Raw genomic sequence first — 57671 nt, 5'->3', positions numbered from 1 at the left:
CGGTGCGCGGACAGATGTGTTTTGCCAACACGACCGAACTTTGAACGTTTCACAGCTTTCCAGCGGCGATGCCCAAGCAGCGGGACACAAAGTCCTGCCGTTGTGGGGCTTTGGAAAGGCCCTACAAGTCGACGGTCCCGGTTGACCATTGCGCTCTTCGTTGTGGCGAGCGCGTTCATTGCCCTCATCGTGGGATCTTCATTGCGTCCTCAGCTCGCCGCGGCTGCATTGCCGGAGCCGACGGCACCGGTGCAGCGCGCGTCGTAGTCTTACCTGTGTGAGTGCCCTCTCCGGCTTGCTGTCCGCGCTGCCTCCGCAGATGCGCGACCCGGTGCTGTTCGCCATCCCGTTCTTCCTGCTGCTGTTGACCCTCGAATGGACCGCAGCCCGCAAGCTGGAGCACCTGACGGCCGAGGCGGCCGGCACCGGGCGACCGGCGTCGGGTGCCCACCTAACCCGCGATTCCGTCGCGAGCATCTCGATGGGGCTGGTGTCGGTAGCCACCACGGCCGGCTGGAAAACCCTGGCGCTGCTGGGCTATGCCGCGATCTATGCCTACCTGGCACCGTGGCACCTGTCGGCGACCCGTTGGTACACCTGGGTCATCGCGATTCTCGGAGTGGACCTCCTCTATTACGCCTATCACCGGATCGCGCACCGGGTGCGATTGATCTGGGCGACGCATCAGGCCCATCACTCCAGCGAGTACTACAACTTCGCCACCGCGCTGCGCCAGAAATGGAACAACAGCGGCGAGATCTTGATGTGGATCCCCTTGCCGCTGTTGGGAATTCCGCCGTGGATGGTGTTCTTCAGTTTCTCCCTGAACTTGATCTACCAGTTTTGGATACACACCGAGCGGATCGACAAGCTCCCGCGGCCGTTCGAGTTCCTCTTGAACACACCGTCGCATCACCGCGTGCACCACGGGATGGACCAGGTGTACCTCGACAAAAACTATGGCGGCATATTCATCATCTGGGACCGGCTCTTCGGGACCTTTCAGCCCGAACTGTTCCGGCCGCACTACGGCCTCACCAAACGCGTGGACACGTTCAACATCTGGACGTTGCAGACCCACGAGTACGTGGCGATCGCCCGCGACTGGCGGTCGGCGAAGCGCCTGCGTGACCGGTTGGGTTACGTGTTCGGTCCGCCGGGCTGGGTGCCGCGCGCGGCCGATCGAACTGAGGCCGCCACCCGGGTCGTGACCTCGCTGTAACATTTGCGCAGGCCGGCGCGAAAACCTGAGCGTGGAGGGCGGGTACGCCGTAACCTCGGCCTCCCGTCGGTAATCGGCCCGATGGATCGGAGTTCATGGTGCATCGCGTGGCAATGCGCACGATCGCCGCGTCGGCTTTGGTCGTGGCGCTCACCCCGTCTGCGCCGGCGGCGTCGGCAAAAGCCGACGTCCTCGTGTATCCCGGCATGGAAATACGCCAGGACAACCGCGTTTGCACGCTGGGATATGTCGATCCCGGGCTGAAAATCGCCTTCACCGCGGGGCACTGCCGGGGCGGGGGTAGCGGTGTGGTGACGGACCGGGGCGGGTCCGTCATCGGCCGGATGGCGGCCTTCCGGGACAACACCCCTAGCGGAACGACGGTATCCACCAGCCAGGTGATCAACGACTACGAAGCGATCGTGCTGGACAACAGCGTCACGGCGAACAACGTCCTGCCGGGTGGACGGCCGCTTGTGTCCGATCCCGGCCTCACTCTTGCGGCCGGGCAGCCGGTCTGCCATTACGGCGTGATCACCGGGGAGACCTGCGGGACGGTGGAGAGCGTGAACAACGGCTGGTTCACCATGTCGCACGGTGTGCAAAGCCATAACGGCGATTCGGGCGGACCGGTGTACCTGGCGCCCAGCGGCGGCCCCGGCCAGATCGTCGGGATCTTCAACAGCGTGTGGGGAGACTTCCCGGCGGCGGTGTCGTGGGGGGCTACTTCGGAGGAGGTCCGCGAGGACCTCGGAGTGCGCGACAACGCGCAGTAGGGGCGGTCAGCCCACCGGGGTCAGCGCGAACACCGGAATAGAGGATGCGGCGGCACGGAATTGTTCGTCGGTGCTGTCTGGGGTCAACCCGGCGACGTAGTCCTTGACCTGCCAATACCACCTGGCCAGATAGCGCCGCAGCAGCTCGGGTTTGGCCGCGTCGTCGACCTCGCCGGGCCGCACGCGTCGCCGGTGCCAGCGCGGCCCCACCTCGACGACGGGCGCTGCCCGGACGTTGCGCGCCCACTGTGTGTTGCCGCGCGGTGAGACCAGGTAGTCCACGCCGTCGACGGTCAGCAGGTTGATCACCACCGCGCGCCGCTTCCCGGTCTTGCGGCCACGGACGTGCAGCGCCCGGGTTCCGGCGATGCTGATGCCCGCCTCGGCGAGCCAGCGGATAACCGCGTTGGCGGCGCGGGCGGCGCGGTTCGGTTTTTCGTAGCGGGTGGACATGATGCGGCCTCTCAGCGAATCCTGGTTCAACTCTCGAGAGCGGTGCTCTCTCATTTGCACACGCTGCCACAACCCGGCACGGAAAACAAGAGCGGTGTTCTCGGTTGTGTCAGACTGGCGGCGTGGGCAAACGTCAGGAATCGCGTGAGCAGATCGAGGCGCGCATCATCGAACTCGGTCACCGCCAGCTGGCGGAGCGCGGTGCGGCCGGATTGTCGGTGCGTGCGATAGCGCGCGACCTGGGCATGGTGTCCTCGGCGGTATACCGCTACGTGTCCAGCCGTGACGAACTGCTGACCTTGCTGCTGGTCGATGCCTATTCCGACCTGGCCGACGCCGTGGACCGCGCCCGCGAAACGGTCGGAGACCTGTGGAGCGACGATGTCGTCACCATCGCGCGGGCGACGCGGAGATGGGCCGTCGCCCACCCCGCCTGCTGGGCCCTGCTGTACGGCAGTCCCGTTCCGGGTTACCACGCGCCCCCCGAGCGCACCGTTGCGGTGGGCACCCGGGTAGTTGCGGCGCTGTTCGACGCGGTCGCGGCCGGAATCGCGACCGGAGACATCCGGCTGACGAATGACCTTGCGCCGCAACCAATGTCGTCCGACTTTGAACGGATTCGTCACGAATTCGGGTTTCCTGGTGATGACCGGGTGCTCGCCAAGTGTTTTTTACTGTGGGCAGGGGTGCTGGGGGCCATCAGCCTGGAAGTGTTCGGACAGTACGGCGCCGATACCCTGACCGACCCGGAGGCCGTCTTCGACGCCCAGGTGCGACTGCTGGTGGATGTGCTGAGCCGGCACTGACGTGCGCGGCGCCGCAGCGGAATTAGAACGTGTTCACCCGCCGGTTTCGTCCCCTGACGGGCTCGGCGCGGCAAAGTCGATCGGGCCCTTTCTGGGGGCCGGGCGGCTGGACTATCCTGCGAGACGATGACGCTTCCCGTTGGATCGCCGACGCAGGTTGCATGGGTTACCACCGACCTGAACGCCACCGAAACGGCCCTCACCGGCCTGTTAGGTGTGCGCAAGTGGGTACGCATACCCGAAGTGCACTTTGCTCCGGACGCGTGCAGTTACCGCGGCAACCCCGCCGATTTCGTTGCCAGCATCTCGCTGAGCTACCTCGGGGACATGCAACTGGAGCTGATCCAACCGGTTCGTGGCGAGAACATCTATAGTGACTTCTTGTCCGATTGCGGGCCAGGTCTGCACCACATCTGCATGGAGGTGGAAAGCCCCGAACACCTCGAGGCGGCGGTGGCCGACGCCGCGGACCGGGGCGTCGCGGTGGTGCAGCGCGGGGTGATGCCGGGCGGCATCCAATTCGTCTACCTGTCGGCGCGGCAGGCAGGCGTGCCGTTTGTGGAGCTTGCATACATTGCGCCCGAAATGAGGGCGTTCTACGACTACATCAAACAAGAGCAGCGGTGAGGAGGAGTGTCGCCTATGAGCACGGACATACCGGCAACGGTCAGTGCAAATGACGTGACCACATGGTCCGACGACGTCGACGTTTTGGTGATCGGGTTCGGCATCGCCGGCGGCTGCGCCGCGGTGAGCGCGGCGGCTGCCGGTGTGCGGGTGTTGGTGCTGGAACGCGCGGCCGCGGCGGGTGGCACGACTTCGCTTGCCGGAGGCCATTTTTACCTCGGCGGCGGGACCGCGGTGCAGCAGGCGACCGGTCAAGACGATTCCGCCGAGGAGATGTACAAGTATCTGGTCGCGGTGTCGCGTGAACCCGAACTCGACAAGATCCGCGCCTACTGCGATGGCAGCGTCGAACATTTCAACTGGCTGGAAGACCTGGGTTTTCAGTTCGAGCGCAGCTACTACCCGGGCAAGGTGGTCGTCCCGCCGGGCACCGAGGGGCTCAGCTACACGGGCAACGAAAAGGTGTGGCCATTCTGCGAGCGGGCCAAGCCGGCGCCGCGCGGGCACTCGGTGCCGGTCCCCGGCGAATTGGGCGGCGCCAGCATGGTTGTCGATCTGCTGCTCAAGCGTGCCGACGCCCTGGGCGTGCAGATCCGTTACGAGACCGGGGCGACCAATCTGATTACCGACGACGACGGCGCCGTGGTCGGCGTCGCGTGGAAGCACTTCGGCGAAGCCGGCGCCATCAGGGCCAGGTCCGTCATCATCGCGGCGGGCGGATTCGCGATGAACGCGGAGATGGTCGCCGAGCACACCCCCGCATTGGCGCAGGAGCGACGCACCAAGCATCACGGCGTGGTGGCCCCCTACATCCTGGGCAATCCCAACGACGACGGCCTGGGCATCCGGATGGGCGTCTCGGCGGGCGGCGCGACCAAGAACATGGACGAACTGTTCATCACCGCGGCGGCCTATCCGCCCGAGGTCTTGCTCACCGGGGTGATCGTGAACAAGGAGGGCAAGCGGTTCGTCGCCGAGGACTCCTATCACTCGCGCACTTCGGCATTCGTGTTGGAGCAGCCGGACCAGACGGCATACCTGATCGTCGACGAAGCACACACCGAGATGCCGGCCATGCCGCTGATCCGCTTCCTCGACGGGTACGAGACGATCGCGGAAATGGAAGCCGCGCTTGGCATTCCGGCGGGCAACCTCGCGGCCACGCTGGACCGTTACAACAAGCACGCCGCCGCTGGCGATGATCCCGATTTCCATAAGCAGCCCGAATTCCTTGCGCCACAAGACAACGGGCCCTGGGCAGTGTTCGATCTGTCGCTGGGACGGGCCATGTATTCGGGGTTCACCATCGGTGGCCTGGCGGTGACGGTCGACGGCGAGGTGCAGCGGGCCGACGGCACCGTGGTGCCCGGCTTGTACGCCGCGGGCGCGTGCGCGTCCAACCTCGCCCAGGACGGCAAGGGCTACGCGAGCGGAACGCAGCTGGGGGAAGGGTCGTTCTTCGGCCGCCGCGCCGGAGCGCACGCGGCCCTGCGGGCCGGGGCAGCGTAGGCGCGCTACCACACAGCGCCGGAGCGCACGCGGCCCTGCGGGCCGGGGCAGCGTAGGCGCGCTACCACACAGCGCCGGAGCGCACGCGGCCCAGCGGGCCGGGGCAGCGTAGGCGCTAGACCCGAGCGGGTTCCTTCTCGACCGGGCCCAATTGCCACGGGCCGCCGCCGAGCAGGTGCAGCTGCTGCTCGTGGTGCTGTTCGACGGTGGGCCGGTGGCTCACGCTGACCATCACGCACTCCGGTAGCTCGGCCCGAACCAACTGATAAAGCGCGAATTCCAGACCTTCGTCCAGCGCGGAGGTGGCCTCGTCGAGGAAGACCGCCTTCGGCTTGGTGAGCAGAATGCGCGCGAAGGCGACCCGTTGCTGCTCGCCCGGGGACAACACCTTGGCCCAATCGTGGTCTTCGTCCAGCCGGTTGATCAGCGGTGCCAGCGCCACCTTGGTGAGCACGTCGCGCAGCTCCTCGTCCGAGACATTGTCCGGCGAGTTGGGATAGCACACCACGGTGCGCAAGCTGCCCAGCGGCACATACGGCAGCTGCGACAAGAACATCGTCGCGTTGTCGCCATCGGGGCGGCATAGGGTCCCCGACGCATACGGCCACAGTTCGGCCAGACTGCGCAGCAGCGTCGTCTTGCCGGCCCCGGAACGGCCGGTGATCACCAGGGTGTCGCCGTGGTCGAGCTGGACGTCGAGCGAGTCGACCAGCTGGTCGCCCTCCGGCGTGCGCACCTCGATGCCGCGGAGTTCCACCGCCGATTCTTCGCTCGGTTTGACGAGAATGCTTGGCAGCGCACGGCCCTTGCTGTTGGCGTCTACCAGCCCGTGCAATCGAATGATCGCCGCCCGAAAGGAGGCGAACGCGTCATAGTTGTTGCGGAAGAACGACAGTGACTCCTCGATCTGCCCGAAGGCCACCGCGGTCTGGGTGACATCGCCGAAGTGAATCCGGCCGGCGAACAACCGCGGCGCCTGAATGACCCAGGGCAGCGGAACGATTGCCTGGCTCATCGACCAGTTCCATCCGTTGAAGATGATGGTTCGGCGAACGAACTTGCGGTAGTTGTCGATGATCGGCGTGAAGCGGCGCCACAGCTGTCGGCGCTCGACCCGTTCGCCGCGGTAGAAGCCGACCGCCTCGGCCGCGTCGCGTAAGCGGACCAGCGCGTAGCGGAAGGCCGCATTGAGCTTCTCGTTGTTGAAGCTCAGCCAGATCAGCGGTCGCCCCAGCCAGACGGCGACCACCGTGGCCACCAGCACGTAGATCAACACCACCCAGAACATGGCACGCGGCAGGTTGACGCCGGCAACGGTCAGGTCGCCGGACAGATTCCACAGGATCGCGGCGAACGAGATCACCGAAGCCATCGCGTTGACGGCCCCGAAGAGCAGCGTGTTGGTCGTACCGTTGGTCGGGGCGTTCGGAGTGCCGCCGGCGTTGGCGGTGAAGATGTCGATGTCCTGCTGGATGCGCTGGTCGGGGTTGTCGATGGTGTTGTCGATGAAAAGGTCCCGGTAGTACGCCCTGCCGCCGAGCCAGTCGTCGGTGAGGTTGCCGGTCAGCCAGACCCGCCAGGCGATGATGAAGCGCTGGGTCAGGTAGATGTCCGCCATGACCCGGATGACAAACAGCGTCGCGAGCAGGATGAAGATCGCGATCGACATCCAAAAGCCATGAACGCCAGACTGTTTGACGCTCTCATCGCCCGCCGCCATGCCTTGCACCGCTATCTGCACCGCCGTGCTCAAGTCGTTCGACTGGTAGCTGAGTAATACGTTGAGACGCACGGATAGAACAACCGAGAACAGCAGTACACCGAGCATCAGCCACACCTTGATGCTCGCCGAGCCGATGAAGTACCCGCGAGTGATCCGCCAGAACTGCTGACCCCAGGGGGTGAGGTAGCGCAGGGCGACCAGCGCAACCGCAAGGCAGACGGCGCCGATCAGCCACGCTATGGCGAGCCAGCGCACCGAATCCATGAGTGCCGCCGACCAGTCGATCGACGGCGTGAACGGCTTCGAGCCCACTGTCGTGCCTCCTTAACGTGGCGGTGGTCGGACTCCTCAACTTCAAATCCTTCGGCGAAGGTACCCGAAGGATCTGGTTAGGCTGCGGTCATGACTACCGACGCCGTCCCCGCACAAACATTGCACGCCGGCCGGCTCGTCGCGCGGCGCCTGCGGGCCAGCGGTGTCGACACCGTCTTCACGCTTTCCGGCGGCCACCTGTTCTCCATCTACGACGGGTGCCGCGACGAGGGTATCCGGCTGATCGACACCCGCCATGAGCAGACCGCGACCTTCGCGGCCGAGGGCTGGTCGAAAGTCACCCGGTCGCCCGGCGTGGCCGCGCTGACCGCGGGGCCGGGCATCACCAATGGGATGAGCGCGATGGCGGCGGCACAGCAGAACCAGTCGCCGCTGGTGGTATTGGGCGGCCGGGCGCCGGCGCAGCGCTGGGGCATGGGCTCGCTGCAGGAGATCGACCACGTGCCGTTCGTGGCGCCGCTGGCCCGCTTCGCCGCCACCGCACAGTCGGCGGACGACGCCGGCCGGCTCGTCGACGACGCACTGCGGGCGGCGGTCGGTGCGCCGTCGGGGGTGGGTTTCGTCGACTTCCCGATGGACCACGCGTTCTCGATGTCCGACGATGACGGCCGGCCCGGCGCCCTCGTCGACCTGCCACCCGGGCCGGCACCCGACGGCGACTCCCTGAGCCGGGCCGCCGCGCTGCTCTCCGCGGCGAAGCGGCCGGTGATCATGGCGGGCACCAACGTCTGGTGGGGCCACGGTGAAGGGGCCCTGCTGCGCCTTGCCGAAGAACTGCAGATCCCGGTGCTGATGAACGGCATGGCCCGCGGCGCCGTTCCCGCCGACCATCCGCTGGCGTTCTCCCGGGCACGCGGAAAAGCGTTGGGGGAGGCCGACGTCGCCCTGATCGTCGGGGTGCCGATGGATTTCCGGCTCGGTTTCGGCGCCGTGTTCGGGGCGCAAACTCAGCTCATCGTGGCGGACCGGGTCGAACCCGAACGCCGCCATCCGCGCCCGGTGCAGGCCGAGCTCTACGGCGACCTCTTGACGATTCTGGCGGCCCTGGCGCCCGCCACCGGAACCGACCATCGGAACTGGATCGACGAACTGCGCAGCGCCGAGACCGCCGCGCGGGCCAAGGAGAAGGCCGAGCTGGCCGACGACCGCAGCCCGTTGCACCCCATGCGGGTCTACGCGGAACTCACACCCATGCTGGATCGCGACGCGATCGTCGTCATCGACGCCGGTGATTTCGGGTCGTACGCCGGACGGGTGATCGACAGCTACCAGCCGGGGTGCTGGCTGGACAGCGGTCCCTTCGGATGTCTGGGGTCGGGCCCGGGCTACGCGCTGGCCGCCAAGCTGGCCTGCCCGGACCGCCAGGTGGTGCTGCTGCAGGGCGACGGCGCGTTCGGCTTCAGCGGCATGGAATGGGACACCCTGGTCCGGCACAACGTGCCGGTGGTGTCCGTGATCGGCAACAACGGCATCTGGGGGCTCGAACACCACCCGATGAAAGCGCTCTACGGCTATTCGGTGGTGGCCGAGCTGCGCCCGGGGACGCGCTACGACGAGGTGGTGCGCGCCCTGGGCGGCCATGGCGAACTGGTCGCCGCACCGGGCGAACTGCGGCCCGCGCTGGAACGCGCCTTCACCAGCGGGCTGCCCGCCGTCGTCAATGTGCTCACCGACCCCGACATCGCCTATCCACGCCGTTCCAACCTCGCTTGATGAATCTGCGCGGTAAGTCACCGCGTACCGTTGACCTGTGCCTAAGACGACCCGCGCTCAACCTGGCCGGCTGAGCAGCCGCTTTTGGAAGCTGCTCGGCGCCAGCACGGAAAAGGACCGCAGCCGCTCGCTCACCCAGGTCACCGACTCGTCGGAGTACGACGACGAGGCCGCCGGGCTGACCGACGAACAGCTACGCAAGGCCGCCGGGCTGCTCAACCTGGAGGACCTCGCGGATTCCGAGGACATCCCGCAGTTCCTCGCCATCGCCCGGGAGGCCAGCGAGCGGGCCAGTGGCATGCGGCCGTTCGACGTTCAGCTGCTGGGCGCGCTGCGCATGCTCGCCGGCGACGTCATCGAGATGGCCACCGGTGAGGGCAAGACCCTCGCGGGCGCGATCGCGGCGGCCGGCTACGCGCTGGCGGGGCGGCACGTGCACGTGGTCACCATCAACGACTATTTGGCCCGTCGTGACGCCGAATGGATGGGTCCCGTCATCGAGGCCATGGGCCTGACCGTCGGCTGGATCACCGCCGAGTCGACCAGCGACGAACGCCGGGCCGCATACGGCTGTGACGTCACCTACGCCTCGGTGAACGAGATCGGCTTCGACGTGCTGCGCGATCAGTTGGTGACCGACGTCGCCGACCTGGTGTCGCCCAACCCCGACGTGGCTTTGATCGACGAGGCCGACTCGGTGCTGGTCGACGAGGCGCTGGTGCCGCTGGTGCTGGCCGGCACCACCCACCGGGAGACGCCGCGGCTGGAGATCATCAAGCTGGCCGGTCAGCTGGAGGCCGGCACCGACTACGACACCGACGCCGACAGCCGCAACGTGCACCTGACCGAGGTCGGTGCCCGCAAGGTGGAAAAGGCGCTCGGCGGCATCGACCTGTACTCCGAGGAACACGTCGGCACCACCCTGACCGAGATCAACGTCGCGCTGCACGCCCACGTGCTCTTGCAGCGCGACGTGCACTACATCGTCCGCGACGACGCGGTGCACCTGATCAACGCCGCGCGCGGGCGGATCGCGCAGCTGCAGCGCTGGCCCGACGGCCTGCAGGCCGCGGTTGAGGCCAAAGAGGGCATCGAGACCACCGAAACCGGCGAGGTGCTGGACACCATCACGGTGCAGGCGCTGATCAACCGCTACGCGACGGTGTGCGGCATGACGGGGACCGCGCTGGCCGCCGGTGAGCAGCTGCGCCAGTTCTACAAACTCGGTGTGTCCCCAATTCCACCGAACGAGCCCAACATTCGCGAAGACGAGTCCGACCGGGTCTACATCACTGCAGCGGCCAAGAACGACGCGATCGTCGCGCACATCGCCGAGGTGAACGAGACCGGGCAGCCGGTGCTGGTGGGCACCCGGGACGTGGCCGAATCCGAGGACCTGCACGAGCGGCTGCTGCGCCGCGGGGTGCCCGCGGTGGTGTTGAACGCCAAAAACGACGCCGAGGAAGCCCAGGTGATCGCCGAGGCGGGCAAGTTCGGCGTCGTCACCGTCTCCACCCAGATGGCCGGGCGCGGCACCGACATCCGCCTCGGCGGCTCCGACGAGGCGGACCATGACCGGGTCGCCGAGCTGGGCGGGCTGCACGTCGTCGGCACCGGACGGCATCACACCCAACGGCTGGACAACCAGCTGCGCGGGCGTGCCGGGCGGCAGGGCGATCCGGGGTCTTCGGTGTTCTTCTCCAGTTGGGAGGACGACGTCGTCGCGGCCAACCTCGACCACAACAAGCTGCCGATGGAGACCGACGAGGACGGCAAGATCCTCAGCCCCAAGGCGGCCGGCCTGCTCGACCACGCCCAGCGGGTGGCCGAGGGTCGCATGCTGGACGTGCACGCCAACACCTGGCGCTACAACCAGTTGATCGCCCAGCAGCGCGCCATCATCGTCGATCGACGTAACACGTTGCTGCGCAACCCAACCGCGCGAGAGGAGCTCGCCGAGCTGGCTCCGAAGCGCTACCAGGAGCTGGCCGAAACCGAGGGAATCTCCGAAGAGCGCCTGGAGACAATCTGCCGGCAGATCATGCTGTATCACCTCGACCGCGGCTGGGCCGATCACCTGGCGTATCTGGCCGACATCCGCGAAAGCATCCACCTGCGCGCGCTGGGCCGGCAAAACCCGCTGGACGAGTTCCACCGGTTGGCCGTGGACGCCTTCGCGTCGCTGGCCGCGGACGCGATCGAGGCGGCACAGCAGACGTTCGAAACCGCGAACGTTCTGGACGAGGAGCCCGGACTGGACCTGTCCAAGCTGGCGCGGCCGACGTCGACGTGGACCTACATGGTCAACGACAACCCGCTGTCCGACGACACATTGTCCACCCTGAGCCTGCCCGGGGTCTTCCGCTAACCCCGAGGGGTTCCGGCGCCCGAGCGTGCGGGCAGCCGTGCACTCGCCGGTGGGCTAATGTCACGGCTCATGGAGCCGGTGCTTCCGCCCAACCGGGTGCTGACGGTGCCCAACGCGCTCAGCGTTGTGCGCCTGGCGCTGATTCCGGTCTTCGGCTACGCCCTGCTGGTCGCGCACGCCAACGGGTGGGCGGTCGCGATTCTGATGTTCAGCGGGGCCTCGGACTGGGCCGACGGCAAGATCGCCCGGCTGCTGGATCAGTCGTCGCGGCTCGGCGTCCTGCTCGACCCGGCGGTCGACCGGCTCTACATGGTGGCCGTGCCCATCGTGCTGGCGTTCAGCGGGATCGTGCCCTGGTGGTTTGTCATCGTCCTGCTCGCGCGGGACGGCCTGCTGGCCGCGACGCTGCCGCTGCTGTGGAGCCGCGGGCTGTCGGCGCTGCCGGTGACCTACATCGGCAAGGCCGCGACCTTCGCCCTGATGTCCGGCTTTCCGCTGGTGCTGCTGGGCAGCTGGGACGCGCTGTGGAGCCGGGTGATCGGCGCCTGCGGATGGGCCTTCCTCATTTGGGGCATGTATGCCTACCTGTGGGCCTTCGTGCAGTATGCGGTGCAGATGGTTCTCGTGCTGCGACGCATGCCCAAGGTCGACCGCGCTTCTCGTCCGTCGGCCGCGGCGAAGGTAGCCGACCATGGCTGATGTGGACCGCCTGCTCGGCGGCTACGACCCCAACGCCGGACACGGCGCGCATGTGGCGTCGCGGCCCAAGCAGATTCCGGTGCCGTCGCTGTTGCGTGCACTGCTGTCCGAGCATCTCGATCCCGGCTACGCGGCGGCGGCGGCCAGACGCGGGGCTGCCGACGTGCCGTCTCGCGGACGCCGGCGCCTGTTCGGCTGGCTCTGGCAGGCGTTGGCCGCGCTGCTGATCGCGACGGTGTTCGCCGCCGCGGTGGCACAGGCCCGCTCGGTGGCGCCCGGGGTGCGGTCCGAGCAACAGCTGCTATTGGACAATGTGCGGTCGACGGAAGGCTCCGCGGCCAAGCTGAACAAGCGCCGCAGCGAGCTGGCGACGCGCGTCGACGACGTGCAACGCCATGCCCTGGCCGAAGACGCCGAGGGACAGCGGCTGCTGAAACGCCTTGACGCGCTCAGCCTGGCGGCCGCCAGCACGGCGATCATCGGGCCCGGCCTGAAGGTGACCGTGACCGATCCCGGTGCCAGCCCGAACCTGTCCGACGTGTCCAAGCAGCGGGTCAGCGGCAGCAGGCAGATCATCCTGGACCGCGATCTGCAATTGCTGGTCAATTCGTTGTGGGCGAGTGGTGCCGAAGCCATTTCGGTCGGCGGCGTGCGGATCGGCCCGAACGTGACGATTCGGCAGGCCGGCGGCGCGATCCTGGTCGACAACAGCCCGACCAGCAGCCCGTACACCGTGCTGGCGATCGGCGCGCCGCGCGCGATGCGCGATGTCTTCGACACCAGCCCCGGCATGCAGCGGCTGAGGCTGCTGCAGGTCTCGTACGGTGTGGTGGTTACCGTGGACGTCGCCGACGGCTTGACGCTCCCTGCCGGTTCGACCCGAGATGTCAAGTTCGCCAAGCAGATTGGGCCACAGTGAGAAGAGTTCTCAACAGGCGCGTCCCCCGGTGCGAGATGCGGATGGGAAACCACGCATGATCGGCATCGCGGCACTGGCCCTTGGCATCGTGCTCGGCCTGGTTTTTCACCCCGCGGTGCCCGAAGTCGTCCAGCCCTATCTGCCGATCGCGGTGGTCGCGGCGCTGGACGCGGTGTTCGGCGGGCTGCGTGCCTATCTGGAGCGGATTTTCGACCCGAAGGTCTTCGTGATTTCGTTCGTGTTCAACGTCTTCGTGGCCGCCCTGATCGTCTATGTCGGTGACCAGTTGGGGGTGGGCACGCAGTTGTCCACCGCCATCATCGTCGTGCTGGGTATCCGCATCTTCGGCAATGCCGCCGCGCTGCGCCGCAGGCTGTTCGGGGCGTGAGGCACTTGAGGTGACCATGAGCCGGGACCCCGAAGACCGCGTCGCAGGCGGCCAAAGTGGTGACGGGCCAACAGGGCCCGCTCGCCCCGGGGCCGATGCGCCGCCGGAACAGGGCGCGCCGCGCGGGCGCCACGAACTGGGCGCGAAAAGCCCCCGTCCGGAAATCGGTCCGGTGCACCGGACCGGGCTTTCCGGCATGCTGCGCGGCGGCCGGTCCCGGATGGCGTTCGGCACGCTGGCCGCCATGCTCTGCCTGCTGCTGGGCGTTGCGATCGTCACCCAGGTCCGCCAGACCGAGTCCGGTGACGCGCTGGAGACGGCCCGGCCGGCAGACCTGTTGGTGCTGCTGGACTCGTTACGGCAGCGTGAAGGCACGCTCAACACCGAGGTGAACGAGCTGCAGAACACGCTCAATTCGTTGCAGGCGTCCGGAAACAACGACCAGGCCGCCATCCAATCCGCGCAGTCCCGGCTGGCGGCGCTGTCCATTCTGGTCGGGGCGGTCGGCGCCACCGGCCCTGGCGTCACCGTCACGATCGAGGACCCCGGGCCCGGGGTTTCGCCCGAGGCGATGCTCGACGTGATCAACGAGTTGCGCGCCGCCGGCGCCGAGGCGATCGAAGTGAACGATGCGCACCAATCGGTGCGCGTGGGTGTCGACACCTGGGTGGCGGGTATGCCCGGGTCGCTGATCATCGACTCCAAAACCCTGTCGCCGCCGTATTCGATTCTGGCGATTGGCGATCCGCCCACCCTCGCCGCGGCGATGAACATCCCCGGTGGCGCCCAGGACACCGTCAAGCGCGTCGGTGCCCGAATGTCCGTCCAGCAGGCCGACCGAGTGGACGTGACCACCTTGCGGCAACCAAAACCGCACCAATACGCTCAGCCCGTCAAGTGAGCACCACCCGAACAGAACAGGATCACTCGTGAGCGATATCCCGCCCGATCTGCGCTATACCGCCGAACACGAATGGGTTCGTCGAAGTGGGGATGACACCGTGCGAGTTGGCATCACCGATTTTGCGCAGTCGGCGTTGGGCGATGTCGTTTTCGTTCAACTGCCCGACGTGGGCACCGAGCTGACCGCGGGCGAATCCTTCGGCGAGGTCGAATCGACGAAATCGGTGTCGGACTTGTATGCCCCGGTGTCCGGCACAGTGTCGGCGGTCAACACCGATCTGGACGGCAGCCCGCAACTGGTGAACTCCGACCCGTACGGGGATGGTTGGTTGCTGGCTGTCCAGGTATCCGACGTCGCCGAATTGGAGTCGGCCATTTCGGCGCTGCTCGACGCTGAGGCCTACCGCGGGACGCTGACCGAATGACGATTGCTAATGTCCCTGCAGCCCCGCACGGCGAGCGAGCGGTGCGGCGCGGGGTACGGGGGAGTCGAAGGTTCGGATCGTCAGGTGGTGGGCGCATCGCAGGCCGGTGCGCGGTACCGTCGACACATCGACCATCGAAGACCTTCGAAGACCTTCGAAGACCTTCGAAGATCGCTGAAAGACACGTGAAAGACACTTTGCAAGTACGAGACGGCAGTAATCGGCATACCGGGCAGACAAACCTGGTGGGTAAGCCGGCCGATTGGCCCGGACAGATAACGCCACAGCAGCCAGTGAGGAGCAGCGCGTGACGGACATGGACAACGACCAGAATTCGGACGAAGTCACGGTAGAAACGACTTCGGTATTCCGCGCCGACTTCCTCAACGAGCTGGACGCTCCCGCACAAGCGGGAACCGAGAGCGCGGTATCCGGGGTCGAGGGACTCCCGGCGGGCTCGGCGCTACTGGTCGTCAAGCGTGGACCGAATGCGGGCTCGCGGTTTTTGCTGGACCAGCCGACCACCTCCGCCGGCCGGCACCCGGACAGCGACATCTTCCTCGATGACGTGACGGTCAGCCGCCGGCACGCCGAATTCAGGTTGGAAAACAACGAATTCAGCGTCGTCGACGTTGGTAGTCTCAACGGCACTTACGTCAATCGTGAGCCCGTGGATTCCGCGGTCCTCGCCAACGGTGACGAAGTGCAGATCGGCAAGTTCCGCTTGGTGTTTCTGACCGGACCCAAGCAGGGTGAGGATGGAGGATCGTCAGGCTAGTGAGCGCACCCGATAGCTCGGCACTGGCCGGGATGTCGATTGGGGCGGTCCTGGAACTGCTCAGGCCGGACTTCCCCGATGTCACCATCTCCAAGATCCGCTTCTTGGAGGCCGAGGGGTTGGTGACGCCGCAGCGGGCCGCGTCGGGGTATCGAAGGTTCACCGCATACGACTGCGCGCGGTTGCGGTTCATCCTTACCGCGCAACGTGATCACTACCTGCCGCTGAAGGTCATCAGGGCGCAACTGGACGCCCAACCCGACGGCGAGCTGCCCCCCGCCCGAACGGCTTATTCCGCCCCGCGCCTGGTGTCGGTGGCGGGAACCGGGGCGGACGCGGGCTCCGACACCTCGGCGGTCGCGCCCACCCACGTCCGGCTGAGCCGCGAGGAACTGCTGAACCGCGCGGGCGTCGGTGACGACCTGCTGACCGCGCTGCTCAAAGCCGGTGTCATCACCACCGGCGCCGCCGGCTTTTTCGACGAGCACGCCGTAGTCATCCTGCAATGCGCGCGGGCTCTGTCGGACTACGGTGTCGAGCCGCGGCATTTGCGCGCCTTCCGGTCGGCCGCCGATCGGCAATCGGATCTGATCGCCCAAATCGCCGGGCCGGTAGTCAAAGCCGGCAAGGCCGGCGCACGCGATCGCGCCGACGATTTGGCGCGCGAAGTCGCGGCGCTCGCCATCACGTTGCACACGTCGTTGGTCAAATCCGCCGTTCGCGACGTTCTGCATCGCTGAGGACTAGACTTCGGTCGACAGCTTGGTTTTCGGCAGTAGGGCGGATTTTTTACCTCGGCGTCTACCGGCGAGTACCAATCCAACCGGCGCCACTAATGCGGAGGGCAGACACAGATGGGTGAAGTTCGTGTTGTCGGCATTCGCGTAGAGCAGCCGCAGAACCAGCCGGTGCTGTTACTGCGCGAAACCAACGGTGACCGTTACCTGCCGATCTGGATCGGTCAGTCAGAGGCTGCCGCCATCGCCCTCGAGCAGCAGGGCGTCGAGCCCCCCCGTCCATTGACGCACGACCTGATCAGGGATGTCATTGCCGCTCTTGGGCATTCGCTGAAAGAGGTGCGGATCGTCGATCTGCAAGAGGGCACTTTCTACGCTGACCTGGTGTTCGACCGCAACATCACCGTGTCGGCCCGGCCCTCGGACTCGGTGGCGATCGCGCTGCGGGTCGGCGTTCCGATCTATGTCGAGGAAGGCGTGCTCGCCCAGGCCGGCCTGCTGATCCCCGACGAGAGCGACGAGGAAGGTGGCACCGCCGTCCGGGAGGACGAGGTGGAGAAGTTCAAAGAATTTCTCGACAGCGTCTCTCCGGACGATTTCAAGGCCACCTAGCGCAAACCCGCTGCTACCAGCAGTTGGGAACGGCGGGCCTGCTGGTTTAGCCTGGATCTCGACATCACGGATCCATCTCAAACGACACCGTGATGTCGACACGCTGGTGGATAGCCCGCCCACTTGGCCTCGCGGCGGCCATACTTTGATCGCGACTACAGGCGCGGCGGCTACCGGAAAGCGTAAGCTCTACTAGCTAGCACTCGGGCCTGAGCAACGTGGCTGTCATGCAGCCTCAAGACGCAGCTAACGACGAGAGCGCGATCGCGGAGAGGAACCACCGTGAGCGAGCAGCCACGCCAAGAGCAGCTCAACCTAGCTGAGAGCGGGAACCCGGCGAGCAATGACCGCGCCGTCACCGTAGCCAGCGCACCCGTTCAGCCCGGACTTTTCCCGGATGACTCCGTGCCCGACGAACTGGTCGGCTACCGCGGCCCGAGCGCCTGCCAGATCGCCGGCATCACGTACCGGCAGCTGGACTACTGGGCACGCACCTCGCTGGTGGTCCCGTCGATCCGCAGCGCGGCGGGCTCCGGCAGCCAGCGGCTCTACTCATTCAAGGACATCCTGGTCCTCAAGATCGTCAAGCGGTTGCTGGACACCGGGATCTCGCTGCACAACATCCGCGTCGCGGTCGATCACCTGCGCCAGCGCGGCGTCCAAGACCTGGCCAACATCACGCTGTTCTCCGACGGCACCACCGTTTACGAGTGCACGTCGGCCGAAGAGGTCGTCGACCTGCTGCAGGGCGGGCAGGGCGTCTTCGGCATCGCCGTGTCAGGCGCCATGCGCGAGCTGACCGGCGTCATCGCGGACTTCCCCGGCGAGCGTGCCGACGGCGGCGAGTCGATCGCCGAGCCGGAGGACGAGCTGGCGTCGCGGCGCAAGCACCGCGACCGCAAAATCGGCTGACGGCGCTCCCGCGACCGCGCCTCGAGCGGCCGGGTAAACTGGTCTGCGCATCGCATTCGTGCGGGAGAGTTCGTGACGGCCAGTCACGGACGCCGAAGGAGCAACACCTCTCCGTCAACCTCTCAGGCACCCGGACCGCGCGAAATCATGATGCCTCTGGAAAGCGGCGTGGGCCCTGTGCTCCGCGCCCGCCGATGGGGAAAGGCGCTCAGGCAGCATCGGGCGCCGAATCTCTCAGGCGCCCGGCGAACGGGTGAAGACAGAGGGGGAGGGCCGTAGTCCTCTGCCTTGACTTGTCTTCGCCCACTCAGGAGTTCCAGTGTCCGATCAATTCACTTTCGCAGCTCGGCACATCGGCCCGGACAGCCAGGCCGTCGCCGCCATGCTCGCCGTCATCGGCGTCGACTCGCTGGACGAGCTGGCCGGCAAGGCGGTTCCGGCCGGCATCCTGGACCGGCTGACCGGCGCAGGTGCCGCGCCGGGCCTCGACCGGCTGCCCCCGCCGGCCAGTGAGACCGAGGCGCTGGCCGAGTTGCGGGAGCTGGCCGAGGCCAACACGGTGGCCGTGTCCATGATCGGGCAGGGCTACTACGACACGCTCACGCCTCCGGTGTTGCTGCGCAACATCCTGGAAAACCCGGCCTGGTACACCGCCTACACGCCGTACCAGCCGGAGATCAGCCAGGGCCGGCTCGAGGCGCTACTGAATTTCCAGACCATGGTCGCCGACCTCACCGGCCTCGAGGTCGCCAACGCCTCGATGCTCGACGAGGGCACCGCGGCGGCCGAGGCCATGACGTTGATGCACCGCGCGGCGCGCGGGAAGGCCAACCGCCTGGCGGTGGACGCCGACGTCTTCGCCCAGACCGCGGCCATCCTGGCCACCCGCGCCCAGCCGCTGGGCATCGAGATCGTCACCGCCGACCTGCGCGACGGGCTGCCGGAAGGCGACTTCTTCGGCGTCATCGCCCAACTGCCCGGGGCCAGTGGCCGGGTCACCGACTGGGCGGGCCTGGCGCAGCAGGCGCACGACCGTGGCGCGCTGGTCGCCATCGGCGCCGACCTGCTCGCCATGACGCTGATCACGCCTCCCAGTGAGGTCGGCGCCGACGTCGCCTTCGGCAGCACCCAAAGGTTCGGTGTGCCAATGGGATTCGGTGGGCCGCATGCCGGCTACCTGGCGGTGCACGCCAACCATGCACGGCAGCTGCCGGGCCGGCTGGTCGGTGTGTCGCAGGACGCCGACGGGTCACCGGCCTACCGGCTGGCGTTGCAGACCCGCGAGCAACACATCCGCCGCGACAAGGCGACCAGCAACATCTGTACCGCGCAGGTGCTGCTGGCGGTGATGGCCGCGATGTACGCCAGCTACCACGGCGCCGAGGGGCTGACCACGATCGCACGCCGCGTGCACGGTCACGCCCGGGCGATCGGTGCCGCCCTCGGCGATGCGCTGGTGCACGACAAGTACTTCGACACCGTCCTGGCCCGGGTGCCCGGCCGCGCCGCCGAGGTGATCGCCGCGGCCAAGGCGAACGGCATCAACCTGTGGCGGGTCGACGACGACCACGTGTCGGTGGCCTGCGACGAGGTCACCACCGACGAGCACGTCGCCGCGGTGCTGGAGGCCTTCGGATTGCCCGCCGGGCAGGTCGGTGACGGTGCCGGCATCATCACCCGCACCTCGGAGTTCCTGACCCATCCGGCGTTCACCCAGTACCGCACCGAGACGGCGATGATGCGCTACCTGCGGGCGCTGGCTGACAAGGATATCGCCTTGGACCGCAGCATGATTCCGCTCGGATCCTGCACCATGAAGCTCAATGCCGCCGCGGAGATGGAACCGATCACCTGGCCGGAATTCGCCCGGCAGCATCCGTTCGCGCCGGCATCGGACACGCCGGGGCTGCGGCGCCTGATCGCCGACCTGGAGACCTGGTTGGTGCAGATCACCGGTTACGACGCCGTCTCGCTGCAACCCAACGCCGGGTCGCAGGGCGAGTACGCCGGGCTGCTGGCCATCCACGATTACCACGCCAGCCGCGGGGAGCCGCACCGCGACATCTGCCTGATCCCGTCCAGCGCGCACGGCACCAACGCGGCGTCGGCGGCGCTGGCCGGCATGCGGGTCGTCGTGGTGGCCTGCCACACCAATGGCGACGTGGATCTCGACGACCTGCGCGCCAAGGTCGGCGAGCACCGCGACCGGCTGTCGACGCTGATGATCACCTACCCGTCCACGCACGGCGTCTACGAGCACGACATCGCCGAGATCTGCGCGGCCGTGCACGAGGCGGGTGGTCAGGTCTACGTGGACGGCGCCAACCTCAATGCTCTGGTCGGGCTGGCGCGGCCGGGCAAGTTCGGCGGTGACGTCAGCCATCTGAACCTGCACAAGACGTTCTGCATCCCGCACGGCGGCGGGGGGCCCGGCGTCGGGCCGGTGGCGGTGCGCTCGCATCTGGCGCCGTTCCTGCCCGGACACCCATACGCCCCGGAACTCCCGCAGGGCCATCCGGTGTCGGCGGCGCCCTACGGGTCGGCCTCGATCCTGCCGATCAGCTGGGCCTACATCAGGATGATGGGCGCCGAGGGCTTGCGGGCGGCATCGCTGACCGCGATCACCTCGGCCAACTACATCGCCCGCCGCCTCGACGAGTACTTCCCGGTGCTCTACACCGGCGAGAACGGCATGGTCGCCCACGAATGCATCCTGGACCTGCGGGGCATCACCAAGAACACCGGCGTCACCGTCGACGATGTGGCAAAGCGATTGGCGGACTACGGTTTCCACGCACCCACCATGAGCTTCCCGGTGGCCGGCACCCTGATGGTGGAGCCCACCGAGAGCGAAACCCTGACCGAAGTCGACGCGTTCTGCGATGCCATGATCGCCATCCGCGGCGAGATCGACCGGGTGGGCGCGGGGGAGTGGCCCGTCGACGACAACCCGCTGCGCGGCGCTCCGCACACTGCCGAGTGCCTGGTGGTCAGCGATTGGGACCACCCCTACACCCGGGAACAGGCCGCCTACCCGCTGGGCAAGGAGTTCCGGCCGAAGGTGTGGCCGCCGGTGCGCCGCATCGACGGCGCCTACGGCGATCGCAACCTGGTCTGCTCGTGCCCGCCGGTGGAGGCGTTCGCCTGACGGACCGACCGGTCCGGCCTCACCCGACCACGCCGTCAGCTCAGAAACGCGTTGACCGCCGCGGCGAGGTCGGGGGAGGCCGATGTCGCGAGGTTCTGATAGCCACCGCCGCTGAGCTGAGCGACCGCTTCCCAGGTCGCCCGGTCCGGGTCCGCACCGAAATCGATCACGTTCACCGCGATCGGTTTGGCCGGATCGGCACTCTTGCGGATGAAGTCCTGTAGGCCCGGCCCGTCCAGGGTCTGGTCGGTGTGCGGACCCGCGGTGATCAACAGGATCGAATTCGTCTGGCCGGCATGGTAATTGGTCTGCATATCCTGGTAGAGCATCCGCAGCGTGGTGAACGACACGGCGCCGCCGCTCGACGAGTACTGCTTGTCCAGCGCGGCGGCCAGTGCCGCCGAACGGGGCTGGCCGTTGACTGGGTCGGACAGCGGCCCGCTCGCCACCTCCGAGCGGCCCTCGTGCCCGTCGAACGTCCACAACCCCACCACCGCCGTGCCGGGCAGCGCTTTGATCTTGTCCTGCAGCGCCCCGATCACGTTGGCCAGCCGGGTTTTTCCGCCTTCCTGGCCGGGCATCGACTGGTCGAGCATGATGGTGGTGGCCTGTCCGCTCGACGGGCTGGCCATCGCCTCGGCCAGGGTTGCCCGCATCGGGTCATCACCCACCGACAGCGCGGCCGGCAGCGCCGGGAAATTCGTGACGGGACTGCTGGGCGGTTTGACGCCGTTGACGCGGAAGCCGGCCTTCGCCAGCTTGGCCAGCTGGTCTGACTTGTGCATGTACCGCGAGAACTCGCTGGCCGCCGATGCCTGTTCTCGGCTGAGCCACGAACCGCTGAGCAGCACGGTGGGATAGTCGGCCACCGCGGCAGACCCCGGGGGAAGCCAGAACCCCAAGGCGCCCTTGGCGTCTGGCAAGGACTGGCCACGCTGGAAGAGCTGCTGTTCGGTGGTGACGACGGCGTGCACCGGCGCGGTCGCGGGGTCGCCGGGCTTCAGCAGCGCGTTCATCGCCTCGGTCAGCGAGTTGTCGGCCAGTTTGGGTTGCGCGCTCAACAGGCTGCGCACCGCGCCGGTGCCCTGCGTCGCCGGGGCGCCTGGCGGCACCGACGCGGCGGCCACCGCCTCTCCGGCCAGAAACGACGCGTCCCCGTTGCCGTTCATCGGCAGCGCCAAGCGCAGTGAGCCCCACGCCGGTAAGTTCAGTCCTGCCAAGGCATTCGGGTTGGTCTGCAAGCCGGGCAGCGCCGCCCAGTTCTGGTTGGACAGCGCCGGCGCGAGTTGGGGACGGATGGCCAGCACCACCGGCGAGGTGACCAGCGAATGGCTCTCGGTGACGGTCTTCTGGGCGGTCGCACCGGCGAGCCGCGCGGCCGAGATCGAACTTCCCGGAATCCACAACGCCGGCTGGCCGCCCAGCTCCGCGGGCCACTTGCCGATGAAGCCGTTGAGCACGGCGTCGGAGTTCGCCGGCTTGACGCTCACCACCATGCAGTGGTCGCCCACCGGCCCGGCGGACTTGTTGTAGCTTTCGGCCAGTTGCGCAACGGAATCGGCGATCGACGGGTCGGCGACGACGGCCACCGTCTCCTGGCCCCCCACGCAGCGGCCGGCCGCGGTGTGCGAACGCTTGGACAACGCGTCACCGAAGAAGCTCCACAGGATCACCGATCCCACCACGACGACGACGGCCACCAGCGCCACGATCACTCCGATGCTGACCCCGCGGCGTCCGCCCTCGCTGCGATGGCCACCCAGCCGATCGGCGAGCCCACGATGCCCGCCCCGGAAGATCGACGGCGGTGTGGACGGCGGCTCCTGGCTCGACGCGGCAGCCGGCCGGGACGGAAACTCCGGATAGTCGTCAGCGGTGTCGTCTACGAACGAATCCTCGGCCAAGTAGGGATCGTCGTCGTCCGCGGCGAAGCCCTCGGCGGGATGGCGACGCTCGTCGGAGTAGCCCTGCTCCGGGCCGTCCTCGTCCGAGGGGTCACCCTCGTCGGAGTAGCGGTCGGCTTCTCGGTCGCCGCCGTCGCGGCGGCGGCGTCCTGGCTCTTCACCCCGGGACGGCTCGTCGACGACGTCGTCGACAGCAGGCTCGTCGAGGGAGTCGTCAGGGTCGGGCGCACTGTGCCTACCCATAGCAGTGCCGGCGGCCTTTCCGTCGATCCATCGTTAACTCGCGCCGATTTTAGTCATCGACGGCACTATTACACGTTCGGAGCCGATTCGAGCGCAGGCTCAATTCGACTGCGCGGCGCGCGCCTTGGCTTCACGCCGGCGGCGATGCAGGATCGGCTCGGTGTAACCGTTGGGCTGCTGCGTTCCGGTCAGGATCAGATCCTGTGCCGCAAGGAATGCCAGGCTCTCGTCGAAGTTCGGCGCCATCGGCAGGTATGCCGCGTCCTTGGCGTTCTGCTCGTCGACCAGCGGGGCCATCCGCTCCAGGCTGGCCCGCACGTCCTCCTCGGTAATCACGCCGTGGCGCAGCCAGTTGGCCAGCAGTTGGCTCGAAATACGAAGCGTGGCACGGTCTTCCATCAGTGCCACGTCGTGAATGTCGGGCACCTTCGAGCAGCCGACACCCTGCGCGACCCAGCGCACCACGTAGCCCAGGATGGACTGGCAGTTGTTGTCGACCTCCTCGCGGATCTCCTCGGGAGCCCAGGCCAATTCTTTGGCCAGCGGGATGGTCAGCAACTCCTCGATCGTGGTGCGCTTCTTGCCGGCCAGCTCCTCCTGCACGGCGGCCACGTCGACGTAGTGGTAGTGCATCGCGTGCAGGGTGGCCGCCGTCGGCGAGGGCACCCACGCGGTGCTCGCGCCCGCCTTCGGTTGGCTGATCTTCTGCTCGACCATATCGGCCATCAGCTCGGTCATCGCCCACATGCCCTTGCCGATCTGGGCCTTGCCCTTGAAGCCGGCCGCCAGGCCGATGTCGACGTTGGCGTCCTCGTAGGCCTTGATCCACGTGGTGTTCTTCATCGCGCCCTTGCGGATCATCGGCCCGGCCTCCATCGAGGTGTGGATCTCGTCGCCGGTGCGGTCCAGGAAGCCGGTGTTGATGAACACCACCCGGTCGGCCGCGGCCTTGATGCAGGCCTTCAGGTTGACGGTGGTGCGCCGTTCCTCGTCCATGATGCCGACCTTCAGCGTGCCCTGCGGCAGGCCGAGAACGTCCTCGACGCGGCTGAACAGCTCGCAGGTGTAGGCCACCTCGTCGGGTCCGTGCATCTTGGGCTTGACGATGTAAATGGACCCGGTGCGGCTGTTGGCCAGTGGCCCGTTCGCGTCACCGGTCTTGAGCCCGTGGATCGCGGTCAGGCCGGTGAACAGCGCATCCATGATGCCCTCGAACACCTCTTTTTCTTCGTCGCCTTCGCTCCACACGATCGCGTCGTTGGTCATCAGGTGACCCACGTTGCGCACGAACATCAGGCTGCGGCCGGGCAGGGTCAGCTCGCCCTCGCCGTCGGGGGTGCGGTAGGTGCGGTCCTCGTTGAGCACCCGGGTGAAGCTTTTGCCGTCCTTGTTGACCTCTTCGGACAGATCGCCCTTGTTCAGCCCGAGCCAGTTGCGGTAGCCGAGCACCTTGTCGTCGGCGTCGACGGCCGCGACGGAGTCCTCGAAGTCCATGATCGTCGTGACGGCCGATTCCAGGACGACGTCCTTGATCCCCGCGGCGTCGGTCTTGCCGACCGGTGACTCCGGGTCGATCAGGATCTCGATGTGCAGGCCGTGGTTGACCAGCAAGACCGACCAATTGGGGGCACCGAGCTCGCCGGTGTAGCCGGCGAACTTCTCCGGGTCGGCCAGGCCGACGGACCCGTCGGCGGTCGCGATCGTGAGCCGGCCGTCCTCGACACTGAGCCCCGTCGCGTCGGCCCACGATCCGGATTCCAGCGGCACGGCCTGGTCGAGGAACCGGCGCGCGTAGGCGATCACCTTGTCGCCGCGCACCTTGTTGTAACTCGTGCCCTTCTCGGCGCCGTCGCTCTCGGGAATGACGTCGGTGCCGTACAGGGCGTCGTAGAGCGAACCCCACCGGGCGTTGGCGGCGTTCAGCGCGAACCGCGCGTTGAGCACCGGCACCACCAGCTGCGGGCCGGCGGTCGTGGTGATCTCGTCGTCCACGCCGGAGGTGGTGATGGTGAAGTCCGCGGGTTCGGGTAGCAGATAACCGATTTCGGTGAGGAACTCGCGGTACGCCTCGATGTCGAGCGGCTCGATGACACGCTGCCGGTGCCACTTGTCGATCTGGGCCTGCAGCTCGTCACGCCGGCGCAGCAAGTCCTGGTTCTTGGGGGTGAGGTCGGTGACCACCTTGTCGACGCCCGCCCAGAAACTGTCGGGGTCGATGTCGGTGCCGGGCAACGCCTCGTTGTTCACGAAGTCGTAGAGCACTCGGGCGACGCGCAAGTTCCCCGCCGACACGCGATCAGTCATGATTCTCCTCCGTCATGGGCCGCACCGGACCATCGTTGGGCCAGATTGGCAATGCCATAAGCCTACCGAGCGCAGCGCTATCCGCCCGACCCGGCAGGCGCAGGTCAGGCGGCGCTGACAGCCCCGAGAACGACGCCGCGGCGAGCACCGGGATCTGTTTCCAGCAACGCATGTTCCGCGCGTCCACGGTCCTCTGCCCCCAGCACTTTCTTAACTGGTAGCCGTGAAAGATCATACGGGCTGCGCCCAGGCGTACCGGCCGGCCAGTACCGCTACGCGTCGCGCATGGTGCCGACGAGGTCTTCAACCAGGTCTTCCATCGCCACCATGGCCACCACGGCCCCCGCTTCGTCGGTCACCAAGGCCAGATGGCTGTTGCTGCGACGCATCCGGGACAGCGCGTCGGCCAGCGGCAGTGACCGGGACAGCCGCGGCAACGGCCGTACCATCGCCAGATCGATCACCGTCTGCGGATCGTCACCGAGCGTCAGCACGTCCTTGATGTGCAGATATCCGAGGAAGGTGCCGCCGACGCTGGCCACCGGGAACCGGGAGTAACCGGTCTGGGCCAGGGCCCGCTCGACCGCCCCGACCGTCGGGCCCGAACCCGCCGCGGCGACCGGTATCGCATGCACCCTGGCGAGCGGGACCGCCACGTCACCGACCACGCGGTGACGAATCTGCAGCGCCCTGGTCAGCCGGGTGCGTTCCTCGCGGTCCAGCAAGCCCTCCGACTCGGATTCGGCGATCATCTCGCTGAGCTCGACGGGGGAGACTGTGATCTCCAGCTCGTCCTTGGGTTCGACCCCGACCGCACGCACCACCAGGTTGGCGCACCGGTTGTAGAACACAATGAACGGCCGGGCGGCCCGCACGTAGGCCAGATACGGCGGGACCAGCAGCATCGCGGTGCGCTCCGGGCCGGCCAGCGCGATGTTCTTCGGCACCATTTCACCCAGCAGGACGTGCAGCGTCACCACGATCGCCAGCGCGATCGCGAACGACAACGTGTGCAGCAGCGCCGGCGGAATTCCGGTCAGCCCGAGCGCCGTGCGCAGTAGGTTGGCCACCGTCGACTCGCCGATCCGGCCCAATAGCAGGGACGCGGCCGTGACGCCCAACTGGGCGCCGGCCAGCATGGACGGCAGTTGCTCCCCGGCGCGGATCACCGTCACCGCGGCCGCTTTGCCCTGTTCGGCCAGCGCCTCGAGGCGGTCGCGCCGCGCCGAGATCAACGAGAACTCCGCGCCGACGAAGAACGCGTTCACCCCGATCAGCAGGCAGGTCAGCAGCAGGCCCATGGTGTCGCTCATCGGCGCACCCCGGCCGCGGGGACGTCGCCCTGGCTGCTCAGTTCGATCAACTCGAGCAGGTCGATGCGGCGGCCGTCCATCCGGATAACCGTTGCCTGCCAACGCGTCACGGCGTCCAGCAAGCCGTCGGCGTCCAACGCGGGCAGCTCGACCGTGTCACCGGCCACCGGAATGTGACCGATCTCGCGCAGCACCAGGCCACCGATGGTCTCGTAGGGGCCTTCGGGCGCCCGAAAGCCGGTGGCCGCCGCCACCTCGTCGATGCGCAGCAGGCCCGACACCCGCCAGCCGCTGCCGGCCGGCACCACATCCGGAGTCGCGTCGTCGTGCTCGTCGCGGACATCGCCGACGATTTCCTCGATCAGGTCCTCGACGGTCACCATGCCGGCGGTTCCGCCGTATTCGTCGACGACCAGGGCGGTTTGCAGGGCGTTGGCCCGGATCTCGGCCATCACGGCGTCGCCGTCCAGCGTCGACGGCACCTTGGGAACGGGTTGGGCCACCGTGATCAGCCGAGTGCGGGCCCGTTCGGTCCGCGGGATGGCGAACACCTGCTTGACGTGCACGATGCCGACCGTCTCGTCGAGGTCGCCATCGACGATCGGGAATCGGGAGAATCCGGATTCGGCGGCCGCGGTCACCAGGTCGGCGACCGTATCGTCGGTCTGCAGCGCGACGATCTTGGACCGGGGCGTCATCAGCTCCTCGGCGGTCAGGGTTCCGAACTGCAGCGATCGCCGCACCAGGGCCGCCGTCGCGGCGTCCAGGGCGCCGCTGCGCGCCGACGAACGCACCAGCGACAAAAGCTCCTGCGGTGACCGGGCCGACCGCAGTTCTTCGGCCGGTTCGACGCCGAGCCGGCGCACGATCCAGTTGGCGGCGCCGTTGGTCAGCCGGATCGCCGGGGTGAGCAGCAGCGAAAACAACAGCTGAGCGCTCACCACGGCGCGGGCCGTCGACAGCGGACGCGCCACCGCCAGGTATTTGGGCACGAGCTCGCCGAACACCATCGACACCGACGTCACAATCACCAGCACCAGGAAGGCCATGATCGCGTCGCCGACCCTGTCGGGTATGCCGATCGCATCCAGCCACGGGTGCGGCAGGTCGGCCACCATGGGATCGGTCAGGTAACCGGCCGCCAGCGTGGTGACCGAGATGCCCAACTGGGCCCCCGACAGTTGAAACGACAGCCGGTGGTGCGCGCGGCGAATCCAGCGGTCGCGGCGTCCGCCGCCGCGCGCGTTCGCCTCGACCGCGCTGCGGTCCAGGGTGGTCAGCGAAAACTCCGCGGCGACGAAGACGGCGTTGCCGAAGATGAGCACCGCGATCGCCACGATGCTGATCACGGTGACGGTGACGTTCATGGGCAACGCCGCCGGCCGGGTGATGGGGAAGGCGTGATCACCGCGGGCGGCGCCGAAGGAGGCTCCGCATCGGGCGATTCGTCGGACGGCCCGTGCGCCCGCAAGCCGATGGCTGGCACGGGTGCCTGCGGCACGTCGATCCTTTCGCTTCCTGGTGGCCGGGCGGCCGGTTGCTGGCGTATTTGCTGCCCAATGCTAGCCCGGGCCGCGCCGGCACGGGTGCGGCGCAGTCCGGGCCACATCCACCCCGCGGGTACCCGGCGGCTGCCACCGGCCAACCAAAGGTTGCCTAACCTTACTCCGGTAGGCTCTGGGCACTATGTCCGACGCCCAGACGCCGTCCATTCAGATCCTCCCGCGTGAACGCTTCGACCTCCCCGACGAGGTGGCGCGCATCCGCCGCCCACCGGTTCCCAAACTGGATCCACCCTTCGGCATGCGCGTGGCGCGGCTCGAGGACGCGGACATGGTGACGGAGTGGATGAACCGCCCGCACCTGGCGCAGGCTTGGGAATACGACTGGCCCGCACCCCGGTGGCGCCAGCACCTGAGCGCCCAGCTGGACGGGACGTATTCGTTGCCGCTGCTCGGCAGCATGGGCGGCATAGACCGTGCATACCTCGAACTCTATTGGGGCGCAAAGGATCTGATATCGCGCTATTACGACGCCGAGCCGTACGACCTGGGGCTGCACGCCGCCATCGCCGACCTGAACCTGCTCCACCGCGGCCTGGGCCCGATGCTGTTGCCGCGGATCGTGGCCAGCGTGTTCGCGACGGAACCGCGGTGCCGCCGGATCATGTTCGACCCCGATCACCGCAACACCACCGCGCGCAGGCTGTGCGAGTTCGTCGGGTGCAAGTTCCTCGGCGAGCACGACACGACGAACCGGCGGATGGCGCTCTATGCGCTGGAAGCGACGACCATGGCCGCGGAGCCGCGGTAGTCCGGCGCCGCCCGCTACCACCCTTGCGGCAGCGGATGCCCCTCGGCGAAGCCCGCGGTCGACTGGACCCCGACCACGACGCGCTCGTATAGCTGCGCCAGGTTGGCGGCGCCGACATAGGTACAGGTGCTGCGCACCCCCGAGGTGATGTGATCGAGCAGATCCTCGACTCCGCCGCGGCCCGGATCCAGCCCCATCCGGGACGTCGAAATGCCTTCCTCGAACAGCGCCTTACGGGCCCGATCGAACGCGGTGTCCGCGCCGCTGCGTGCCACCACCGCCCGTTTGGACGCCATGCCGTAGCTCTCCTTGTACGGCTGGTCGTCGCGGTCGTGCATCAGGTCGCCGGGCGACTCGTACGTGCCGGCGAACCACGAGCCGATCATCACGTTGGACGCCCCGGCGGCCAGCGCCAGTGCCACGTCCCGCGGGTGCCGGATGCCACCGTCGGCCCACACGTGCCCACCCAATTCTCTTGCAGCCGAGGCGCATTCGACAACCGCAGAGAATTGTGGACGGCCTACACCGGTCATCATCCGGGTGGTGCACATCGCGCCCGGTCCGACGCCGACCTTGACGATGTTCGCCCCGGCGCCCAGCAGATCGCGGGTGCCCTCCGCCGAGACGACGTTGCCCGCCGCCAGCGGCACACCTAGCTGCAGCTCCGCGACCGTCCGGATCGCGTCGATCGTCTTGACCTGATGCCCGTGCGCCGTGTCGATGACCAGCAGATCGATCCCGGCCTCGGCCAGCGACCGCGCCTTGGCTCCGACGTCGCCGTTGATGCCGACGGCCGCCCCCACCCGCAGCCGGCCGCGCGCGTCGACGGCCGGGGTGTACAGGCCGGCGCGGATGGCACCGGTGCGGGTCAGCACGCCGGCCAGCGTGCCGTCGGCGTTCGTCACCACCGCGACGCCGATGGGCGACTGGTCCAGCAGGTCGAACACCTTGCGCGGCTCGGTTCCCACCGGCGCGGTGACGAAGTCGGTCATCGCGACGTCGCGCACCCGGGTGAAGCGGTCCACGCCCAGGCACGACGACTCGCTGACCAGCCCCAGCGGACGGCCCTCGAACGTGACCACGGCGACACCGTGCGCACGCTTGTGGATCAGCGCCGTCGCATCGGACACCGAGTCGTCCGGCCCGAGCACCACCGGGGTGTCGAGCACCAGGTCGCGGCTCTTGACGAACTCCACCGTCTGCTGCACGGCGGTGATCGGGAGATCCTGGGGCAAGATGACGAGTCCGCCGCGCCGCGCGACGGTTTCGGCCATTCGCCGGCCCGCGACCGCGGTCATGTTGGCGACGACGACCGGGATCGTGGTGCCCGAGCCGTCGCCGGTGGACAGGTCGACGTCAAAGCGGGACGCGACCTCCGAGCGGTTCGGCATCACGAAGACGTCGTTGTAGGTCAAGTCGTATGCGGGCCGGTGCCCGTCGAGAAACCTCATCGCAGCCGCCCCACCAACTCAAGCCTCCTTCGCGCCCTCTGCCCTCGCCCGCTACGCGGGCACTTCGGTGCGGTCACCGCTCCACAGCGTGTGGAAGCGTTTGTTTGGGTCCTCATCGATGCGGCCGTAGGTGTGTGCGCCGAAGAAGTCCCGCAGACCCTGGGTGAGCGCGGCGGGCAGCCGCTCGGTGCGCAGCGCGTCGTAATAGGACAGCGCCGAGGCGAAGCCGGGGATCGGGATGCCGAGTTCGGTGGCCTTCACCACGACGCGTCGCCAGCTGTCGATCGAGTCCTCGATGGCGGACCGGAAGTAGGGCGCCACGATCAGCGTCGGCAGGTCCGGGTTTTCGTCGAACGCCTCCTTGATCCGGTTGAGGAACTTGGCCCGGATGATGCAGCCGCCGCGCCAGATCGTCGCCATGTCGCCGGGGGTGATGCCCCAGTCGTACTCGGCGCTGCCGGCCTGGATCTGGTTGAAGCCCTGTGCATAGGCGATGATCTTCGAGGCGTACAGCGCCTTACTCACGTCGTCGATGAAACGTGCTGCGTCGGTTGGCTTTTCGCCCAGCTGACCGGAGGCCAGGCCGGTGGTGGCCTTGCGCTGGGCGACCGAGCCGGACAGGGCGCGGGCGAACACCGCCTCGGCGATACCGGTCACCGGCACGCCGAGATCGAGCGCCGACTTCACGGTCCAGCGCCCGGTGCCCTTCTGCTCGGCCTCATCGAGGATGAGGTCGACCAGCGGCTTGCCGGTCTTGGCGTCGGTCTGGCGCAGCACCTCCGCGGTGATCTCGATCAGGAAGCTGTCCAGGTCGCCGTTGTTCCACTCGGCGAACACGTCGGCGATCTCGGGTGCGGTCTTGCCCAGGCCGTCGCGCAACAACTGGTAGGCCTCGCCGATCAGCTGCATGTCGGAGTACTCGATGCCGTTGTGCACCATCTTGACGAAGTGCCCGGCACCGTCGGGGCCGATGTGGGTGCAGCACGGCACGCCGTCGACGTGAGCGGAGATCTCCTCGAGCAGGGGTCCCAACGACTTGTAGGACTCGGCCGGACCGCCCGGCATGATCGACGGGCCGTTGAGCGCGCCCTCCTCGCCGCCCGAGATCCCGGCGCCGACGAAGTGCAGGCCGCGCTCGCGCATCGCCTTCTCCCGGCGGATGGTGTCGGTGTAGAGGGCATTGCCGCCGTCGATGATGATGTCGCCTTCTTCCATCGCGTCGGCGAGCTCGTTGATGACGGCGTCGGTGGGGTCGCCGGCCTTGACCATGATCAACACCCGGCGTGGCTTCTCCAGCGCGTCCAGGAATTCTGCGATGGTCTCCGAACGCACGAAATTGCCCTCGTCCCCGTGCTCTTTGAGCAGCGTATCGGTTTTGGCGATCGAGCGGTTGTGCAGCGCCACGGTGTAGCCGTGGCGGGCGAAGTTGCGGGCGATGTTGGAACCCATCACGGCCAGACCCGTGACGCCGATCTGCGCGGTGCCGGTCTTCGCGTCCGACGAAGTCATGTTTTCGCCTCTCGATTCGGAGAACTTTCGGCAAAAGCCTTCGGTGACACTGTGGCACAGCGGACAGTTGCGCGCCCGGGGTGATCGGCTCTCGGACGCGTCAGAGGTTGAACAAGCGTTCCAGCTCGGTGAGCCACGGCACGGCCAGCGCCACGGTGGGCACCACGAATACCGCGGCCGCGGCCAGATATGCGGCCGCCGACAGCAGCGGGCTGTTGCCGCGTCCACCCAGCCGGCGGACGCGGAGCACCGTGCTGGGGCCACCGGCCGCCAGCGCGCCCGACGGGGCCCGCCCCGATGCACACGCCACCAGCGCCCGGGCCAGGGGAGCGCGACCCGCGGCGCGCACCGCCGCGTCGTCCGCGAGCAGCTCGACGAGAAGCTGTACGGCGCCGAGCGCGTTGGCGCTGCGGACCAGCCGAGGGAAGGCCGCGTGCACGGCGGTGAACGCCTCCAGCACCAGATCGTGCCGCGCCCGCAGGTGGGCGCGCTCGTGGGTGAGGATCGCCTCGACTTCGGCGTCGGCGAGCGTGGTCAGCGTTCCCTCGCTGACCACCACGCGACTGCGCACCCCGGGCAGGCAGTAGGCGAGCGGTTGGGGGACACCCAGCACGCGAAGATCGCGCGTGCGGGCACAGGGCTGGGACAGCGCCGCGCCGTGGCCCACTCCGACCAGGTCGACCACCATCCGGTGGTGGGCCCGTCGTTTCCGGTTGGCGATGGCCACCCGGACCACCGCAACCATCAAGCGGGCGCCGACCAGCACGGTCAGGGCGAAAACGCTGATGTACGCCATCCACAGCGGCCAGCCGAGCCGGTCGGCGGCGCCGACGATGCTGGCGGTGGGGCGTCCATCGGGGCCCGGCATCAGCAAGCGGGTGGCGATCGCGATGCCCGCGCTGAACGCCGACAAGACCGCGGCGAGCGCGACGGCTTGCCAGAGCACCATGGCGGCGCGGGGAGCACGCAGCGGCCAGCGCGCGCGTGCCAACATCGCCGGCGCCGGACCGGTCAGTAGCACCGCGAGGATGGTGAAAGCCAGCGCGGACACACTGTCAGTGTCCCTCAGCCCTCCGGGCCAGCGCCAGCAGATGGTGAGTTATTGCGTTGATTGGCTTCCAGTTCGGCGAGCGCGCGCCGCAGCGCCTCCGCCTCGTCGGCGCCGACACGTTCGACGAAGTGCACCAGCGCGGCCTGTCTGCCGCCGGGATCCTCGGCCTGGGCCAGCGCGTCCACCATGAGTCCGGCGACCAGTTCGTCGCGACCGTGCACCGGTGCGTACCGGTGTGCCCGGTCGTCGCGGATCTGGGAGACCAGGTTCTTCTTGGCCAACCGCTGCAGCACGGTCATGATCGTGGTGTAGGCCAGGTCGCGCTGGGCCGCCAACGCCTCATGGACCTGGCGAACGGTCTGAGGTTCGGGGGTGGACCAGAGGTAGTCCATGACGGCCCGTTCCAGATCCCCCAGCCGTGTCAGTTTGGCCATGTTCGTTCATCTCCTGAGCGTCGCAACCAGAATACTCCCGCTTACTACCGCCGGTCGTACGGAAAGCTGACAATTGGGTGTGTCGGCCACCGTGCGCGGCCCGCCGGCGAACAGATAAGACAATACCCTTGCCAAGTTAGGGCAGGCTTGCCTATTCTGATGCACGTCGAGCGATAACGGACCGTGTGAGAGTCCTGAGGGCTGCAGTGACCCCCGGTCTACTCGATCGGCGAGCCCCGTGCCACCGGCACGGGGCTCAGCCGTTTTCGGGGCCAGAATTCCGCCGCCAGCGGCTGCGCCGACCCGATGGTGTAGACACAGGACGTGCCAGAGCCTCAGCAACCAATCCTCCCGCCAGATTTCGCCGCGCCGTTCGACCAGGAGCTCGGGCTGCAATTCACCGAGCTCAGTCCCGACGGCGCGCGCGCCCAGCTTCGGGTCACGCCGAAACTGCTGCAGCCGATGGGGCTGGTGCACGGCGGCGTTTACTGCTCGATGATCGAAAGCATGGCCAGCGTGGCCGCCTACACCTGGCTGGCCACCCGCGGCGGCGGGAACGTCGTGGGAGTCAACAACAACACCGACTTTCTGCGCTCCATCGGCTCGGGCACGGTGTACGGGACCGTCGAACCGATCCACCGCGGCCGACGTCAGCAACTGTGGTCGGTCACCATCACCGACGACGACGACCGGCTGATCGCGCGCGGTCAGGTGCGACTGCAGAATCTCGAACTCCGCGAAAGCTGATCAGGCGGCATCCCGCACATCTGGGCATGGCAGGATTTCGGGCATGCGTCTGACGCCGCACGAGCAGGAGCGGTTGCTGTTGTCCTACGCCGCCGAATTGGCTCGCCGCCGCCGCGGCCGCGGCGTGCGACTGAATCATCCAGAGGCGGTGGCGATCATCACCGACCACATCCTCGAGGGTGCCCGGGACGGACGCACCGTTGCGGAACTGATGGCCAGCGGTTGCGACGTACTCACCCGCGACGACGTGATGGAAGGAGTGCCGGAGATGCTCGCCGACGTGCAGGTGGAAGCGACGTTCCCGGACGGCACCAAGTTGGTCACCGTGCACCATCCGATCGCATGATTCCCGGCGAGATCCTTTATGGCGACGGCGAGATCGACATCAACGCCGGTGCCCGGCGCATCGAGATGCACATCGTCAACTCGGGCGACCGTCCGGTTCAGGTCGGGAGCCACGTACACCTTCCGCAGGCGAATTCGGCGCTGTCGTTCGACCGTGCCGCGGCTCATGGCTATCGGCTGGACATCCCGGCGGCCACCGCGGTCCGGTTCGAGCCGGGTGTATCGCAACGTGTTTCGCTGGTGCCCCTGCTGGGACGCCGCGAGGTGCACGGCCTGAGTTTGAACCCGCCGGGAAGGCTCGACGGCTGATGGCAAGCCTGTCCAGGGAGCGTTACGCCCAGTTGTTCGGGCCGACTACCGGTGATCGAATCAGGCTGGCGGACACCGATTTACTGGTGGAAATCACCGAAGATCGCAGTGGGGGACCGGGACTGGCCGGCGACGAGGCGGTTTTCGGAGGCGGCAAGGTACTGCGCGAGTCGATGGGCCAGGGGCGTGCCTCCCGCGCCGAGGGGGCACCCGATACCGTGATCACCGGCGCGGTGGTCATCGATCACTGGGGAATCATCAAGGCGGACATCGGCATTCGTGATGGACGGATTGTGGCGCTGGGCAAGGCCGGCAATCCCGACACCATGTCGGGTGTGCACCCGGACCTGGTGGTGGGTCCGAGCACCGAAGTCATCGCCGGCAACGGCCGGATCGTCACCGCCGGCGCCGTGGACTGCCACGTGCATCTGATCTGCCCGCAACTGATGTCCGAAGCGCTCGGGTCGGGGATCACCACGATCCTCGGCGGCGGCACCGGCCCCGCCGAGGGAAGCAAGGCCACCACGGTGACCCCGGGTTCGTGGCACCTGGCCCGGATGCTCGAGGCGCTCGACGGTTGGCCGGTGAACTTCGCGCTACTGGGCAAGGGAAACACCGTCAGCACCGACGGGTTGTGGGAGCAATTACGTGGTGGCGCCTCGGGATTCAAGCTGCATGAGGACTGGGGGTCCACACCGGCGGCCATCGACGCCTGCCTGACCGTCGCCGACGCGGCCGGGGTGCAGGTGGCGCTGCACACCGACACGCTCAACGAGATGGGGTTCGTCGAGGACACGCTGGCAGCGATCGCCGGCCGGTCGATCCACACCTATCACACCGAGGGCGCCGGCGGCGGCCACGCGCCCGACATCATCCGGGTCGCGGGCCAGCCCAATGTGTTGCCCAGTTCCACCAATCCAACCCGCCCGCACACGGTGAACACCCTCGACGAGCATCTGGACATGCTGATGGTCTGCCATCACCTCAACCCCCAGGTGCCCGAGGATTTGGCGTTCGCGGAGAGCCGAATTCGACCGTCGACCATGGCGGCCGAGGACCTGCTGCACGATATCGGGGCGATCTCGATGATCGGAAGCGACTCCCAGGCGATGGGCCGTATCGGGGAAGTGGTGCTGCGCACCTGGCAGACCGCGCACGTGATGAAGCGGCGGCGCGGCGCGCTGCCGGGCGACCGCTCCGGTGCCCGCGGCGCCGACAACCTGCGGGTGCGGCGTTACATCGCCAAATACACCATCTGCCCCGCCATCGCGCATGGTCTCGAGCACGAAATCGGCTCGGTGGAAGTGGGCAAGCTGGCCGATCTGGTGCTTTGGGAGCCGGAGTTTTTCGGTGTCCGCCCGCACGCGGTGCTCAAGGGCGGCATGATCGCCTGGGCGGCGATGGGTGACGCGAATGCGTCGATCCCGACCCCCCAACCGGTGCTGCCGCGTCCGATGTTCGGTGCGGCGCCGGCCGCGGCGGCCGCCACCTCGGTGCATTTCGTTGCGCCGCAGGCGATCGAGGCCGGCCTGGCCGACAAGCTGGCCGTGAACCGGCGACTGGTGCCGGTGGGCAGCACCACCGGGCGCGGCAAGTCGGCGTTGCCGCTCAATGACGCGTTGCCCGACATCCAAGTGGACCCGGACACCTTTACCGTGCGTATCGACGGTGAGGTCTGGCAGGAGCAACCGGCGTCCGAACTTCCTATGGCACAACGCTATTTCTTGTTCTGAGGAACATGTCTGCACTGGCGACGCTGCTCACCCTGGCCGATTCACGACTGCCGGCCGGTTCCCATGTGCACTCCGGTGGTGCGGAGGAGGCCGTCACCAGCGGCCTGGTGACCGGTCTGGACACGCTAGAGGCGTTCTTGCGGCGCAGGATCCGCAGCCACGGACTGGTCGCCGCCTCGATCGCGGCCGCGGTCCACCGCGGTGAGCTCGGCGTTGACCACGCCGACTGCGAAACCGACGCCCGCACACCGGCTCCGGCCGCGCGACAGGCGTCGCGGAGCCAGGGCAGGGGGCTGGCGAGGCTGGCACGCCGGGTGTGGCCGAACGAGGGCTGGGAAGATCTGGGTTCCCAACCGCACCTTGCCGTCGTCGCCGGACGGGTGGGCGCCGTGAGCGGCCTGGACCCCGAGCAGAGCGCGCTGGCCGTCGTGTACACCACGATGACGGGCTCGGCGACCGCGGCCCAGCGCCTGCTGGCGTTGGATCCCGCCGATGTGGCGGCGCTGACGTTCCGGCTGGCGGATTTGTGCGAGCGAACAGCCGCGCGGGCGTCCACCGGGCTGGCCGACCTGTCCGACCCCCTGCTGGATACCCTGGCCCAGCGCCACGCCGAACGCGAGCGGCCCCTATTCGTGTCCTGAAAGTCGCTGCCGTACAGCGACTTTCAACCACATCACCGCGCCGGGACGGCGTCGGCGTGCGGCGCGTCGCTCTTGGTGTGGGCCCGAGTGAAGGCGAGGTACAGCAGGCCGAGGAAGATGATCGCCACCGACATCAGCAGGATGATGTAGTCGTCGTACCACGGCTGGTGGGAGTCCCGTGGCCAGGACAGGTTGACGATGGCCGCGACACCGTAGATCAGCGCGCCGATGTTGACGGGCAAGCCCCACTTGCCGAGCCGGTACTTCCCGGTGGGCGCCCAGCCTTTGAGCCGGGCGCGCAGGGCGGCCAGCACCACCATCTGGAACGCGATGTAGACGCCCACCGAGCCGAAGCTGACGAGTTTGGTGAGCGCGTCGCTGGAGATCAGCGAGCCGACGATCAGCAGCGCCGGGATGATGACCGCGATCAGCAGCGAGTAGGGCGGCACGTGGCGCTTGTGGTCGAAGCGCGCCAACAGCTTTGAGCCGACGATCATGTCGTCGCGGCCGTAGGAATAGATGAGCCGGCTGGCCGCCGCCTGCAGGCTCAGCGCGCACGACACGAATGAGATCAGGACGATGCACAGGACCACCTTGGCACCGAGGCCGCCGAACGCCGTCTTCAGAATGGTGTCGATCGGGTCGGGGTCCTTGCCGCTGATCACCGCGCCGAAATCGGTGACCGACAGGATCAGGCTCAAGCAGACGAAGGTGGCCGCCGAGCCCCCGACGTAGATGGTGCGGCGCATCGCCTTGGGGATCTGTATGCCGGGGTTGCGAACTTCCTCTGCAACGTCGCCGCAGGCTTCGAAGCCGAAGAATTGATACAGCGCAATCAAACTGGCGGCCAGGAAGGCGTACATGTAGCTGTGGCTGCCCTCGGCGCCGAAGCTGTGGAACAACACCCCGATGTTGTGGTGACGTTGAGTGCACAGCAGCCAGACACCGACCACGATCGCACCGATCAGTTCGGCGCTGAAACCGAAAATGGCGAAGTAGCCCAGCATCTTGGTGCCGGTCAGGTTGATGATCGTGGCCAGCGCCAGCATCACCAGCGCGCACAGGACGGTGGCGTGCGGGGACGGTGTGAACCCGAAGACATCGGCCACGTATGGGCCCGCCCCGTAGGCAGCGTCGGCCAGCAGAGCCAGCAGCGTGAACATGTAGACCCATCCGGTCATCCACGCCCACTTGCGACCCCACAACCGCCGCGCCCACGGGTAGACGCCGCCGGCCACCGGGAACTGCGCCACCACTTCGCTGAACACCAGCGCGACCAGCATCTGCCCGGCGCCGGCGATCAGCAAGCTCCAGATCATCGGGGGTCCGGCGGCGGCCAGCGCGAAGGCGAACACGGTGTAGATGCCCACCACCGGGGACAGGTAGGTGAAGCCCAGCGAGAAGTTCGCCCACGGGCTCATGTCCCGCTTGAAGTCGGACTGGAATCCGAGGGCCTCGAGCTGTGCCTGATCCTCATCGTCGGCCGTGGTGTTGACGCCCACATTCGGATCGGTTCGGGGCTTGGCGAGATTCTTGATCTTGCTCGCAGTTCTCGAGGTCGTGTTGGTGGCCAAGGCTATTCCTCACTTCGCAAACGAGTGAATGGCGGCTGCCATTCGTCGACATGTCACAACTCACAGCCAGGGGCTATTGCGCTTCCTGGTGCCCGAACAGAGCAACCAGTGACAGGGCTGCTACTTGGTTGTCGCCTCCTTGATCAAGTTCGCCGCGGTGCGTTTGAGAACGTCACGCTGTCGCGTCACGTCGGCGATCGCCTTGCGCAACTGTTCGAGCTCTTCGCGTTCGCTGACGGCGGCGTCCTCGCCCGCCTCGGCGGTCGGCTTGACCCACCTGCCGGCGGGGTCCTCGTGCATGCCGGTCTCGCCCGCGAGTGCGGGAATCACCTTGTGGCGCGCCCCCGCCCGAATGCGACCCTGGTCGCCGCGCGGCGCGTTGACGACGCTGGCCACCGGACCCATCGGGGGCGTACCGCCATAAAAGCCCGGTGCGACCGCCCCGGCCGGCGACAGGCCCTCGAGCCCGGTGCTCGGCATCGCGGTCGCGGTGGCGGCCAGCCGAATCGCCGGGGTACTACCCCACGACTGCGGCACCGACAGCTTGCCTACCGTCGCCGCCTCACCGACTTCGGCCGACACCCCGGAACCGCCCAGACCCGCTCCCGCGCCGGGCGAATTCACCAGGGCCGACCCCGCCGAGTTCCCCGTCCCAGAGACCTGGGAAGCCGCGGCCGCCGGCGCCGAAAGGGAATTGACCAACGGGTTCCAGGCCGCGGCGACCGGCGGCGCGAGGGTCAGCAACGTACCGGAGGCATCGAAGTTCAGACCTTCGGAGAGGATCTGATAGCCGATGGTGTTTTCGCTGAAGTTGTTGAACAGGTCGACCAGCGAACCGGACCCGCCCGTCGACCCCGACGATCCCGCGCCCGGCGTGGGGCCGGTCTGCGGCAAGTTAGCGATGTTCGCCAGCGAGGACGTGGTGTTCGAGCCGCCGGTAGCCATCGCCTTCATCACCGCGGAGTTCTGATTCGTCGTCCCGGACGGGTTGGTGGTCTGCTGCGGCGAGCTGAAGGGCGTCAACTGCGTCGCCGCCGCCGAGGCGCCGGCATAGCCGTACATCGCCGCGGCATCTTGGGCCCACATCTGGGAGTACTGCGCCTCGGTGGTCGCGATCGCCGGAGCGTTCTGGCCGAGGACGTTGGTGGATACCAGCGCCGCCAACAACGCCCGGTTGACCTCGACCTCCGCCGGGGGCACCGTTGCCGCGAACGCCGCCTCGTAGGCCGCCGCGGCGGAGCCCAGCTGACTCGCGGTCTGTTGCGCCTGCGCCGCGGTGGTGTTCATCCAGGACAGGTAGGGAGCTACCGCGGCGGCCATGGCCCCCGACGACGGACCAGCCCACGGGCCGTCCGTCAGTTGCGCCACGATCGCCTGGTACGACGCCGCGGCCGAACTCAACTCGGACGCCAGCTTCTCCCAAGCCGTCGCCGCCGCCACCAACGAGCCGGCGCCCGCGCCGGCGTACATCCGGGCGGAATTGACCTCCGGCGGCAACGCCGCGAAATCGACGGTCACAGCATCGCCTCCTTGATCAGGCGGGCGGCCGCATCGCGCTCGGTGGCCACTTCGGCGATCTCCTTGCGCAGCTTCTCGAGCTCGTCGCGCTCGCGTTCGCTTAACGCGCTGGCGACGTGCTTGCGGGTCTTCTGCGGCACCGGTGCGGCCACGGTTTGCTCGCCTGCGCCCTGGTCGCCGGGCAGTGCGGGGATGACCTTCTGGCCGGAGCCGGTGCGGGCACGAGTCTGCTCACCTCTGGGGGCGTTGACCACGCTGCCCACCGGAGGAATGCCGCCGAAGAAGCCGGGCGCGGCCATCTCGCCCTGCGGCGCGCCGCCGAGTCCGGCGGCCGGCAGCGGCGATGTGCTCGCGGCCAGCCGCACGGCAGGAGATTCCGCCCAGGCTTGCGGCACCGACAACTTGCCGACGGTGGCCGCGTCGCCCACGCTCGCCGAAGCCCCGGCATTGCCCAGGGCTCCCGAGGCCGGGGTGGGCGAATTCACCAGGGACCCCAGCCCGGCGTCCGCGGGGGACACGTCGCCGGCCACCGCCGCCGATGTGGGCAACGCAAGGCCGTACAACCCGCCCAGCAGCGGCGTGATACCGGAGGCGGTGAACAAGGGTCCACTGATGACCAGAGCCCAGTTACCGATGTTCTGCGTGAGCTCGTTGAGGCCGGTGGGGCTGCCGGTGGGCGGGCTCAGCAGGCCCGCCAGGTTCGGGTCCAGATCGGAAGCGTTGACCAGTGGGGTCGTCGAAAGGTTCTGCAATGTGTTGGGCACGACCGACAGCGCCGATTGGGTGCTCGGTCCGGTCGCCGACTGCATGGCTTGATTGACCGAGTTGGCTTGAAGTGCCGTGCCGTTCTGGTTGGTGGTCTGCTGGGGTTCAGTGAACGCCGTCAGCCTGGTGGCCGCCGCCGATGCGCCGGCGTACCCGTACATCGCCGCCGCGTCCTGGGCCCACATCTCGGCGTACTGCGCCTCGGTGGCCGCGATCGCCGGGGTGTTCTGCCCGAGGATGTTGGTGGCGACCAACGAGGCCAGCAAGGCGCGGTTGACCTCGATCTGCGGCGGCGGCACCGTGGCGGCGAAGGCCGCCTCGTAGGCCGCCACCGCCGATGTGAGCTGGCTCGCCGTCTGCTGAGCCTGCGCGGCGGTGGTGTTCATCCATGACACATAGGGAGCCGCCGCGGCCGCCATCGCCCCCGACGACGGACCCACCCACGAGCCGCTCGTCAGCTCGGCCAGCACGGTCCGATACGAGGCCGCCGCCGTACTCAGCTCCGCCGCCAGCGACTCCCACGCGGCGGTGGCCGCCAGCATGGGACCAACCCCGGCGCCCGCATACATCCGCCCGGAGTTCACCTCGGGCGGCAGTGCCGCATAATCCACTACGTAACCCCCGTGACAAGCCGCCCAGGCGCCAAACCACGCACGCCCGACCCGATTCGAGCGTTGATGTGGCACTCAGCTTCGCGCGCAACGGTCTGCGCACGACCGGTGCGACGCCGCGTAGAGGTCATCGCACGCGGGTGCAGAACGACGCTTGAACGTCGGCGTTTCTGCACAACTAGCAATATCCACCTGTGCATCTGTAATAACCATGGTTAATTACTGAGAATTAGCTGGGAGCCACCCAGGCGCATCTGTACACCGGCGGCGCGCGTCCGCAGTGGCACGACGCCAGAGCGGCATTCACGGCCACGCGTCGGCGGGCCGCGCCGGTTCCCGCGTCCCTGAACTTCGTCGTCCGCAATCGGCCAGCGCCTACCGGCCGTGACGAGAAACTGCTTCTCACAACGGATTTACCGGCACGGCGACAAACCATCGCGCGCAGGAGCGTAGCCGCCGATCGCCGGCGACCGGATGCCCGATCCCGCGCGTTGCGCGTCGTCTCCCGTGCGCACCCGGCCGGAGACGACCGTGCGTCTGCCCGCAGCAAAACGACAGCTTGGGTAATTAGCTACAAAACCAGGCAGCAACCACGCCCAGCGGTTTATCCCGCGGTGCTGCACACCGCGGGCCCACGTCGCCGCCGAACGGCCGAGACCTAATCGGCGAACGGTCCCCAAGCGTGACGCTTCATTGCGGCCGGCTTCTTGCCGAGCTTGCCCGCCCGCACCATCACAGCCAGGCTGTCCAGGATGACCCGGCTGCTCATCAGTGCCGTCTGCTCCGCCCAGTCGTAAGGCGGCGAGCACTCGACGACCTCGATGCCGTTCAACCCCGGTTCCGAAATCATCCGGATCAGGTTCAGCGCTTCGCGCGGCAGCAGACCGCCGGGCTCCGGCCAGCCGGTGCCGGGCACGAATCCGGCGTCGATGACGTCGATGTCGAACGACAGGTAGACCGCCTTGGCGTCCTTCCACGCCGTTTCGAGCGCGATTTCGGCGACCTTTTCGATGCCGACACGCTCAACGTCTCCGACCGTGATGACGGTGCTCCCGCGCTGCCGGCCCACCTGGACGCCCGCGCGGGGCGCCTGCCATCCGCCGATGCCGATCTGCACGAGGTTGGTGGCCGGCGCGTTTTTGATGTTGGTGGCGTGGAACCACGGGGTGGTGTGCATCCGCTCGTCGAGATCGGTTTCCTGGGTGTCGACATGGCGGTCGAAGTGGATGATGCCCACATTGCCGTCCAGGTAGGGGGCCAGACCCCGCACGGTCGGGAAGCCGATCGAGTGGTCGCCACCGAGCACCACCGGGAACACGCCCTTGGAGACCACGTGCGCCATGGCCTGGCTGATCTGGTCGAACGACTTCTCGATGTTGGCGGGAATCGTGACCACGTCGCCGATGTCGACGATGTTGAGCTGTTCCCGCAGGTCGACGCCCAGTTCGTAGCAGTACGTCCCGAACAGGTTGGTGGAGCGGCGGATCCCCATCGGCCCGAACCGGGTGCCCGGGCGGTACGTGGTGCCCGCGTCCAGCGGTGCCCCGAAGACGGCCACCTCGGCGTCGGCGACGTCGTTCACGTCCTCCAGGAACGGGGCCTTCAGAAACGTCCCCCGTTCCCCGGCGAAGTGCGGCAGCTCGCCTCGGGCGAACGTCGACAGGGTGCGGTCGTTGATGGTGGGCGCGGCTTCCAGCCCATGGCTGATGCAGCGGTCGATCTCCTCGCGGTGCCGGCGGGTGGACAGCTCGGCCTCGGCCTGCTGCGCCCACGCGCCCTCACGGTTGGGGATGTCGGCCTGGCCGGCGAACGGGTTGAACATGAAAAATCCTCTCGTCGAGTCTCAACTCACGGCGGAGGATGCCCCGACGACCAGGACCAAACGGAGGAGAAGTTCGCAGACCGTTTTCGGTTGACCGGCACGCCAGGCATCCCGCGGTCACCGTCTTGTCGCTCTCCGGGTACGGCGAACTCGTCCGGGCGGCCGCTTCGGCGCGCCGCTGTATAAGGTACCTGCTCGGCCAACAACTGCAAATCGGGCCACGCCCAGCTGCATCCGATCCGTGCACCGCGGCTGGTCGACCGGTCCGCGGCCTGCTCGATACGCTGGCTGAGCGCCACGCCGAACACGAGCGGGCCCTGTCAATTTCCTGAAAGGCCTGTCATGGCAACACATGTCCACACCCATCCGCACGCGCCCAGCGGGCGGCCGAAACGGGTCAGGCAGCCGGGGGAGCCGCTGCGGATCGGCGTCGGCGGCCCGGTGGGTTCGGGAAAGACGGCCTTGGTGGCGGCACTGTGCCGACAGCTGCGCGACGAGCTCTCCCTGGCGGTGCTGACCAACGACATCTACACCACCGAGGACGCCGACTTCCTGCGGCGGCACGCGGTGTTACCCGACGAGCGGATCGCGGCCGTGCAGACCGGCGGCTGCCCGCACACCGCGATCCGCGACGACATCACCGCGAACCTGGATGCGATAGATGACCTGATCGCCGCGCACGCGCCGCACCTGATTTTGGTGGAGTCCGGCGGCGACAACCTCACCGCGACCTTCTCCTCGGGTTTGGTCGATGTGCAGATCTTTGTCATCGACGTGGCCGGCGGGGACAAGGTTCCCCGCAAAGGCGGCCCCGGGGTGACCTACTCGGATTTGTTGGTAGTCAACAAGACTGACCTGGCACCCCTGGTCGGCGCCGATCTGCAGGTGATGGCCGATGATGCGGCCGCGGTCCGCGACGGCCGCCCGACCGTGTTGCAGTCGTTGAGCGAAAACCCCGCCGCGACAGAGGTTTTGGCTTGGGTGCGGGCGCAGCTGCGCGAGGCGGCGGATCGGTAGTGCACTCCGACGTGCTCGTGGTCGCATATCCGGGCCGGCTGCCGCGGGTGCAGGGCGGCGGTGCGGTGGCGGCCCGATGCACCGCTTTCGACACCGTGCATTTGGTGGGGGCGGCGGCCACGCCGCTGGGGGGCGACACCATCGTCATCCGGGTCATCGTCGAGCCGGGCGGGCGGCTGCGGCTGCGCAGTGCCGCCGCCAGCGTCGCATTGCCGGGACGGAAAACCCGGACGTCTCAAACCCGTTGGGAGATAGAGACCGCCGGCAGCCTCGACATCGACCTCGAGCCGACAGTGGTCGCCGCCGATGCGCGGCACCTGTCGAGCGGGTCCCTCATCCTGCGCGACGACGCCCGGGTGCGCTTCCGCGAACGCGTACAAATCGGCCGATGTGACGAGGCCGACGGGTTCTGGTCGGGATCCCTGCACGCCGACCGCGATGGGCGTCCACTGCTGCGACACCGCGTGGAATTGGGCGCCGGATCGCTGGCCGACGATGCCATCGACGCACCGCGCGCGGCCATCAACGAGTTGCGTTATCCAGCAGACTCATTCGAGGACATCCCGATCGACGCCGGGGCGACCGTGCTGAGGTTGGCCGACGGCGGGATTCTCGCTACGTGGCAGGCCGATCGGCTGATCGGCTAGCTGGCCCGCCTGGCCGCCGGCCGTTTGGCCTCGGCGGCGGCCACCGCCAACTGTTCGAGCCGGGTCCGGGCGAACGCCTGCTGCTCGGTGATGGTCAGCTGGCCGCGCCGGGTGCTCAGGAAGGTCACCGTCCAGGACAGCAGGGTGCTGATCTTGGTCTTGAATCCGACCAGGTAGACCAGGTGCAGCACCAGCCAGGCGAACCAGGCGAACAGGCCGCTGAACTCGACCGGACCGATCTTGGCGACCGCGGAGAACCGCGACACCGTCGCCATGGACCCCTTGTCGAAGTACTGGAACGGCTCCCGATCGGCCGGGTCGGCGCCGCCGAGTTCGGCTTTGATCGCGTTGGCGACGTACTTGGCGCCCTGGATGGCTCCCTGGGCCACTCCCGGCACACCTTCCACGGCGGCCAGGTCACCGATGACGAAGACGTTCGGGTGACCGGGGACGGACAGGTCGGGCAGCACCTTGACGCGACCGGCCCGGTCCAGTTCGACCGACGACTGATCGGCGAGGTCGCGGCCCAGCGGGCTGGCTGACACACCGGCGGACCAAACCTTGCAGGCCGACTCGATACGCCGCACGGCGCCGTCGGAATCCTTGACGGTGATGCCGTTACGGTCGACGTCGGTGACCATCGCACCCAGCTGGATCTCCACGCCCATCTTCTCCAGCCGGGCCGCCGCGCGCTGACCCAGCTTCTCGCCGAACGGCGGCAACACCGCGGGAGCGGCATCGAGCAGGATCACCCGCGCCTTCGTCGAGTCGATGTGACGGAAGGAGCCCTTCAGCGTGTACTTCGCCAATTCTGCGATCTGCCCGGCCATTTCGACGCCGGTGGGGCCGGCCCCGATCACGGTGAACGTCAGCAGCTTGGCCCGCCGTTCGGGATCGCGAGACCGCTCCGCCTGTTCGAATGCGCTCAGGATCCGGCCTCGCACCTCGAGCGCGTCGTCGATCGACTTCATGCCCGGTGCGAATTCGGCGAAATGGTCGTTGCCGAAATAGGACTGGCCGGCCCCGGCGGCGATGATCAAGCTGTCGTACGGGGTGTCGTAGGTGTGCCCGAGCAAGTCGGACACCACGAACTTGCCCTCCAGATCGATGTGGGTGACGTCACCGAGCAGGACCTGAACGTTGCGCTGCCTGCGCAGCACAACTCGGGTGGGCGGTGCGATATCGCCTTCGGAGACAATGCCTGTCGCCACCTGATACAGCAACGGCTGGAAAAGGTGGTGCGTGGTACGGGCGATCAGCTTGATGTCGACGTTGGCGTGCTTGAGTTTTTTGGCCGCGTTCAGTCCACCGAAACCGGAGCCGATGATGACGACCTGGTGACGGCGCTCTGGTGCAGCTGTCGTACCTGGCTGGGGGCTCATGTTTCCGCTGCTCCTGACGGGGGCTTCTGGACGCGCGACTGCGATCAGCCACCACGCTAGTCAGCGGAATACCCCGAAACCTAGCTGGCAACATGTGTAATCAAACACATCGCCAGTATCACTGCTGGTCGTCGAACGTGATACTCATCATGTTCGTTCGACCGGTGCAGTTGTTCGTTGAGCGGCCTACAGGCCCACGAGCGGACGCAGCGCTTCGCCCGCCGCCTGGATGACGCCGGGTGTGTAGAAGGGCATGTTGATGATCACGCTGTCAATGCCCGCGTCGATCACCTTGGTCTTGATCTGATCGGCGACGGAGTCCGGCGTGCCGGCCACCATGCGCTGCGTCATCTCGGCGGGGATCTGGTCGAGGTTCGCGTTGTCGTCGATCAGCACCGTGATCAGCGTGCTGGTTTCCAGGGTGGCGGGGTCGCGGTCCACCTCCTCGCAGGATCGACGCACGGCGTCCAGCTTGCGCGCCAGCTCGTCGAAACCGGCGATCACGTTGAGGTGGTCGAAATGCCGCGCGGCGAGCGGGATCGTCTTCTTCTCGCCGCTGCCGCCGATCATCAGCGGAATGTGTTCCCGGAAGCGGGGATTGGCGAACGCCTCGCTGGCGTGATACCACTTGCCGGAGAAGGCGGCCCGCTCGCCCTTGATCATCGGCAGGATGATCTGCAGGGCTTCGTCGAGCCGGTTGAACCTATCGGTGAAGGTGCCGAATTCGAAGCCCAACTGATCGTGTTCGAGCTGGAACCAGCCGGTTCCGATGCCCAGGATCGCCCGGCCCTGGCTCACCACGTCCAGCGTGGTGATGATCTTGGCCAGCAGGGCTGGGTTGCGATACGTATTGCCGGTCACCAGCGTGCCCAACTGCACCCGTTCGGTGGCGGTGGCCAGCGCCCCCAGGGCGGTATAGGCCTCCAGCATCGGCTGATCGGGAGTTCCCAGCACGGGCAGTTGGTAAAGATGGTCCATCACGAAAACCGAGTCGAATCCAGCGGATTCGGCTTCGCGGGCTTGCGCGATGACGGTGGGGAAGAGTTGCTCAACCCCGGTGCCGTAGGAGAAGTTGGGAATCTGCAGACCAAGTCGAATAGCCACGAGAATTACCGTAGCGACCGGCCACGCCCCGCAGAAGGGCCCGCGTTACGCCTCAGGCGAAACGGGCCAGCGCGCCGTGGCTCACGTGCAACGTCTGCCCGGTGATGTGGCGAGCCGCCGACGAGGTCAAGAACAACGCCAACCGGGCGGCCTCGGCGGCCACCGGCGCCGGCGTGCGGGACAGTCCCTCATAGCCGGCCTCGGCGCTGCGTCCACCCGCGACGACGTTGACGGTGATCCCGCGGGTGCCGAAAATGCTTGCCTGCCCCGCGGTCCAATTCGACAGGGTCGCCTTGATGGCGGCGTCGGCGCTGCCCGCCGGCGGGTTCTCGGGCACCACACTGATGATGGAGCCACCCGAGCGCAGGTGATCACCCACGGCCTGCACGGTCAACACCGCCGAAAGCACCGTCGCGTCGAGGGCATTGCGCCAGGCGTTGGCCGTATCGGCGAACGAATAGGTACGCGGGTCGCCGGCGTCCCAGGTGGGTGCCGGCACGTTCACGATGGTGTCCAGGTGATGCGGGAACAGCGGACGGGCCTCTTCGAGGCTGGCCGGGTCGGTGGTGTCACAGGCGATCGCCTCGACCTCTAGCTCCTTGGCGGCGATCTCCAGATCGCTCTTGCGTGCGCCCACGAGGGTCACTTTGTGGCCGTCGTTGCGGAAGCTCTCGGCTACCGTGCGCCCCAGCTCCGTGTCTCCGCCGGTAACCAGCACCTCCACTGCCATGACCTCCTGGTGTTCACGCGCGTTATGGCATCGATCCCCACGTATGTTACTGGACGGTAGCTAGTCGGCGAAACTTTCGCCGGCGCGACGCGCGGATCATTTGCATAACTATTCGGCCGCCACTTTCTTGCGGCGATTCGACCGCGGAGCCGACCGCATCATCGGCGGGCTAGGGTGCATCCATGCGTCGGATCGGGATGCTGGCCGCGGTGCTGTCGACGGTGCTGATGGCGGTCCTGACCGGGTGCGGTTCGAAGCCACCCGCTGCGCAGCCGTCGGCGGCGTCCGGCAAGGTCATGGTGTTCGCGGCGGCCTCGCTCAAGCCCGCGTTCACCAAGATCGGCCAGCAGTTCACGAACCAAAACCCGGGACTCGGCGTCGAATTCGACTTCGCCGGTTCCTCGGACCTGGCGACCCAGTTGACCCAGGGCGCGACGGCCGACGTCTTCGCCTCGGCCGACACCGCCCAGATGGACACGGTCAGCAAGGCCGGCCTGCTATCCGGCAACCCGACCAACTTCGCGTCCAACACCTTGGTCATAGTCACCGCGCCGGGCAACCCGAAAGGGATCGGATCCTTCGCCGATCTGAGCAAGCCCGGCCTCGGCGTGGTGATCTGCCAACAACCGGTGCCGTGCGGGGCGGCGACCCATCGCGTCGAAGACAGCACCGGGGTGCACCTCAACCCGGTCAGTGAGGAACCCAGCGTGACCGACGCCCTCAACAAGGTCACCAGTGGCCAGGCCGACGCCGCTCTGGTCTATGTCACCGACGGCAAGTCCGCGGGCAACAAGGTCGCGATCGTGAATTTCCCGGAGGCCGCCGGCGCGGTGAACGTCTATCCCATCGCGCTGCTGAAGAAGGCGCCGCTCGCCAGCCAGGCGCAGAAGTTCGTCGACCTGGTGACCTCGCCCAGCGGACAACAGATCCTGGCCCAGGCCGGCTTCGCGAAACCCTGACCGCCGCCCATGCACCGGCCGACGGGTGGTTGACGCTGCGCCAAAGCTCACGCTCAGCTAACTCCACCCCCCGGGGGGGTCAGCTGCGGTGTTCGAGTTCTGTTCGGAGCTGGGCGATTTGGTCGCAGGCGTACGTCGCCATCGCGGCGGTGGTCATCGCCTCACCCTTGCGGGTGAGCTGTTCGTAGGTTTGACCGCCGAGGGCGTCGCGGAGGTGGGCGATGGCGGCACCGAATTCAAGGAACACCCGCTCAGTCATGGCACCGACCGCGAACCCGACCATGGTGGCCGCAGGTTCGTAGCGCCCATGCCGGTCGAGAAGAGGAGCGAGGATGGCCAGTGGGACGCGGATCGTCGTGGCGTCGCCGGCATTGTGGTAGTTGCGAATCGCCAGAGCGAGGTGGTCGAGCGCGGCCACCGGGTCGCCGTGTTCGGCCTCTAGTCGTGCCACAGTGCTCGCCAGGGTTGACGCGATGGTGCGATTGCCGCTGTCTTGAGCGATCAGCAGGCCCCGGCCGGCCGCGCTGAGCGCTGCGGGGGGATCCGCGTCGCGGAAAGCCAAACCGTAGGCACCGAGCGCCAACGCGAGCAAGTGCGGGTTGCGGGTTGCTTCCGCGGCCTCGATGAGGCCGTCCGCTGAAGCCACCGCCTCCGTACTGGAACCGGCCAGTGCCAGGGCGCCAACCAGCCACGCCCGCAGGTGCACATGGTTGTCGCCGCGGCGCGCCAGCTGCGCCCGGCACAACTCGGCCAACCGCTCGGGCTGTCCCATCGTCAGGTACACAACTCCAAGCACGCCCTCGTCGCCGTACGGCAGCCCCTCGCGGCTCCTTCCGAGAACGATCTGCCCGGCCTCGCAATAGCCGACAGCCGCCTCGATCCGTCCGGCCGTGAAGCACCGCGACGCAATCACATATAGGAACGCCAACCTGGGGTGGCCGACCGCGCGGGCGGACTCGATCAGCTCTTCGGCCCAGGCGGCCGGCTCATAGGTTTGGCAACAAACGCCGAGCCACCCCACATAGGTGGCGATGGCGGCGGCGGCATCCAGATCGTCCTGGTCGGCGGCCCACCGAAACGCGGTGCGCAGATTCGCCAGCTCCAAGGCGAACCAGTCGTAGGCCTCGCGCTGGCGGGGGCTGTCCCACAGGGCCATGATGTCGGCTTCCCGTCCGGCGAAGTAACGCGAGTGGGCGGCCCGAACCTCGGATGCTTCCCCGCGCGCGGCGAGTTGTTCCTCGGCGAACTGGCGGATCGTCTCCAGCAGCGAAAACCGGGTCCGCCCCGAAGACCGGTCAGCCACCAGCAGCGACTTGCGCACCAGGGTATCGAGCAGATCCAGGGTGGCGAAGTCATCATCGGAATCCATGACCGCGCAGGCACTTTCGAGGTCGAATCCCCCGGCGAACACCGAACACCGCTCCAGCAGCGCCTTCTCCGCGTCATCGAGGTGGTCGTAAGACCACGCCACCGCGTGGCGCAGAGTCTGGTGGCGTGACAGGCCGCGGCGGGAGCCGACCAGCAACCGGAACCGGTGATCGAGGCGATCACGCACCTCGATCGCCGTCATCGATGCCATCCTCGAGGCCGCCAACTCGATGGCCAACGGGATGCCATCGAGGCGACGACAGATTTCCAGCACCGCGGCAGCCTCATCGGCGTTGGCCACCGAGAAGTCCGGCGAAACGGCTTGTGCACGTTCAATGAATAGGAAGACCGCGCTGGAGTCGATTCCCGCGTGGACATCCAGCGAGGGCACCGGCCACAGTTGCTCGTCGGCGACTCTTAGTCCTTCGCGGCTGGTCGCCAGAATCGTGACGGTCGCCGAGTTCGCCAGGATCGCCTCTACCAAACAGGCTGCGGCGTCAAGGACGTGCTCACAGTTGTCGAACACCAACAATCGGACCCGCCTCTCCAATGCGGCGGCCACCGACTCGCTGACGCTTTTCCCCGGCTGCTGGATGATGCCCAGCACCGCTGCGACCGCGTCGGGCACCACTGCGGGATCGGCCACCGCTGCCAGCTCGAAAACCCAGACCCCGTCCCGGAATTCGTCGACCAGCCGATCCGCCAACTCGAGCGCAAGGCGGGTCTTGCCGACCCCGCCTACCCCCGTCAACGTCACCAACCGATTCGCCTTCACCGCGGCTTGCAGCTCGACGACCTCGGAGTCGCGGCCGATGAAACTCGTCGTCGCAGCCCGCAGATTCCCCGGATTCACATCGAGTGCCCGAAGAGCCGGAAAGTCCGTGCGCAGGCCTTCTGCTTGAACCTGGAACACCTGGACCGGGTTCGGGAGATCCCGCAACCGTCTGGGTCCCAAGTCGATGAGATCAACGCCGCTGAGCAGGCACGCCGTGGAGTCGGCCAACAGGATCTGCCCACCATGTCCGGCGGCCATCACCCGCGCAGCGCGGTTGAGGACCGCACCGAAGTAATCCCCCTCGCGCAGTTCGGCTTCGCCGGTCGCCAGCCCCATTCGCACCGGCAACTCCAGCTGTAGCTGCGCGGCGACGGCCGCATCAACCGCACATCTTGGCGAGGCGAATGCCGCACACACGCCGTCGCCGGTGTGCTTGAACATGAAGCCGTCGTGCGCCTCGATCGCCGTGCGCAACACCTCGTCGTGGTTGGCCAGCGCCTCCCGCATCGCCTCCGCGTCTGCTTCCCACCGACGGGTGGAACCCTCGACGTCGGTGATCAAAAACGTCACCACTCCTGAAGGAGCAGCTGCCGCAGCAGCGGACACCTCTGCAGAATCTCACAGCAGATCTGCTCCTGCCTCTTACATCTGCAGAAACTCCCGCGCCGAGCACGGGACTGCAGCTGATTCGCGAGCCGCAGCGCTAGGTTAGGGCGGTGCGGATCTCCCGACCGTGGTTAGGCAGGTGGACGTATTCGCGAGCGTCGCACTGATCTGCCCCGCTGGGTGTACATTCCCGCAGCGGTGGGCGCCGTCTTCGTTGTGCTGCCGCTGCTGGCCATCGCGGTCAAGGTCGACTGGCCGCACTTCTGGTCGCTGATCACCAGCTCGTCGTCGCGCACGGCGCTGCTGCTCAGCCTGAAGACCGCGGCCGCCAGCACGGTGGCGTGCGTGGCGCTGGGGGTACCGCTGGCGCTGGTGCTGGCGCGCAGCACCGCGCGCGTGATCCGACTGCTCCGGCCGCTGATCCTGCTGCCCCTGGTATTGCCGCCCGTGGTGGGCGGAATCGCGCTGCTGTACGCGTTCGGCCGGCTCGGATTGCTCGGCCGATATCTGGAAGCCGCCGGTGTCAGCATCGCCTTCAGCACCACCGCCGTCGTGCTCGCACAAACCTTCGTCTCGCTGCCGTTCCTGGTGATTTCCCTGGAGGGCGCCGCGCGTACCGCCGGGGCCGATTACGAGCTGGTGGCCGCGACGCTGGGAGCGCGCCCGAGCGTCGTCTGGTGGCGCGTCACCCTGCCGCTGCTGTTGCCGGGCGTGGCGTCGGGGGCGGTGCTGGCCTTCGCCCGCTCGCTCGGTGAGTTCGGCGCGACGCTGACCTTCGCCGGATCACGGCAGGGGGTGACCCGCACGCTGCCGCTGGAGATCTATCTGCAACGGGTGGCCGACGCCGATGCCGCTGTGGCGCTGTCGATCTTGCTTGTGGTGGTGGCGGCCCTGGTGGTCTTGGGCCTCGGCACTCGCCGCCTGACCCGGACCGACACCGGGTAACCATGAGCGAATTGCAGCTGCGCACGGTCGTCGCGGACCGCCATCTGGACGTGGAGTTCTCCGTGTCCGCGGGTGAGGTGCTCGCAATGCTCGGACCCAACGGCGCGGGCAAATCGACCGTCCTACACGTCATCGCGGGGCTGCTTCGTCCAGATGACGGGTCGGTGCGGCTGGGGAACCGGGTCTTGACCGACACCGCCGCCGGCATAAACGTGGCGACGCACGACCGCCGGGTCGGGCTGCTGCTGCAGGACGCGTTGCTGTTCCCGCACATGAGCGTTGCCGCCAACGTCGCTTTCGGCCCGCACAGCCGGGGCGCGAGGTTGGCCCCTGCTCGCGCCGCTCAGACGGCGACCGCGCTGCGCTGGCTGCGCGAGGTCGACGCCGAGCGCTTCGCCGACCGGAAACCGCGACAACTGTCCGGGGGGCAGGCCCAGCGGGTGGCCATTGCCCGGGCGCTGGCCGCCGAACCCGAGGTGTTGCTGCTGGACGAACCGCTGGCCGGTCTCGACGTCGCCGCGGCCGCCGCGATCCGGGCAGTGCTGCGCAGGGTCATCACCCGCACCGGGTGCTCGGCCATCCTGGTCACCCACGACCTGCTGGACGCGTTCACCCTGGCCGACCGCGTCCTGGTGCTGGAATCCGGCAAAATCGCCGAAATCGGCCCGGTGCCCGAGGTTCTCACCGCGCCCCGCAGTCATTTCGCGGCCCGCATCGCGGGCATCAACCTGGTGAACGGAACCGTGGACCGTGACGGTTCGCTGCGCGCGGATGCCGGCGACCGCTGGTATGCCACCCCGACACAGAGCGGCGAACCGCTCGTGGCGGAGCAGCATGCGATCGCCGTGTTCCCGCCGACGGCGGTGGCCGTCTACCGCGACCGCCCGCACGGCAGCCCCCGCAACACCGTTGAGGTCACCGTGGCCGAGATGGACGTCCGCGGGCCGGCGGTGTTGGTGCGCGGCGCGCAGCAACCCGATGGCGCCCCGGGCCTCGCCGCGGAGATCACCGTCGACGCCGCTGCAGAGCTGCAACTGGTGCCGGGGGATCGAGTGTGGTTCTCCGTCAAGGCCCGCGAGGTGGCGCTGCATCCCGCCGCCCGATGAGCCGCTTGATGAGCCGCTCACCGGACGGCGCCGGGCCCGAGACGGTTGCACATCGGCAACATCGGTAAATCCTCGCCGCATTCGTCCGCACTGCATCCTTGCGTCACAGCGGTAACACGGTAGGTTCGTCGCCATGGAGCAGGTGGATCCGACCTCGACCCGTCGTAAAGGACTGTGGACGACGCTGGCGATCACCACGGTGACCGGCGCCAGCGCTGTCGCCATCGCGTCGCCGGCGACATCCCACGCCGATCCCGAGGTGCCGACCCCGGTCCCGCCGACCACGGCCACGGCCCCGCCCGGGGCGCCGGCGACCAACGCGCCGCCCGCCGCCCAGGCGCCGAATGGGCAACCGGCACCGGGTGATCCGAACGCCGTCCCGCCACCGCCGGCCAACCCGAACGGCGCACCGCCACCGCCGGCCAACCCCAACGGGGCGCCCCCACCGCCGGCCGATCCGAATGCGCCGCCGCCACCGCCGGTTGACCCGAATGCCGGGCGGGTCACCAACGCGGTTGGGGGATTCAGCTACGTCCTGCCCCCCGGCTGGGTGGAGTCGGACGCGTCGCACCTGGACTACGGCTCGGCGCTGCTGAGCAAGGTCACCGGCCCACCGCCGATGCCCGACCAGCCACCGGCGGTCGCCAACGACACGCGCATCGTGATGGGACGCCTGGACCAAAAGCTCTACGCCAGTGCGGAAGCCAACAACGCCAAGGCCGCGGTGCGGTTGGGCTCGGACATGGGCGAGTTCTTCATGCCCTATCCCGGAACCCGGATCAATCAGGACTCCACCCCGCTCAACGGGAGCAACGGAAGCACCGGCAGCGCGTCATACTACGAAGTCAAGTTCAGCGACGCGTCCAAGCCGAACGGCCAGATCTGGACGGGCGTCATCGGTTCGGCAAACGGCGGGACGGCCCAGCGCTGGTTCGTGGTATGGCTCGGAACCTCGAACGACCCGGTGGACAAGGTCGCCGCCAAGGCGCTTACCGAGTCGATCCAGGCGTGGACGCCGCCCGCGGCTCCTGGGGCGCCGGCGCCGGGAACGCCGCCGGCTCCTGGCGCACCCGCGCCCGCTCCTGCAGCACCCGCGGCTCCCGGCGCACCCGCACCCGCTCCTGCAGCACCCCCGGCTCCTGGCGCACCCGCCAATCCCGGCGCGCCGGCGCCGGTTCCCGGTGGCGCGCCGGCCTCCTCAGAGGCCAGCCCGACACCCACCCCGACACCGCAGCAGACCCTGTCGGCCTGACCACCCCGCTCGACCGGCCCGCTCGCACCTGTAAACCGACTGGTCAACCGTCTCCAATTCGGCACTCATTTCGTGACCCAAACTGGGTATACCGAAATGACGGCCCAGCAAATAGCTGGGCTTTGCCAGCGACTGCAAGGAGACCCCAATGGACGTCACTGCTGCTACCGAATATCTGGCCCGCTCCACGACGTTTACCAGCGTCGGCATCATCGGTTACATCATCATCGGCGGCTTGGCCGGCGCGCTCGCCAGCCGGATCATCCGCGGTAGCGGGGCCGGCATCTTGATGGACATCGTGATCGGTGTCGTCGGCGCGTTAATCGGCGGCTTCATCCTGAGCTTCTTCGTCAACACCGCGGGTGGTGGCCTGATCTTCACCTTCTTCACCGCACTGCTCGGAGCCCTCCTGCTGCTCTGGGTCGTCGGCATGGTGCGCAGGACGTAATCGGGCTGAACCCGTTGCGGCCGTGGTGGTTAGCGGCATGATGGTTTGATGCCTCCACCGGTGACCACCACGGCAATGCGCGCCTGGCGTGTGCGTCGGCCCGGGCCGATCAACACGGGCCCGCTGGAGCAGGTCACCGCGCAGGTGCCACGCCCGGGACCCACCGAACTGCTGGTGGCGGTGCGCGCGTGCGGTGTCTGCCGCACCGACCTGCACGTCACCGAAGGCGATCTGCCCGTCCACCGCGACGGGGTCATTCCCGGCCATGAGGTGGTCGGCGAGGTCATCGAAATCGGTTCTGAGGCCGGCGACGAATTCCGGCTGGGCGACCGCGTGGGCATCGCCTGGCTGCGGCACACCTGCGGCGTCTGCGCCTATTGTCGCCGGGGCGACGAAAACCTATGTCCCTATTCCCGCTACACCGGCTGGGACGCCGACGGCGGCTACGCCGAATTCGCCACCGTCCCCGCCGCTTTCGCCCATCCTCTGCCGAGCGGCTACAGCGACAGTGAGCTGGCCCCGCTGCTGTGCGCGGGAATCATCGGCTACCGCTCGCTGCAGCGCGCCGAGCTGCCGCCCGGTGGGCGCCTGGGACTCTACGGCTTCGGCGGCAGCGCGCACATCACCGCGCAGGTGGCGCTGGCGCAGGGCGCCGAGGTACACGTGATGACCCGCGGATCCCGGGCGCAGGCGCTGGCGTTGAAGCTCGGTGCGGCGTCGGCGCAAGGCGCGGCCGATCCGCCGCCGGTGCCGCTGGATGCCGCGATTTTGTTCGCCCCGGTGGGTGATCTGGTGCTGCCCGCGCTGGAAGCGCTGGACCGCGGCGGCACCCTGGCGATCGCCGGGATCCATCTGTCCGATATCCCCGCCCTGAACTACCAGCGCCACCTGTTCCAGGAACGCCAGGTCCGGTCGGTCACGTCCAACACCAGGGCGGACGCGCGGGCCTTCCTGGATTTCGCGGGTGAGCACCACATCGCGGTGACGACGCCGGAATACCCGCTCGGACAGGCAGATCGGGCGCTGCAGGATCTGAGCGCGGGCCGCATCGCGGGCGCGGCGGTACTGCTGGTCTGATCGGCGTCAGGTCGACAGGTGCCACACCAGCGCGGCGGCCAGCGCGCCGAGCCCGTTCAACGACCAGTGCAACGCGATCGGCGCGATCAGGCTGCCGCTGCGCCGGCGCAGCCAGCTGAAGACGAATCCGGCGGCGCCGGTCGCCAGGACCGCCCCGGCCACCCCGGCCGTCATGCCCGCCACCCCGCCGCCGAATAGCCGGGTAAAGCCGACGTTGCTGCTGGTCAACCCAAACGACGTGGCCACGTGCCACAGCCCGAACAACAGCGAGCCCGCCAGCGCGACGCCGCGAAAACCCCAGGCCCGGTTGAGCGCACCGTGCAGGACGCCCCGGAAGGCGAGTTCCTCGGGGATGACGGTCTGCAGCGGGATGACGACCATCGAGGCGATCATCGCCCCGGAAATCGTTGCGTAGCGGTTGTTCATGAACATCGGCCGGGTCGCCGGCAGCAACACCCCCAGCGCGATCACCGACGCGACGACCACCACCGCGGCCACCGCGTAACCCAGCCCGGGCTTCCAGTGCTCGCGTCCCAGGCCGAGGTCCGCCCAGCCCAGCCCGCGCCAGCGCATCAAGATGACCAGCCCGACCGCCGCGGCCGGGACGGTGGCGACGC

General features: G+C 67.8%; 50 protein-coding genes and 2 riboswitches (1 of these 52 only partly in view). Of the genes, 31 read left to right on the top strand and 19 right to left on the bottom strand.

Annotated elements, in window-relative coordinates; all coding sequences use genetic code 11:
* Positions 1-277: 277 nt before the first annotated feature.
* Entirely contained in the window at positions 278-1222 is a 945-nt protein-coding gene (locus ACIUM1_RS01970) for a sterol desaturase family protein (protein ID WP_406815630.1), read from the top strand.
* A gap of 206 nt (positions 1223-1428) precedes the next feature.
* Positions 1429-1998, top strand: coding sequence for a hypothetical protein (locus tag ACIUM1_RS01965; RefSeq protein WP_406817490.1), 570 nt, complete (start codon positions 1429-1431; stop codon positions 1996-1998).
* A 6-nt stretch (positions 1999-2004) separates the two neighbouring features.
* Here the strand turns inward: ACIUM1_RS01965 and ACIUM1_RS01960 are convergent, their stop codons facing one another.
* Positions 2005-2451: a nitroreductase family deazaflavin-dependent oxidoreductase gene (locus ACIUM1_RS01960; RefSeq protein ID WP_406815629.1), complete on the bottom strand. Its 447-nt coding sequence runs from the start codon at positions 2449-2451 to the stop codon at positions 2005-2007.
* 122 nt (positions 2452-2573) lie between these two features.
* On the opposite strand from ACIUM1_RS01960, the gene ACIUM1_RS01955 reads away from it, so the two are divergent.
* The 3 genes from ACIUM1_RS01955 (at position 2574) to ACIUM1_RS01945 (ending at position 5393) form a co-directional block, all read left to right on the top strand.
* Positions 2574-3257 carry a TetR/AcrR family transcriptional regulator gene (locus ACIUM1_RS01955; protein ID WP_406815628.1) on the top strand — a complete coding sequence of 228 codons (684 nt, stop codon included), beginning with the start codon at positions 2574-2576 and terminating at the stop codon, positions 3255-3257.
* A 126-nt stretch (positions 3258-3383) separates the two neighbouring features.
* Positions 3384-3884: a VOC family protein gene (locus tag ACIUM1_RS01950; protein WP_406815627.1), complete on the top strand. Its 501-nt coding sequence runs from the start codon at positions 3384-3386 to the stop codon at positions 3882-3884.
* Positions 3885-3899: 15 nt separating this feature from the next.
* A complete protein-coding gene (locus ACIUM1_RS01945; protein WP_406815626.1) occupies positions 3900-5393 on the top strand; it encodes an FAD-binding protein in 1494 nt (497 codons plus the stop codon).
* Positions 5394-5508: 115 nt separating this feature from the next.
* On the opposite strand, the gene ACIUM1_RS01940 is transcribed toward ACIUM1_RS01945, so the two are convergent.
* On the bottom strand, positions 5509-7428 hold the full coding sequence (locus ACIUM1_RS01940) for an ABC transporter ATP-binding protein/permease (RefSeq protein WP_406815625.1): 1920 nt from the start codon (positions 7426-7428) through the stop codon (positions 5509-5511).
* A 90-nt stretch (positions 7429-7518) separates the two neighbouring features.
* Here ACIUM1_RS01940 and ACIUM1_RS01935 point away from each other — a divergent pair, with 90 nt between their 5' ends.
* From ACIUM1_RS01935 to gcvP, 12 genes are all read left to right on the top strand, one after another.
* Positions 7519-9162, top strand: a complete 1644-nt coding sequence (locus ACIUM1_RS01935; protein ID WP_406815624.1) for an acetolactate synthase — start codon at positions 7519-7521, stop codon at positions 9160-9162.
* 37 nt (positions 9163-9199) lie between these two features.
* The gene (secA2, locus tag ACIUM1_RS01930) at positions 9200-11530 is read left to right on the top strand and encodes an accessory Sec system translocase SecA2 (protein ID WP_406815623.1); all 2331 of its coding nucleotides are present in this window, start codon (positions 9200-9202) and stop codon (positions 11528-11530) included.
* 69 nt (positions 11531-11599) lie between these two features.
* Entirely contained in the window at positions 11600-12229 is a 630-nt protein-coding gene (locus ACIUM1_RS01925; RefSeq protein WP_406815622.1) for a CDP-alcohol phosphatidyltransferase family protein, read from the top strand.
* Positions 12222-13148 carry a DUF881 domain-containing protein gene (locus ACIUM1_RS01920; protein ID WP_406815621.1) on the top strand — a complete coding sequence of 309 codons (927 nt, stop codon included), beginning with the start codon at positions 12222-12224 and terminating at the stop codon, positions 13146-13148. Before ACIUM1_RS01925 ends, ACIUM1_RS01920 begins: the two co-directional genes overlap by 8 nt.
* Before the next feature lie 55 nt (positions 13149-13203).
* Complete coding sequence (locus ACIUM1_RS01915) at positions 13204-13536, top strand: small basic family protein (protein WP_067013011.1); 333 nt, start codon at positions 13204-13206, stop codon at positions 13534-13536.
* A 16-nt stretch (positions 13537-13552) separates the two neighbouring features.
* On the top strand, positions 13553-14437 hold the full coding sequence (locus ACIUM1_RS01910; RefSeq protein WP_406815620.1) for a DUF881 domain-containing protein: 885 nt from the start codon (positions 13553-13555) through the stop codon (positions 14435-14437).
* Between the two features lie 28 nt (positions 14438-14465).
* The gene (gene gcvH, locus ACIUM1_RS01905) at positions 14466-14864 is read left to right on the top strand and encodes a glycine cleavage system protein GcvH (RefSeq protein ID WP_406815619.1); all 399 of its coding nucleotides are present in this window, start codon (positions 14466-14468) and stop codon (positions 14862-14864) included.
* Positions 14865-15180: 316 nt separating this feature from the next.
* Positions 15181-15642: a glycogen accumulation regulator GarA gene (gene garA / locus ACIUM1_RS01900; protein WP_007771376.1), complete on the top strand. Its 462-nt coding sequence runs from the start codon at positions 15181-15183 to the stop codon at positions 15640-15642.
* Positions 15642-16382, top strand: coding sequence for a MerR family transcriptional regulator (locus ACIUM1_RS01895; protein WP_406815618.1), 741 nt, complete (start codon positions 15642-15644; stop codon positions 16380-16382). The genes garA and ACIUM1_RS01895 overlap by 1 nt, the downstream gene beginning before the upstream one ends.
* A gap of 114 nt (positions 16383-16496) precedes the next feature.
* The gene (locus ACIUM1_RS01890) at positions 16497-16991 is read left to right on the top strand and encodes a bifunctional nuclease family protein (RefSeq protein ID WP_007771374.1); all 495 of its coding nucleotides are present in this window, start codon (positions 16497-16499) and stop codon (positions 16989-16991) included.
* A gap of 282 nt (positions 16992-17273) precedes the next feature.
* Complete coding sequence (locus ACIUM1_RS01885; protein ID WP_406815617.1) at positions 17274-17903, top strand: MerR family transcriptional regulator; 630 nt, start codon at positions 17274-17276, stop codon at positions 17901-17903.
* A gap of 51 nt (positions 17904-17954) precedes the next feature.
* A riboswitch (glycine riboswitch) is annotated at positions 17955-18051 on the top strand.
* A 171-nt stretch (positions 18052-18222) separates the two neighbouring features.
* Positions 18223-21051, top strand: a complete 2829-nt coding sequence (gcvP, locus tag ACIUM1_RS01880) for an aminomethyl-transferring glycine dehydrogenase (protein ID WP_406815616.1) — start codon at positions 18223-18225, stop codon at positions 21049-21051.
* Between the two features lie 35 nt (positions 21052-21086).
* Here gcvP and ACIUM1_RS01875 read toward each other — a convergent pair whose 3' ends face one another.
* The 4 genes from ACIUM1_RS01875 to ACIUM1_RS01860 form a co-directional block, all read right to left on the bottom strand.
* Positions 21087-23198 carry a hypothetical protein gene (locus ACIUM1_RS01875; RefSeq protein WP_406815615.1) on the bottom strand — a complete coding sequence of 704 codons (2112 nt, stop codon included), beginning with the start codon at positions 23196-23198 and terminating at the stop codon, positions 21087-21089.
* Positions 23199-23297: 99 nt separating this feature from the next.
* Complete coding sequence (locus tag ACIUM1_RS01870; RefSeq protein WP_406815614.1) at positions 23298-25502, bottom strand: malate synthase G; 2205 nt, start codon at positions 25500-25502, stop codon at positions 23298-23300.
* 272 nt (positions 25503-25774) lie between these two features.
* A complete protein-coding gene (locus ACIUM1_RS01865) occupies positions 25775-26815 on the bottom strand; it encodes a hemolysin family protein (protein WP_406815613.1) in 1041 nt (346 codons plus the stop codon).
* Positions 26812-28182 (bottom strand): hemolysin family protein, encoded by a 1371-nt coding sequence (locus ACIUM1_RS01860; protein WP_406815612.1) that lies wholly within the window; start codon positions 28180-28182, stop codon positions 26812-26814. Before ACIUM1_RS01860 ends, ACIUM1_RS01865 begins: the two co-directional genes overlap by 4 nt.
* A gap of 319 nt (positions 28183-28501) precedes the next feature.
* Between ACIUM1_RS01860 and ACIUM1_RS01855 the strand changes: the two genes are divergently transcribed.
* Positions 28502-29128, top strand: coding sequence for a GNAT family N-acetyltransferase (locus ACIUM1_RS01855; protein WP_406815611.1), 627 nt, complete (start codon positions 28502-28504; stop codon positions 29126-29128).
* A gap of 14 nt (positions 29129-29142) precedes the next feature.
* Here the strand turns inward: ACIUM1_RS01855 and ACIUM1_RS01850 are convergent, their stop codons facing one another.
* The 4 genes from ACIUM1_RS01850 to ACIUM1_RS01835 form a co-directional block, all read right to left on the bottom strand.
* Entirely contained in the window at positions 29143-30579 is a 1437-nt protein-coding gene (locus tag ACIUM1_RS01850; protein ID WP_406815610.1) for a GuaB1 family IMP dehydrogenase-related protein, read from the bottom strand.
* Positions 30580-30630: 51 nt separating this feature from the next.
* Complete coding sequence (gene gndA / locus ACIUM1_RS01845; RefSeq protein ID WP_406815609.1) at positions 30631-32088, bottom strand: NADP-dependent phosphogluconate dehydrogenase; 1458 nt, start codon at positions 32086-32088, stop codon at positions 30631-30633.
* A 100-nt stretch (positions 32089-32188) separates the two neighbouring features.
* On the bottom strand, positions 32189-33139 hold the full coding sequence (locus ACIUM1_RS01840) for a M56 family metallopeptidase (RefSeq protein ID WP_406815608.1): 951 nt from the start codon (positions 33137-33139) through the stop codon (positions 32189-32191).
* Between the two features lie 14 nt (positions 33140-33153).
* Positions 33154-33573, bottom strand: coding sequence for a BlaI/MecI/CopY family transcriptional regulator (locus tag ACIUM1_RS01835; RefSeq protein WP_406815607.1), 420 nt, complete (start codon positions 33571-33573; stop codon positions 33154-33156).
* 324 nt (positions 33574-33897) lie between these two features.
* On the opposite strand from ACIUM1_RS01835, the gene ACIUM1_RS01830 reads away from it, so the two are divergent.
* Genes ACIUM1_RS01830 through ACIUM1_RS01810 form a run of 5 tightly spaced genes read left to right on the top strand, consistent with a single transcriptional unit; the run spans position 33898 to position 37348 of the window.
* Positions 33898-34320 (top strand): PaaI family thioesterase, encoded by a 423-nt coding sequence (locus ACIUM1_RS01830; protein ID WP_406815606.1) that lies wholly within the window; start codon positions 33898-33900, stop codon positions 34318-34320.
* Between the two features lie 43 nt (positions 34321-34363).
* Positions 34364-34666, top strand: a complete 303-nt coding sequence (locus ACIUM1_RS01825; protein WP_406815605.1) for an urease subunit gamma — start codon at positions 34364-34366, stop codon at positions 34664-34666.
* On the top strand, positions 34663-34974 hold the full coding sequence (locus tag ACIUM1_RS01820) for an urease subunit beta (RefSeq protein WP_406815604.1): 312 nt from the start codon (positions 34663-34665) through the stop codon (positions 34972-34974). The genes ACIUM1_RS01825 and ACIUM1_RS01820 overlap by 4 nt, the downstream gene beginning before the upstream one ends.
* Positions 34974-36707 (top strand): urease subunit alpha, encoded by a 1734-nt coding sequence (locus ACIUM1_RS01815; protein WP_406815603.1) that lies wholly within the window; start codon positions 34974-34976, stop codon positions 36705-36707. The genes ACIUM1_RS01820 and ACIUM1_RS01815 overlap by 1 nt, the downstream gene beginning before the upstream one ends.
* Before the next feature lie 5 nt (positions 36708-36712).
* Positions 36713-37348 carry an urease accessory protein UreF gene (locus tag ACIUM1_RS01810; protein WP_406815602.1) on the top strand — a complete coding sequence of 212 codons (636 nt, stop codon included), beginning with the start codon at positions 36713-36715 and terminating at the stop codon, positions 37346-37348.
* Positions 37349-37380: 32 nt separating this feature from the next.
* Here the strand turns inward: ACIUM1_RS01810 and ACIUM1_RS01805 are convergent, their stop codons facing one another.
* The 4 genes from ACIUM1_RS01805 to ACIUM1_RS01790 form a co-directional block, all read right to left on the bottom strand.
* Positions 37381-38922 (bottom strand): APC family permease, encoded by a 1542-nt coding sequence (locus ACIUM1_RS01805; RefSeq protein ID WP_406815601.1) that lies wholly within the window; start codon positions 38920-38922, stop codon positions 37381-37383.
* Positions 38923-39042: 120 nt separating this feature from the next.
* A complete protein-coding gene (locus ACIUM1_RS01800) occupies positions 39043-40392 on the bottom strand; it encodes a PPE family protein, SVP subgroup (RefSeq protein WP_406817901.1) in 1350 nt (449 codons plus the stop codon).
* Positions 40393-40436: 44 nt separating this feature from the next.
* A complete protein-coding gene (locus ACIUM1_RS01795; protein WP_406815600.1) occupies positions 40437-41816 on the bottom strand; it encodes a PPE family protein, SVP subgroup in 1380 nt (459 codons plus the stop codon).
* Between the two features lie 658 nt (positions 41817-42474).
* A complete protein-coding gene (locus ACIUM1_RS01790; protein WP_406815599.1) occupies positions 42475-43638 on the bottom strand; it encodes an agmatinase family protein in 1164 nt (387 codons plus the stop codon).
* A gap of 114 nt (positions 43639-43752) precedes the next feature.
* A riboswitch (guanidine-III (ykkC-III) riboswitch) is annotated at positions 43753-43815 on the bottom strand.
* A gap of 165 nt (positions 43816-43980) precedes the next feature.
* Between ACIUM1_RS01790 and ureG the strand changes: the two genes are divergently transcribed.
* Together ureG and ACIUM1_RS01780 are read left to right on the top strand one after the other, a co-directional pair.
* Complete coding sequence (gene ureG, locus ACIUM1_RS01785; RefSeq protein WP_406815598.1) at positions 43981-44655, top strand: urease accessory protein UreG; 675 nt, start codon at positions 43981-43983, stop codon at positions 44653-44655.
* Positions 44655-45302, top strand: a complete 648-nt coding sequence (locus ACIUM1_RS01780) for an urease accessory protein UreD (RefSeq protein ID WP_406815597.1) — start codon at positions 44655-44657, stop codon at positions 45300-45302. The genes ureG and ACIUM1_RS01780 overlap by 1 nt, the downstream gene beginning before the upstream one ends.
* Here the strand turns inward: ACIUM1_RS01780 and ACIUM1_RS01775 are convergent.
* The 3 genes from ACIUM1_RS01775 to ACIUM1_RS01765 form a co-directional block, all read right to left on the bottom strand.
* Positions 45299-46684 (bottom strand): NAD(P)/FAD-dependent oxidoreductase, encoded by a 1386-nt coding sequence (locus tag ACIUM1_RS01775; protein WP_406815596.1) that lies wholly within the window; start codon positions 46682-46684, stop codon positions 45299-45301. The two genes, ACIUM1_RS01780 and ACIUM1_RS01775, sit on opposite strands and share 4 nt — an antisense overlap.
* A 186-nt stretch (positions 46685-46870) precedes the next feature.
* Positions 46871-47788: an LLM class F420-dependent oxidoreductase gene (locus ACIUM1_RS01770; protein ID WP_406815595.1), complete on the bottom strand. Its 918-nt coding sequence runs from the start codon at positions 47786-47788 to the stop codon at positions 46871-46873.
* Between the two features lie 52 nt (positions 47789-47840).
* Positions 47841-48518, bottom strand: a complete 678-nt coding sequence (locus ACIUM1_RS01765; protein WP_406815594.1) for an SDR family oxidoreductase — start codon at positions 48516-48518, stop codon at positions 47841-47843.
* Positions 48519-48700: 182 nt separating this feature from the next.
* Between ACIUM1_RS01765 and modA the strand changes: the two genes are divergently transcribed.
* Positions 48701-49477 carry a molybdate ABC transporter substrate-binding protein gene (modA, locus tag ACIUM1_RS01760; protein ID WP_406815593.1) on the top strand — a complete coding sequence of 259 codons (777 nt, stop codon included), beginning with the start codon at positions 48701-48703 and terminating at the stop codon, positions 49475-49477.
* 79 nt (positions 49478-49556) lie between these two features.
* Here modA and ACIUM1_RS01755 read toward each other — a convergent pair whose 3' ends face one another.
* Positions 49557-52190 (bottom strand): ATP-binding protein, encoded by a 2634-nt coding sequence (locus ACIUM1_RS01755; RefSeq protein WP_406815592.1) that lies wholly within the window; start codon positions 52188-52190, stop codon positions 49557-49559.
* Between the two features lie 183 nt (positions 52191-52373).
* On the opposite strand from ACIUM1_RS01755, the gene ACIUM1_RS01750 reads away from it, so the two are divergent.
* From ACIUM1_RS01750 to ACIUM1_RS01730, 5 genes are all read left to right on the top strand, one after another.
* Positions 52374-53171 carry an ABC transporter permease gene (locus ACIUM1_RS01750; RefSeq protein ID WP_406817900.1) on the top strand — a complete coding sequence of 266 codons (798 nt, stop codon included), beginning with the start codon at positions 52374-52376 and terminating at the stop codon, positions 53169-53171.
* Between the two features lie 2 nt (positions 53172-53173).
* Positions 53174-54277, top strand: coding sequence for a sulfate/molybdate ABC transporter ATP-binding protein (locus ACIUM1_RS01745; RefSeq protein WP_406815591.1), 1104 nt, complete (start codon positions 53174-53176; stop codon positions 54275-54277).
* A gap of 133 nt (positions 54278-54410) precedes the next feature.
* Positions 54411-55529, top strand: a complete 1119-nt coding sequence (locus ACIUM1_RS01740) for an alanine and proline-rich secreted protein Apa (protein WP_406815590.1) — start codon at positions 54411-54413, stop codon at positions 55527-55529.
* 148 nt (positions 55530-55677) lie between these two features.
* Positions 55678-55977, top strand: coding sequence for a GlsB/YeaQ/YmgE family stress response membrane protein (locus ACIUM1_RS01735; RefSeq protein ID WP_406815589.1), 300 nt, complete (start codon positions 55678-55680; stop codon positions 55975-55977).
* A gap of 48 nt (positions 55978-56025) precedes the next feature.
* Entirely contained in the window at positions 56026-57054 is a 1029-nt protein-coding gene (locus ACIUM1_RS01730; RefSeq protein WP_406815588.1) for a zinc-binding alcohol dehydrogenase family protein, read from the top strand.
* 6 nt (positions 57055-57060) lie between these two features.
* Here ACIUM1_RS01730 and ACIUM1_RS01725 read toward each other — a convergent pair whose 3' ends face one another.
* On the bottom strand, positions 57061-57671 hold the 3' portion of the coding sequence (locus ACIUM1_RS01725; RefSeq protein ID WP_406815587.1) for a lysostaphin resistance A-like protein. Its footprint extends 151 nt past the window's final position; only the last 611 of its 762 coding nucleotides appear in the window; its start codon lies beyond the right edge, outside the window; its stop codon occupies positions 57061-57063.

Source organism: Mycobacterium sp. M23085, assembly GCF_045343915.1.
GTDB lineage: Bacteria > Actinomycetota > Actinomycetes > Mycobacteriales > Mycobacteriaceae > Mycobacterium.
This window is presented reverse-complemented; position numbering and strand designations above follow the sequence as displayed.

Excerpts from the sequence above, each read along its gene's own strand:
- ACIUM1_RS01965 (WP_406817490.1), top strand. The coding sequence starts at position 1,429 with ATGGAAATACGCCAGGACAACCGCGTTTGCACGCTGGGATATGTCGAT.
- ACIUM1_RS01960 (WP_406815629.1), bottom strand. The coding sequence starts at position 2,451 with ATGTCCACCCGCTACGAAAAACCGAACCGCGCCGCCCGCGCCGCCAAC.
- ACIUM1_RS01950 (WP_406815627.1), top strand. The coding sequence starts at position 3,384 with ATGACGCTTCCCGTTGGATCGCCGACGCAGGTTGCATGGGTTACCACC.
- ACIUM1_RS01945 (WP_406815626.1), top strand. The coding sequence starts at position 3,900 with ATGAGCACGGACATACCGGCAACGGTCAGTGCAAATGACGTGACCACA.
- ACIUM1_RS01935 (WP_406815624.1), top strand. The coding sequence starts at position 7,519 with ATGACTACCGACGCCGTCCCCGCACAAACATTGCACGCCGGCCGGCTC.
- ACIUM1_RS01925 (WP_406815622.1), top strand. The coding sequence starts at position 11,600 with ATGGAGCCGGTGCTTCCGCCCAACCGGGTGCTGACGGTGCCCAACGCG.
- ACIUM1_RS01920 (WP_406815621.1), top strand. The coding sequence starts at position 12,222 with ATGGCTGATGTGGACCGCCTGCTCGGCGGCTACGACCCCAACGCCGGA.
- ACIUM1_RS01915 (WP_067013011.1), top strand. The coding sequence starts at position 13,204 with ATGATCGGCATCGCGGCACTGGCCCTTGGCATCGTGCTCGGCCTGGTT.
- ACIUM1_RS01910 (WP_406815620.1), top strand. The coding sequence starts at position 13,553 with ATGAGCCGGGACCCCGAAGACCGCGTCGCAGGCGGCCAAAGTGGTGAC.
- garA (WP_007771376.1), top strand. The coding sequence starts at position 15,181 with ATGGACAACGACCAGAATTCGGACGAAGTCACGGTAGAAACGACTTCG.
- ACIUM1_RS01890 (WP_007771374.1), top strand. The coding sequence starts at position 16,497 with ATGGGTGAAGTTCGTGTTGTCGGCATTCGCGTAGAGCAGCCGCAGAAC.
- ACIUM1_RS01875 (WP_406815615.1), bottom strand. The coding sequence starts at position 23,198 with ATGGGTAGGCACAGTGCGCCCGACCCTGACGACTCCCTCGACGAGCCT.
- ACIUM1_RS01870 (WP_406815614.1), bottom strand. The coding sequence starts at position 25,502 with ATGACTGATCGCGTGTCGGCGGGGAACTTGCGCGTCGCCCGAGTGCTC.
- ACIUM1_RS01865 (WP_406815613.1), bottom strand. The coding sequence starts at position 26,815 with ATGAGCGACACCATGGGCCTGCTGCTGACCTGCCTGCTGATCGGGGTG.
- ACIUM1_RS01860 (WP_406815612.1), bottom strand. The coding sequence starts at position 28,182 with ATGAACGTCACCGTCACCGTGATCAGCATCGTGGCGATCGCGGTGCTC.
- ACIUM1_RS01855 (WP_406815611.1), top strand. The coding sequence starts at position 28,502 with ATGTCCGACGCCCAGACGCCGTCCATTCAGATCCTCCCGCGTGAACGC.
- ACIUM1_RS01850 (WP_406815610.1), bottom strand. The coding sequence starts at position 30,579 with ATGAGGTTTCTCGACGGGCACCGGCCCGCATACGACTTGACCTACAAC.
- gndA (WP_406815609.1), bottom strand. The coding sequence starts at position 32,088 with ATGACTTCGTCGGACGCGAAGACCGGCACCGCGCAGATCGGCGTCACG.
- ACIUM1_RS01835 (WP_406815607.1), bottom strand. The coding sequence starts at position 33,573 with ATGGCCAAACTGACACGGCTGGGGGATCTGGAACGGGCCGTCATGGAC.
- ACIUM1_RS01825 (WP_406815605.1), top strand. The coding sequence starts at position 34,364 with ATGCGTCTGACGCCGCACGAGCAGGAGCGGTTGCTGTTGTCCTACGCC.
- ACIUM1_RS01820 (WP_406815604.1), top strand. The coding sequence starts at position 34,663 with ATGATTCCCGGCGAGATCCTTTATGGCGACGGCGAGATCGACATCAAC.
- ACIUM1_RS01815 (WP_406815603.1), top strand. The coding sequence starts at position 34,974 with ATGGCAAGCCTGTCCAGGGAGCGTTACGCCCAGTTGTTCGGGCCGACT.
- ACIUM1_RS01810 (WP_406815602.1), top strand. The coding sequence starts at position 36,713 with ATGTCTGCACTGGCGACGCTGCTCACCCTGGCCGATTCACGACTGCCG.
- ACIUM1_RS01800 (WP_406817901.1), bottom strand. The coding sequence starts at position 40,392 with ATGTACGCCGGCGCGGGCGCCGGCTCGTTGGTGGCGGCGGCGACGGCT.
- ACIUM1_RS01790 (WP_406815599.1), bottom strand. The coding sequence starts at position 43,638 with ATGTTCAACCCGTTCGCCGGCCAGGCCGACATCCCCAACCGTGAGGGC.
- ureG (WP_406815598.1), top strand. The coding sequence starts at position 43,981 with ATGGCAACACATGTCCACACCCATCCGCACGCGCCCAGCGGGCGGCCG.
- ACIUM1_RS01775 (WP_406815596.1), bottom strand. The coding sequence starts at position 46,684 with ATGAGCCCCCAGCCAGGTACGACAGCTGCACCAGAGCGCCGTCACCAG.
- ACIUM1_RS01765 (WP_406815594.1), bottom strand. The coding sequence starts at position 48,518 with ATGGCAGTGGAGGTGCTGGTTACCGGCGGAGACACGGAGCTGGGGCGC.
- modA (WP_406815593.1), top strand. The coding sequence starts at position 48,701 with ATGCGTCGGATCGGGATGCTGGCCGCGGTGCTGTCGACGGTGCTGATG.
- ACIUM1_RS01745 (WP_406815591.1), top strand. The coding sequence starts at position 53,174 with ATGAGCGAATTGCAGCTGCGCACGGTCGTCGCGGACCGCCATCTGGAC.
- ACIUM1_RS01740 (WP_406815590.1), top strand. The coding sequence starts at position 54,411 with ATGGAGCAGGTGGATCCGACCTCGACCCGTCGTAAAGGACTGTGGACG.
- ACIUM1_RS01735 (WP_406815589.1), top strand. The coding sequence starts at position 55,678 with ATGGACGTCACTGCTGCTACCGAATATCTGGCCCGCTCCACGACGTTT.
- ACIUM1_RS01730 (WP_406815588.1), top strand. The coding sequence starts at position 56,026 with ATGCCTCCACCGGTGACCACCACGGCAATGCGCGCCTGGCGTGTGCGT.